Raw genomic sequence first — 57671 nt, forward strand, 5'->3', positions numbered from 1 at the left:
GGTAGCGATTGGCTGTACCGGCGGTAAACATCGTTCGGTTTATATCGCCGAACAGCTGGCCGACTATTTCCGCTCGCGCGGGAAGAACGTTCAGTCCCGTCATCGCACGCTGGAAAAACGTAAAACATGACCGTAAAACAGACCGTTGAGATCACCAATAAGCTGGGCATGCATGCGCGCCCGGCGATGAAGCTGTTTGAGCTGATGCAGGGTTTCGATGCAGAAGTTCTGCTGCGGAATGACGAAGGTACCGAAGCGGAAGCGAACAGCGTGATCGCGCTGCTGATGCTGGATTCCGCCAAAGGGCGTCAGATTGAAGTCGAAGCCACCGGCCCTCAGGAAGAGGAAGCGCTGGCGGCGGTGATTGCGCTGTTTAACGCCGGGTTTGACGAAGATTAAGGTCTTTGCCCTTCAGGCGGGTGGCGCTGCGCTTACCCGCCCTACATAAGTTTGTTGCTCTCCATAAACCCTTCTCCTCCCAACTGACGCATCTGGCGCATGATCCACGCCTGACGGCTACGCACGTAGCCTGATGGGGCACTGGCTTTAAAACGGATGGGATTAGGCAGAACAGCCGCGAGCAGCGCCGCCTCCGACATGCTCAGCTTGCTGGCGGGTTTATTAAAATAGCGTTGTGATGCAGCTTCGACACCAAATACCCCGTCGCCAAACTCGGCAACGTTGAGATACACGGTCAGAATGCGCTTTTTGCTCCAGACCGTTTCCATGCCCAGGGTTAATCCTGCTTCCAGCCCCTTTCGCACCCAGCTGCGGCCGTCCCACAGAAACAGATTTTTGGCCGTCTGCTGCGACAACGTTGACGCGCCACGCACGCGGTTTTCATGACGTTCGTTATGCGCCAGTGCCTTCTCAATCGCGGCCACATCGAATCCCCAGTGCTCCGGGAATTTCTGGTCCTCCGCTGCGATGACCGCCAGCCCCATGAACGGCGAGATCTCGTCCATGCTTACCCAGTCAGAATGGGCAACATAGCCGAAATCACCGCTGAGCCACGCACCGAGTTGACGCTCAACCATCACGGCGGAGAACGGGACCGGCATAATGCTGAACAGGGCGAGTCCACCGCCCCAAAACACCGCCAGCACCAGAACGATGCGCAATAAAGTACGTTTTACCCACGCACCTGCGCCGGATTGACGACTCATTCAGCCAGCACCAGCACGCGGGCGACCAGCTTTTCGATTCCCGTGGCCGCTTCTGCAATATTCTGCGCCAGCATATAGGCCGGCGTGGTGACAATTTTATTATCTTCATCAACCACAATGTCATCCACCGGGCACGGAACGTGTTCGCCACCCATTTCCTCGACGATCTCCGCAGTATCAATATCCGTCCCGATGGTCAGGCGCAGCGGGAAATCAAAAATCTTAGGCAACATCGCCGGTGCGATACAGATAAAGCCCAGCGGTTTCCCTGCCGCATGCATAGCCTGCGACAGCGCTTTGAGATGAGGATCGATCTGACACTCCGCGCCCTGCGCAGCAAAGGTACTGAGATTTTTGGCCGCGCCAAATCCACCCGGGACAATGAGCGCATCAAGCTCTGCGGCGTCTGCCTGAATAAGAGGATGGATGTCACCTCGCGCAATACGTGCGGCTTCAATCAGCACGTTACGGGTTTCCGCCATTGGTTCACCGGTCAGATGGTTAATCACATCCGCCTGATTTTTGTCTGGCGCAAAACAAATCACCTCTGCTCCCTGCTTAGCCAGGGCCAGCAGCGTAATGACGGCTTCGTGTATCTCAGAACCATCGTAAACACCACATCCGCTGAGCACGACACCAATCTTTTTCATCATGACAATCCTTTTCTGCAACTTGCTGAAGCACATTAATAATTTTGATTAAAACGCTATGCTTCACACATTTCACTGATTCATGTAACAAACCATTTAAGATTTGCTATCTTATCTGCGTGCGGCCTAAATTTTTCAGGCAGCGCCCTTTCGAAAATAATGTTTAAAAACAGGCGCAGCCACGATTTCCCTGGTGTTGGCGCAGTATTCGCGCACCCCGGTTAATCCGGGGTCATTTTTTTCTGGCGTCAACCCAGGCTTTAAGCACCGCAACATCGTTTTGCCACTCTTGCTTCATCTCTTCAACCCAATCACCCACGTTATCTTCCCATGCAGGTAAATCAGGCGACTGAATCTGTTGTCCCAGCTGCTGCAGGTGGCGTAAACCAACCGAGCCGGCTGCGCCTTTGATTTTATGTCCTTCTTCCACGATACCCTTCTGGTCACGAGCCGTCAGGTTGGATTCCAGCACGCTCAGATAGCCCGGCATCATTTTTTCGAACACGGCCAGACCGTCGGTAATCAGTTTCGGCCCCACCAGATCGATATACTGCTCCAGCATCGCGGTATCGAGTATCGTTTGGGCTTTTGCGCTATCAACAGACGTCATAGTGCTCTCCTCTTCATCATGGGTATCCCAGAACTTTTTGATCATAGCGGTCAGAGCAGGCACCGCCAGCGGCTTGCTGAGTACATCGTCCATACCGGCATCGAGATACTCTTTTTTATCTTTCAGCACGTTCGCCGTCAGGGCAACCAGCGGCGGCAGTTCGTCGGCCGCGTACTGACGCGTCAGCTCGCGCGAGATATCCAGCCCGGTCATATCCGGTAATTGAATATCCAGCAGAACAAGATCGTATTCGCCGGGTTTAAACATCTCCAGCGCGGCTTTGCCGGTCATCGCGACATCCACGCTGTTGCCCAGTTTTTCCAGCACCGAGCGCGCCACGATCACGTTCAGCTCAATATCTTCCACCAGCAGGACGTGCAGGGCTGGCAGCGGCATATCGTCATTTTCAAAGGTATCTTCTACCTCTTCCGCCACCGCTGGCGCATGGACCGTCAGCGTGAAGGTTGACCCTTTGCCCGGCTGGCTGGCTACGGTGATATCACCGCCCATGCTCTTCGCCAGACGTTTAGAGACCGCCAGGCCAATGCCTGTTCCGGTCGCCGGTTTCCCGCCGTTGCTGTCTTTCACCTGGTAGTACATGGCAAAGATCTTGTCCTGCTCCTCCTGCGGAATACCAATTCCGGAGTCCTCTACCTCGAAGTGCAGCATGTCGCCTTCGTCATAGCGGATACGCACCGCCACCTGCCCCTTCTGGGTGAATTTCACCGCGTTGCTGATCAGGTTCCACAGGATCTGGCGCAATCGCGTGCCGTCAGTCACCACTTTATGCGGCAGCGGCAAGGTGGGCTCCATAACAAAGCTCAGGCCCTTCTGCTGCGCCTGCAGGCCGGACAGGTTTTCCAGATCGGCAAGGAAGCTGGTGAAATCAACCGGCTGGTTATCAAGCTGAACTTTACGGCGCTCCATCTTATCCATATCAATAATATCATTGAAGATATTACCCAGCGTGACCGCTGAGACATGGATAGTCTTGAGGTATTTTTCCTGCTCTGCGGTCAGGTCGGTATCCAGCAGAATACGACTCAGCCCGACAATGCCGTTGAGCGGCGTACGCAGCTCGTGGCTGATGGTGGAGATAAAGGTGGTCTTGTCGCGGCTGGCACGCTCCAGGGCATCCTGGTAGCGCTTACGCTCGGTAATGTCGCGGCCAAAGCCCATCAGACCGTGGCGTTTGCCCACGCGGTCATAGTAGGGCACCTTACGGATCTCAAAGCAGGCTTTGCGTCCGTCCGGGTAATCCAGCCACTGTTCATAGGTCAGCGAGACGTTATGACGGAAGACTTTTTCGTCGGTCTCCATGACCTTGGCCGCCGCCTCTTCAGAGTAAACGTCCTGCGGCTTCAGGTGAATCAGCTGCTTCTCGCTTTTCCCGGTAAGCAACTCCATCGCCCGGTTACAGCCGGAAAATTCTTTATCTTCATTACGGTAGAACACCAGATCCGGCGACGCATCCAGGAACGACCGCAGGAAAGAGGATTGCTGCTCAAGCTGGATCTGCGTGACCTCGCGCTCTTTCATTTCAATTTTCAGCTGCTCCAGGGTGGCCTGACGCTCGGCCTCCGCCTTCTCACGATCTGAAATCTCCTGATTCAGCTGCGCAATGTTGTCTTTGAGCTGGACGTTGAGCTTCAGGTCGCGCTCGCGCATCTCTTCCAGTTTATCCACCAGCTTAGATAAACGCTGACGGGACTCTTCCAGCTGTTCAACCACTACGGAAAGGAAATAGACCGCCCAGGGAGTAATAAGCAAGCCAAAGAAGATGGAGCGGATGACGTCGATACTCTCGACCTGACCATGCAGAACCATGGTAACCGCCATTTGCACGACAATGGCCAGAACGACCAGCGCCAGCGCAAGCAGCATGGAAAAACGCACCAGCCCAAGCTTCATCATCAGGTCGACGTAATACTGGGCAAGCATTCGAATTTGCTTCATAGAGGATCCCTTCACGACGTTATCGCTCAATAATACTCAAATTCGCGGCAGGACGTTGAAGGTTGTGAGAAAAAGTGCGGGGTGAAACAGGAGATTAGCCTCGCTCCCGGGCAACCGGAAGCGAGGAGAGGTCAATCAGGAGCGTTTCAACAGCAGCCAGAGACTGATCAGGAGGAAGCTGGCGCTTGGCAGCAGTGCACCGATAATCGGCGGAATGCCATAAACCAGCGTCAGCGGACCGAAGATCTGATCGAGCACGTAGAACACAAAGCCGAAGCTGATGCCGGTCACGACGCGAACCCCCATCGGCACGCTGCGCAACGGGCCGAAGATAAACGACAGCGCCATCAGCATCATTACCGCCACGGACATCGGCTGGAAGATTTTGCTCCACATGTTGAGCTGATAGCGTCCCGCATCCTGTCCGCTCGACTTCAGGTATTTCACATAGTTGTGCAAACCGCTGATGGAGAGCGCGTCAGGATCCAGCGCCACGACGCCGAGCTTATCGGGCGTCAGGTTGGTTTTCCACGTACCGGTTACCGTCTGAGAACCCGTAATCTGTTTCGGATCGGTCAGGTTAGATTCATCAACCTGGGACAACCGCCACTGCTTATGTTCGGCGTCAAACTTCGCCGAAGAGGCATGGCGAACGGACTGCAGACGGCGCTGGTCATCGAAAGCGTAGATGCTCACTCCGCCCAGTTCATCATTCCCCTTCACCCGTTCGATGTAGACGAAGTTTTTACCGTCTTTCGCCCATAAACCTTGCTGAGTCGAGAGCAGTGAGCCGCCGTACATCGCCTGAGCACGATAGTTACGCGCCATCTGTTCGCCCTGCGGCGCGACCCACTCGCCAATCGCCATGGTCAACAGCACCAGTGGGATGGCGGTTTTCATCACCGACAGCGCGACCTGCATGCGGGTAAAACCCGAGGCCTGCATAACGACCAGCTCGCTGCGCTGCGCCAGCATACCCAGCCCCAGCAGCGCCCCCAGCAGGGCCGCCATCGGGAAGAAGATCTGCACATCTTTCGGCACGCTGAGCAGGGTATACATCCCCGCGCCCAGCGCATCATAGCTCCCCTGCCCGGCTTTTTTCAGCTGATCGACAAATTTGATAATGCCGGAGAGCGACACCAGCATGAACAACGTCATCATGATGGTGGTAAAAATGGTTTTACCGATATAGCGATCAAGAACGCCAAACGCCTGCATTAGATGGCTCCTTTACGCGAGAATCGGGCACGTATGCGGCGCACAGGCACCGTATCCCACAGGTTTAACCCCAGCGCCAGTAAGATGTACAGGCTGTTGACGAACCACGTCCAGACCATGGGATCCAGCTTGCCCTTCGCGCCGTTGGAACGAATCGAGGTTTGCAGCAGGAAATAGATCAGGTAAAGCAGCATCGCTGGCAGCATAGAGAGCACGCGTCCCTGACGCGGGTTCACCACGCTCAGCGGAACGACAATCAGCGCCATCATAAACACGGTGAAGACGAGCGTAATACGCCAGTGGAACTCTGCACGCGCTCGGTTGGTATCGGTATTCCAGAGGGTACGCATGTCCATTTGCTCGGTATCCGTTGGATCGAGCGACACCGTCTGATGGCCGATAATGGCCTGATAGTTCTGGAAATCCGTAATGCGGAAGTCACGCAACATCGCGGTGCCTTCGAAACGGGTGCCTTTGTTCAGCGTCACGACCTGAGAGCCATCTTTGCGCTGAGCCAGCTGACCGGAATCTGCCACCACCACGGAAGGACGTGCGTTACCTTTAGGACGCAGCTGCGCCAGGAAGACATCGTTGAATTTACTGCCGTCAACGCTCTCAATAAACAGCACGGAGTTTCCGTCGGTTGCCTGCTGGAACTGCCCCTGGGCTAACGCCGCCATGCCGGGGTTGGCTTTCGCTTCGGCCAGCACTTCATCCTGATGGCGGGAAGACATGGGCCCCGCCCACATCACATTCACCGCCGCAACGATACCCGTGAACAGCGCCAGTATCATGGCGGCTTTCACCAGGACCGCTTTGCTCAGGCCACAGGCATGCATCACCGTGATTTCACTCTCGGTATAGAGTTTCCCAAGCGTCATGAGCAGGCCAAGGAAAAGACTTAGCGGCAGGATAAGCTGCGCCATTTCCGGGATCCCTAAACCAAGCAGGGAAAGCACCAGATTTGTTGGAATTTCGCCGTCAACGGCCGCACCGAGGATCTTAACCAGCTTCTGACAGAAAAAAATCAGCAGCAGGATGAAGAGGATCGCCAGTTGGCTTTTGAGCGTCTCCCGCACCAGATATCTTATGATTATCACTTTAAATACGCCCGTAAAAACCCGTCTCTTTGCTGGAAAATCGCTTGTTTCATGGCTTAAACGTCATTTATTCTCTTGAGTCGTCGAAATCATCGCTAAGATTAAAACATCCGGCGGATTCACGCTTCAGGACTTTTTCTGACGTGTCGAAACCGTAGTAACGTAAGATTAACACGAAGTCACCACAACAGCGGACATGAGTTACGAAAGGTTTCAATTCTATCCGTAGCAGCCGCCGTTGTCTTTAAGATTCAGGAGCGTAGTGCATGGAGTTCAGTGTAAAAAGCGGTAGCCCGGAGAAACAGCGGAGTGCCTGCATCGTTGTGGGCGTCTTTGAACCACGCCGACTCTCCCCGATCGCCGAGCAACTCGATAAAATCAGTGACGGCTATATTAGCGCCCTGCTGCGCCGTGGCGAACTGGAAGGCAAACCTGGGCAGACGCTGTTACTGCACCATGTTCCGAACGTACTCTCAGAGCGCATTCTGCTGATTGGCTGCGGCAAAGAACGCGAGCTGGATGAACGTCAGTATAAGCAGGTGATTCAGAAAACAATCAATACGCTGAATGATACCGGTTCAATGGAAGCCGTCTGCTTCCTGACCGAGCTGCACGTTAAAGGGCGTAATACCTACTGGAAAGTGCGTCAGGCAGTCGAAACGGCAAAAGAGAGCCTGTACAGCTTCGATCAGCTGAAGACCAATAAAAGCGAGCCGCGTCGTCCGCTGCGTAAAATGGTCTTCAACGTGCCAACCCGCCGCGAACTGACCAGCGGCGAACGCGCGATCCAGCACGGTCTGGCGATTGCTGCCGGCATTAAAGCGGCTAAAGATCTTGGCAACATGCCACCCAACATCTGTAACGCGGCATACCTGGCCTCTCAGGCACGTCAGTTGGCCGACGCCTACAGCAAAAACGTCATTACCCGCGTCATCGGCGAACAGCAGATGAAAGAGCTGGGAATGCACTCTTACCTGGCAGTCGGTAACGGTTCGCAGAACGAATCCCTGATGTCCGTCATCGAGTACAAGGGCAACCCGGCCGAAGACGCGCGCCCTGTCGTGCTGGTCGGTAAAGGCCTGACCTTCGATTCCGGCGGTATCTCCATCAAGCCTGCCGAAGGCATGGACGAGATGAAGTATGACATGTGCGGCGCGGCGGCGGTGTACGGCGTCATGCGCATGGTCGCGGAACTTCAGTTGCCCATCAACGTGATCGGCGTTCTGGCGGGCTGCGAAAACATGCCTGGCGGTCGCGCTTATCGTCCGGGTGACGTCCTGACCACCATGTCCGGCCAGACCGTTGAAGTGCTGAACACCGACGCCGAAGGCCGTCTGGTACTCTGTGACGTGCTGACCTACGTTGAGCGCTTCGAACCTGAAGCGGTCATTGACGTCGCCACGCTCACCGGCGCCTGTGTGATTGCGCTGGGCCACCACATCACCGGCCTGATGTCGAACCACAATCCACTGGCGCACGAGCTGATTGGTGCCTCGGAGCAGGCCGGTGACCGCGCATGGCGTCTGCCGCTGGGCGACGAATATCAGGAGCAACTGGAGTCTAACTTCGCGGATATGGCGAACATCGGCGGACGTCCTGGCGGGGCGATCACCGCGGGCTGCTTCCTGGCGCGCTTCACCCGTAAGTACAACTGGGCGCACCTGGATATCGCGGGTACCGCATGGCGCTCTGGCAAGGCCAAAGGCGCAACCGGTCGTCCGGTAGCGCTGCTGTCGCAGTTCCTGCTCAATCGTGCGGGTTTTAACGGCGACGAATGATATAAAATGCCGGGTGGCGGCTTCGCCTTACCCGGCCTACAACGTCATTCAACCGTAGGCCGGGTAAGCGTAGCGCCACCCGGCTTTGCATTTGAATCCAAAACTAAGAAGCCCCATATATGAAGAATGCAACGTTCTACCTTCTGGACAACGACACCCATCAGGATGGCCTCAGCGCCGTCGAACAGCTGGTGTGTGAAATTGCCGCAGAACGTTGGCGCGCAGGCAAACGCGTGTTGATCGCCTGTGAAGATGAGCAGCAGGCCATTCGTCTCGATGAAGCGCTGTGGGCTCGCCCGCCGGAGAGTTTTGTTCCGCATAACCTGTCAGGCGAAGGACCACGCGGCGGAGCACCGGTTGAAATTGCCTGGCCGCAAAAGCGCAACAGCAGCGCGCGCGACATTCTGATTAGCCTGCGGATAGATTTTGCAGATTTTGCCACCGCTTTCACAGAAGTGGTAGACTTTGTCCCTTACGAAGAATCTTTGAAACAACTGGCGCGCGAACGCTATAAAGCGTACCGCCTGGCTGGTTTTAACCTGAATACGGCAACCTGGAAATAATGGAAAAGACATATAACCCACGCGATATCGAACAGCCGCTTTACGAGCACTGGGAACAGCAGGGCTATTTCAAGCCTAACGGCGACGAAAGCAAAGAGTCCTTCTGCATCATGATCCCGCCGCCGAACGTCACCGGCAGTTTGCATATGGGTCATGCTTTCCAGCAGACCATCATGGACACCATGATCCGCTACCAGCGCATGCAGGGTAAAAACACCCTGTGGCAGGCGGGGACTGACCACGCGGGTATCGCGACCCAGATGGTGGTTGAGCGTAAAATTGCCGCTGAAGAAGGGAAAACCCGCCACGACTACGGTCGCGACGCGTTCATCGACAAAATCTGGCAGTGGAAGGCAGAATCCGGCGGCACCATTACCCGTCAGATGCGCCGTCTCGGCAACTCCGTAGACTGGGAGCGCGAGCGCTTCACCATGGATGAAGGCCTGTCCAACGCCGTGAAAGAAGTCTTTGTGCGCCTGTACAAAGAAGACCTGATTTATCGTGGCAAGCGCCTGGTCAACTGGGATCCGAAACTGCGTACCGCAATTTCTGACCTGGAAGTGGAAAACCGCGAGTCCAAGGGCTCCATGTGGCATATCCGCTATCCGCTGGCCGACGGCGCAAAAACCGCCGACGGTAAAGATTACCTGGTGGTCGCGACCACCCGTCCGGAAACCCTGCTGGGCGATACCGGCGTGGCCGTTAACCCGGAAGATCCGCGTTATAAAGATCTGATTGGCAAATTCGTGGTGCTGCCGCTGGTAAACCGCCGTATTCCGATTGTGGGCGACGAACACGCCGACATGGAAAAAGGCACCGGCTGCGTGAAAATCACCCCGGCGCACGACTTCAACGACTATGAAGTGGGTCGTCGTCACGCCCTGCCGATGATCAACATTCTGACCTTCGACGGCGATATCCGCGAAAGCGCAGAAGTGTACGACACCAAAGGCAACGAATCCGACGTTTATTCCAGCGACATCCCGGCCGAGTTCCAGAAGCTGGAACGCTTTGCCGCGCGTAAAGCGATTGTGGCTGCCGTTGACGCACTGGGCCTGCTGGAAGAGATCAAGCCTCACGACCTGACCGTGCCGTACGGCGATCGTGGTGGCGTGGTTATCGAGCCAATGCTGACCGACCAGTGGTACGTACGTGCCGACGTGCTGGCGAAACCGGCTGTGGAAGCGGTTGAAAACGGCAGCATTCAGTTCGTACCGAAGCAGTACGAAAACATGTACTTCTCCTGGATGCGCGATATTCAGGACTGGTGTATCTCCCGTCAGCTGTGGTGGGGTCACCGTATCCCGGCATGGTACGACAACGACGGCAACGTTTACGTTGGCCGCAGCGAAGATGAAGTGCGTCAGGAAAACAACCTGAGCGCAGACGTAGCCCTGCGTCAGGACGAAGACGTGCTGGATACCTGGTTCTCCTCCGCGCTGTGGACCTTCTCCACCCTCGGCTGGCCAGAAAACACCGACGCGCTGCGTCAGTTCCACCCGACCAGCGTGATGGTGTCCGGCTTCGACATTATCTTCTTCTGGATTGCCCGCATGATCATGATGACCATGCACTTCATCAAAGACGAAGACGGCAAGCCGCAGGTTCCGTTCCATACCGTCTACATGACCGGTCTGATCCGCGACGACGAAGGCCAGAAGATGTCCAAATCCAAGGGTAACGTCATCGACCCGCTGGATATGGTTGATGGTATCTCTCTGGAAGAGCTGCTGGAAAAACGCACCGGCAACATGATGCAGCCGCAGCTGGCGGAGAAAATCCGCAAGCGCACCGAGAAGCAGTTCCCGAACGGGATTGAGGCTCACGGTACCGACGCCCTGCGCTTCACCCTGGCGGCGCTGGCCTCGACCGGCCGTGACATCAACTGGGACATGAAGCGTCTGGAAGGTTACCGTAACTTCTGTAACAAGCTGTGGAACGCCAGCCGCTTCGTGCTGATGAACACCGAAGATCAGGATTGCGGCTTCAACGGCGGCGAGATGACTCTCTCCCTGGCTGACCGCTGGATCCTGGCGGAATTCAACCAGACGGTGAAAGCGTTCCGCGAGGCGCTGGACAGCTACCGCTTCGACATCGCGGCGGGCATTCTGTATGAATTCACCTGGAACCAGTTCTGTGACTGGTATCTGGAGCTGGCGAAGCCGGTCATGAACGGCGGCACTGAGGCAGAGCTGCGTGGTACGCGCAACACGCTGATTACCGTTCTGGAAGGCCTGCTGCGCCTGGCGCACCCGGTTATTCCATTCATCACCGAGACCATCTGGCAACGCGTGAAGGTGATTGCAGGCATCAACGCAGACACCATCATGCTGCAGCCGTTCCCGGCATTCGATGCGGCGAAAGTCGATGAAGCGGCGTCTGCGGATACCGAGTGGCTGAAGCAGGCGATCGTGGCGGTACGTAACATTCGTGCTGAAATGAACATCGCCCCGGGCAAACCGCTGGAGCTGCTGCTGCGCGGCTGCAGCGAAGCGGCCGTTCGTCGCGTCACCGAGAACAACACCTTCCTGAAAACCATGGCGCGTCTGGAAAGCATCACCGTGCTGCCTGCGGATGATAAAGGTCCGGTTTCCGTGACCAAAATCATCGACGGTGCCGAGCTGCTGATCCCGATGGCAGGTCTGATCGACAAAGACGCCGAGCTGGCTCGTCTGGCGAAAGAAGTGGCGAAAGTCGACGTGGAAATTGGCAAAATCGAAAGCAAACTGGCGAACGAAGGCTTTGTTGCCCGCGCGCCGGAAGCGGTCATCGCGAAAGAGCGTGAGCGTCTGGTTGCCTTCGCCGATGCGAAGACCAAGCTGATTGAGCAGCAGGCGGTTATCGCTGCCCTGTAATGCTTTTACCCCTTACGCTTCAGGGCGTAAGGGGTAACCTTCCTGAAAACTCCTCGCTTGCACTCCCCTTTCTGCGGTGCTATTAACAGCAGTTATGTGTCAATTTTTGTAATGAGTAATGCTATGAGCGTGATTACCCCCGTCGCGACGACGATGCGTCGGATCACTGAGCAGGATAATGCGGCTATCGCCGCCGTTATTCGCACCGTTTCTGCCGAATATGGCCTGACGGCTGACAAAGGCTACACGGTTGCCGACCCGAATCTGGACGCGCTTTTTCAGCTTTACAGCCAGCCGGGGCATGCCTACTGGGTAATCGAGCAGAACGGCCAGGTAGTCGGCGGCGGCGGCGTGGCGCCCCTCAGTTGCAGCGAGCCGGATATCTGCGAACTGCAAAAAATGTATTTCCTGCCAACGGCACGCGGACAAGGACTGGCCAAAAAGCTGGCGCTGATGGCGCTGGACCACGCGCGCAAGCAGGGCTTTACCCGCTGCTACCTGGAAACGACCGCCTTCCTCAAAGAGGCCATCGGCCTGTATGAACATCTGGGCTTTGAGCATATCGATGCGCCGCTGGGCTGTACCGGCCACGTTGATTGCGAAGTCAGGATGCTGAAAAGTCTGTAACTTTCGTTCCTGCCCTCTTCTGTTAAGCGGCTGTAAACTGAATGCTCTACACTCTCAGTTCACACCACAACGGGGGAAACACGATGTCGAAGATAAAAAGCTACGCCGCACCGCAGGCGGGTGCAGAACTTGAGCTGTACGAGTACGATGCGGGCGAACTAAAAGCAGAAGACGTCGAAGTACAGGTTGATTACTGCGGGATCTGCCACTCGGATCTCTCGATGATCGATAACGAATGGGGCTTCTCCAGCTATCCGCTGGTTGCCGGACACGAAGTCATTGGCCGCGTCGTGGCGCTCGGTAGCGCCGCGCAGGACAAAGGGCTGAAAGTGGGCCAGCGCGTAGGCATTGGCTGGACAGCACGCAGCTGTGGTCACTGCGATGCCTGTATCAGCGGCAATCAGATCAACTGCCTCGAAGGCGCCGTTCCCACCATTCTGAACAAAGGCGGTTTTGCCGATAAACTGCGCGCCGACTGGCAATGGGTTATCCCGCTGCCGGAAAGCATTGATATCGAATCCGCCGGCCCGCTGCTGTGTGGTGGTATCACCGTCTTCAAACCGCTGCTGATGCACCATATCACCGCCACCAGCCGCGTCGGCGTCATCGGTATCGGCGGGCTGGGGCATATTGCCATTAAGCTGTTGCACGCGATGGGCTGTGAAGTCACGGCGTTCAGCTCGAACCCGGCGAAAGAGAAAGAAGTGCTGGCGATGGGGGCGGATAAAGTGGTGAACAGCCGCGATCCGCAAGCGCTGAACGCGCTGGCGGGCCAGTTTGACCTGATCATCAACACCGTTAACGTCGATCTCGACTGGCAGCCGTACTTTGAAGCGTTAGCCTACGGCGGTAACTTCCACACCGTGGGTGCGGTGATGAAGCCGCTGCCGGTTCCGGCGTTTACCCTGATCGGCGGGGATCGCAGCATCTCCGGTTCTGCAACCGGTACGCCGTACGAGTTGCGCAAACTGATGAAATTCGCCGGACGCACCAAAGTGGCGCCGACCACCGAACTGTATCCGATGTCGAAAATCAACGAAGCGATCCAGCACGTGCGCGACGGCAAAGCCCGTTACCGCGTGGTGTTGAAAGCAGATTTCTGATGTGACAGTGCCGGGTAATGGCTTCACCTTACCCGGCCTACTTTCACGGCTGCGCCAATACGTTAAATACTTCCGCTACCGCGACCGCTCCCGGATCCATCACCCCATCCAGGTTCTCTTTATTGACATACGACGAGCGTCCCGCGCCGGCTTTCGCCATTTTTGCCGTTGCTTCTGCGCCCTGCTGCGCGGCCTGCGCTGCCGCCTGAATATTGCCTTTCTGTAACGCCTCCAGCGCCGGTTGCAGCGCATCGATCAGCGTGCGATCGCCAAGATCCGCTCCGCCGTACTGCTTCATCTGCGCAAGTCCGCTGAGCAAGGCCTCCGGGAGCGTCTGACCATCGTGAAGCTTTTGCCCGGCCGCGGTGAAGAAGATCGACATCAGCACCCCGCTCGACCCGCCCATCACCGTAGCCAGCCGCTCTCCAACCAGCAGCAGCAGCTTAGACACGTCATTAAGCGGGAGCGCGTTCTCCTCCAGGCGCTGCGCAATATCCCGCGCGCCTTGCGCAAAGGTAGAGCCGGTATCGCCATCCCCCACCCTGGCATCCAGCGCGTTCAGGCGGTTTTCCAGCTGGATCAGCGTTGTCGACACGGAGGAGACAAACGCACGCACCTGGGGATTGTCAGAGGGGGTATACTCCACACGGTCATGAATGGCGCTATGCGCCACGGTGCGCAGTGGCGCAAACGCGACGGGCTTCTGCCAGCCGAGCGTCTCGACGTCGGCGTGAATCGCCTTTTCGAAGAAATCGTTGAGCTTCAGCAGCGTCAGAGAAAAGCCTTTCATATCCAGCGCGCTGACCAGCGGCGCAGGGCCAATCAGGTACGCAATACTCTCTTTCAGCGCCGAATGCGCCAGCTCTTTGGTCAGCAGCGCCATCTCCAGCGCCGATACGCCGCCAAGATTGTTAATCAGCACCGCAAAACGCCCCTCACCCGCCTGCGCGCTTAACGGCGTCACCAGGGTGTCGATAATGGCTTTGCTGTTTTGCGTATCCACCACGGAAGCCCCGGGCTCGCCGTGAATGCCCAGGCCCAGCTCGACATGGCCTTGCTTAATCCGCCCCTCTTCATCGTCGCTGCCCGGCAGGTTGCAGGTTTGCATCGCCACGCCCAGGCTCCAGAGGTTATCGCAGGCCTGTTGCGCAATATCCCGCACCTCGCTCAGCGATTTCCCCTGCTCCGCCGCATAGCCCGCAATCTTGTGCACCAGTGCCGTACCGGCAATACCGCGCGGCTGCTTGTTATCCGGCAGCGCGATATCGTCTGCCACAATCACCATCTCCACCTTCAGGCCGTAGCGCTTGGCCTTTTCGGCCGCCAGGCCAAAGTTCAGGCGGTCACCGGTGTAGTTTTTGACGATCAGCAGACAGCCGCGATCGCCCGTGACCGCGACAATGGCATTCAGCACCGCATCCACGCTCGGCGAGGCAAACAGATCGCCGCACACTGCCGCCGTCAGCATCCCTTTGCCGACAAACCCGGCGTGTGCGGGTTCGTGGCCTGAGCCGCCGCCGGAGATCACCGCCACGCGGCTTTTGTCCCAGTCGCCGCGTGCGACGATCCTGATGGCCGGATCGATATCAAGCTTGACGAGATTGGCATGTGGTGCAGAAAGCAGTATGCCTTCAATGGCATCATTGACCAGCTGTTTGCGATCGTTAAAGAAGAATCTGGACATAGTTTCCCACTATTTTGTGAACCGTATGCAAAAGCATAGTCCGCGCTGGATAATGCGCCGCAAAGTCAGGAATTTACTCAACCAAATTGCTATCAGGTTGCCTATACTCCACCCAGGACTAAGAGAGGAAGCGCATCATGAGTACACCATTGTTAATTGCCCGGACGCTGGAAAAAGAGCTCTATTTACTGCCCGCGATGGCGAACCGCCACGGTCTGATCACCGGCGCGACCGGGACGGGGAAAACCGTCACCCTGCAAAAGCTGGCGGAGTCGCTTTCGGAGATTGGCGTACCGGTCTTTATGGCTGACGTAAAAGGCGATTTAACCGGTGTGGCTCAGGAAGGGACGGCCTCTGAAAAACTGCTCGAACGGCTGAAGAATATTGGCATCACGGACTGGACGCCCCACGGTAACCCGGTGGTGGTGTGGGACATCTTCGGTGAAAAAGGCCACCCGGTACGCGCCACGGTATCCGATCTCGGCCCGCTGCTGCTGGCCCGTCTGCTTAACCTCAACGACGTGCAGTCCGGCGTGCTGAATATTATCTTCCGCATTGCCGATGACCAGGGGCTACTGCTGCTTGATTTCAAAGATCTGCGCGCCATTACGCAGTACATCGGCGATAACGCCAAATCCTTCCAGAACCAGTACGGCAACATCAGCAGCGCCTCGGTGGGCGCTATTCAGCGTGGGCTACTGACGCTTGAGCAACAGGGCGCTGAGCATTTCTTTGGTGAACCCATGCTGGATATCAAAGACTGGATGCGCACCGACAGCAGTGGCAAAGGCATTATTAACATCCTGAGCTCAGAGAAGCTCTACCAGATGCCGAAACTCTACGCCGCCAGCCTGCTGTGGATGCTCTCCGAACTCTATGAACAATTACCCGAAGCAGGCGATCTGGAAAAACCGAAGCTGGTGTTCTTCTTTGACGAAGCGCATCTGCTGTTTAACGATGCACCTCAGGTATTGCTGAATAAGATCGAACAGGTTATCCGCCTGATCCGCTCCAAAGGCGTCGGCGTCTGGTTTGTCTCGCAAAACCCGTCGGATATCCCCGACAACGTGCTCGGGCAGCTCGGCAACCGCGTGCAGCATGCCCTGCGCGCCTTTACGCCGAAAGATCAGAAAGCGGTGAAAGCCGCCGCGCAAACCATGCGCGCCAATCCTGCCTTTGATACCGAAGCGGCGATTCAGGCGTTAGGCACCGGTGAAGCGCTGATCTCGTTCCTCGATCCGAAGGGCAGCCCGTCCGTGGTGGAACGTGCCATGGTCATTGCGCCTTGCTCGCGCATGGGGCCGGTGACCGACGATGAGCGCAACGGCCTGATTAACCACTCTCCGGTTTACGGGAAATACGAAGACGAGGTGGATCGCGAGTCCGCGTTCGAGATGCTGCAAAAAGGGGTCCAGGCGACAACGGAATCGCAGGATGCACCTGCCGCTAAAGGGCAATCAGTCGCCGTGGATGACGGCATTCTCGGTGGACTCAAAGATATTCTGTTCGGCAGCACCGGGCCGCGCGGCGGCAAGCGCGATGGCGTAGTGCAGACCATGGCGAAAAGCGCAGCCCGACAGGTCACCAATCAGATCGTGCGCGGCATGCTGGGGAGTTTGTTAGGCGGCCGTCGCAGGTAAACGGGGAACCCACGGGCGGCCCAGCGCCGAACCCTGAACGCCGTTCTCCTGCAGGTAGCGGTCTATTTCCACCATCCCCGTCCAGCGGTTCTCACACCACAGCGGTGCCAGAAGCGTTGGGCGGCGGGCGCTGGCCGAGATGCGGTGGTAGACAATCTCCGGTGGCGTGTGGCGAATCATCTCCCCCGCCGTAACCGTATAGTCCTCAAGCTCGATACCGCTTAACCGCCCGGCCTCCCAGGCTTTCGCCATAATGCTGCCTTTCACGATATGCAGAGGATGCAGCTTGATGCCGTCCACCCCGGTTTCAACGACCCTTTCCAGCGTTTCAAGGCCATGCTGTTGACCTTCGCCGGGTAACCCAACAATCAGGTGCGAACAGACCTTCAGCCCGCGCTCGCGGGCCAGGCGCGTGGTGCGCTGGTAGCAGGCAAAATCATGCCCACGGTTAATGCGGTGCAGCGTTTTGTCATGTGCCGTTTGCAAGCCAAGCTCCAGCCAGATCTCGTAGCCTTGTTCTTTGTACTCGCTGAGCAGGTCCAGCACCGCGTCCGGTACGCAGTCCGGGCGCGTTCCCACGCACAGCCCAACGATACTGGCCTGGCTGACGGCCTGCTGATACATCGAACGCAGTACCTGCACCTCCGCCCACGTGCTGGTATAAGCCTGAAAATAGGCCAGATACTGCTTCGCGCGGTTCACCAGGCTGGCCTGGTGGGCAAGCTGCTCAGCGATAGAATGGTGCTGCTGCGCTTCATCGGCAAACGACGCGACGTTACAGAAGGTGCAGCCGCCGCGCCCGATGGTGCCGTCGCGATTCGGGCAGCTAAACCCGCCGTGCAGCGTCAGCTTATGAACCTTTTGCCCGTACCGCTGCAAAAGATCCCCACCAAACATATTGACTAATTTCTGTAACTGCATAATCTGATAGACCGTCCCGGAGAAAGGGGACAAGCCTGCCATTTTTAGCCTCTGTCGGCGATGACCTGGATCAATCGCCCTGGACGGCCTTTATCTATATGAATAAATACTCAGGATTACTGCAATTTCATTCACGCCGTACGTGATTACTTTTCCTTATGTTCTGATTGTTTTTTTCATTTATAGCGCCAGCACTGAAAAACAGTGTGTTTATGCGGGTTTGCAGACAATGCCAGATTATTATTCTGCTATAAAACCGCTATTCAGCACGCTACATTGATAATACCGCTTTCATATAGTGAGTCAGATCACACTCCGCTGCGCTCTTTCAGGGCATTCAATCAATGTAAAACTAGTTAAATAACCTTTAGAAACAATCAGATAATCACTCTTTAGCACATTTTTGTATAAATAAGATTGCCATTTGACCTGTGTACCAATTCCCGATAAGTTGGAAATCCGCTGGAAGCTTTCTGGATGAGCGGCCTGCTCATCATATTTATGCAGTAATTGAGATTCCCTCTGAAGCAAGTCCTCAAACTTGTTTACCTGCGCGAAAGGATGAAAAAGAGGGCGAATGCGAGGTCCGCGTATGAAACGCAAACCCCGTCGCCATGCTCTTTCTGTGCCTGTGCGCCACGGTAAAGTTCAGTGGGAAGCCCGACGAGCCTGGGGAGGTTCACTGATATGTTGTACGATAAATCCCTTGAGAAGGATAACTGTGGTTTCGGCCTGATCGCCCACATAGAAGGCGAACCTAGCCACAAGGTAGTGCGTACTGCTATTCACGCACTGGCCCGTATGCAGCACCGTGGCGCCATCCTTGCCGATGGTAAAACCGGCGACGGTTGCGGCCTGCTGCTGCAAAAACCGGATCGTTTCTTCCGTATCGTGGCGGAAGAGCGCGGCTGGCGTTTAGCCAAAAACTACGCTGTCGGCATGCTGTTCCTGAATCAGGATCCTGAAAAGGCTGCCGCCTCACGCCGCATCGTCGAAGAAGAACTTCAGCGTGAAACCCTGTCGATTGTCGGCTGGCGCGATGTGCCAACCAACGAAGGGGTGCTCGGTGAAATCGCCCTCTCCTCGCTGCCTCGTATTGAACAGATTTTCGTCAACGCGCCTGCGGGCTGGCGTCCGCGTGATATGGAACGCCGTCTGTTTATTGCCCGCCGCCGCATTGAAAAACGTCTCCAGGACGATAAAGAGTTCTACGTCTGTAGCCTCTCTAACCTGGTGAACATCTATAAAGGTCTGTGTATGCCGGCTGACCTGCCGCGCTTCTACCTGGACCTGGCGGACCTGCGTCTGGAATCGGCCATTTGCCTGTTCCACCAGCGCTTCTCCACCAACACCGTACCACGCTGGCCGCTGGCTCAGCCGTTCCGCTACCTGGCGCACAACGGCGAGATCAACACCATCACCGGTAACCGCCAGTGGGCCCGCGCCCGTACCTATAAATTCCAGACGCCATTGATCCCTGACCTGCATGATGCCGCGCCGTTCGTGAACGAAACCGGCTCGGACTCCAGCTCGATGGATAACATGCTGGAACTGCTGCTGGCGGGCGGGATGGATATCGTGCGCGCCATGCGTCTGCTCGTGCCGCCGGCCTGGCAGAACAACCCGGATATGGATCCTGAGCTGCGCGCGTTCTTCGACTTTAACTCCATGCACATGGAGCCGTGGGACGGTCCGGCGGGCATCGTCATGTCCGACGGTCGTTTTGCCGCCTGTAACCTTGACCGTAACGGCCTGCGTCCGGCGCGCTACGTCATCACCAAAGACAAGCTCATCACCTGTGCCTCTGAAGTCGGCATCTGGGATTACCAGCCAGACGAAGTGGTCGAGAAAGGCCGCGTTGGTCCGGGCGAGCTGATGGTGATCGACACCCGCGGTGGGCGCATCCTGCACTCTGCCGAAACCGACAACGATCTGAAGAGCCGCCACCCGTACAAAGAGTGGATGGAGAAAAACGTGCGTCGTCTGGTGCCGTTTGAAGATCTGTCGGACGAAGAAGTGGGCAGCCGGGAGCTGGACGATGACACCCTCGCCAGCTACCAGAAGCAATTTAACTACAGCGCGGAAGAGCTGGACTCCGTCATCCGCGTGCTCGGTGAGAACGGCCAGGAAGCGGTCGGCTCGATGGGTGACGATACCCCGTTTGCCGTCCTCTCCAGCCAGCCGCGCATCATCTATGACTACTTCCGTCAGCAGTTCGCGCAGGTGACTAACCCGCCAATCGATCCGCTGCGTGAAGCACACGTGATGTCGCTGGCCACCAGCATCGGTCGCGAGATGAACGTCTTCTGCGAGGCCGAAGGCCAGGCGCACCGTCTGACCTTTAAATCGCCGATCCTGCTGTACTCCGATTTCAAACAGCTCACCACCATGAAAGAGGAGCACTACCGCGCCGACACGCTCGACATTACCTTCGACGTGAACGAGGCGAGCCTCGAAGAGACGGTGAATGCGCTGTGTGACAAAGCCGAACAGATGGTGCGTAACGGTACCGTGCTGCTGGTATTGTCCGACCGCAACATCGCGAAAAACCGTCTGCCGGTACCTGCCCCGATGGCGGTGGGCGCTATCCAGACGCGTCTGGTCGATAAGAGCCTGCGCTGCGACGCCAACATCATTGTTGAAACCGCCAGCGCGCGCGACCCGCACCACTTTGCCGTGCTGTTAGGCTTTGGCGCGACGGCGATCTATCCGTACCTGGCCTACGAAACGCTGGCCCGTCTGGTGGATACCCGCGCGATCGACAAAGATTACCGCGCGGTGATGCTGAACTACCGTAACGGCATCAACAAAGGTCTGTACAAGATCATGTCCAAAATGGGCATCTCGACCATTGCCTCCTACCGCTGCTCGAAGCTGTTTGAAGCGGTCGGCCTGCATGACGAGGTCGCCAACCTCTGCTTCCAGGGCGTGGTCAGCCGCATCGGCGGCGCCGGTTTTGCTGACTTCCAGCAGGATCTGGTGAACCTGTCCAAACGCGCCTGGCTGGCACGTAAGCCGCTGGATCAGGGCGGTCTGCTGAAATACGTTCACGGCGGCGAATACCACGCCTACAACCCGGACGTGGTGCGCACGCTGCAGCAGGCGGTTCAGAGCGGCGAATACCGTGATTATCAGCAGTACGCTGAGCTGGTGAACAACCGTCCGGCGGCAACGCTGCGCGACCTCATTGCCCTGAATCCGGGTGATGAAGCGGTCAGCATTGACGACGTTGAGCCGGCATCCGAACTGTTCAAACGCTTCGATACCGCGGCGATGTCCATCGGCGCCCTGAGCCCGGAAGCCCACGAAGCGCTGGCGGAAGCCATGAACAGCATCGGCGGCAACTCTAACTCCGGCGAAGGCGGTGAAGATCCGGCCCGTTACGGCACCAACAAGGTGTCCCGTATCAAGCAGGTGGCATCCGGCCGCTTTGGCGTGACGCCAGCGTACCTGGTCAACGCCGACGTGATTCAGATTAAGGTCGCGCAGGGTGCAAAACCGGGCGAAGGCGGTCAGTTACCGGGTGATAAAGTCACGCCGTACATCGCCAAACTGCGCTACTCGGTACCGGGCGTGACGCTGATCTCCCCGCCGCCGCACCACGATATCTACTCTATCGAGGACCTGGCGCAGCTGATTTTCGACCTGAAGCAGGTCAACCCGAAGGCGATGATCTCCGTGAAGCTGGTTTCCGAACCGGGCGTCGGCACCATCGCGACCGGCGTGGCGAAGGCCTATGCGGACCTTATCACCATCGCGGGTTATGACGGCGGTACCGGTGCAAGCCCGCTCTCCTCCGTGAAATATGCAGGCTGTCCGTGGGAGCTTGGCCTGGTGGAAACCCAGCAGGCGCTGGTGGCTAACGGTCTGCGTCATAAGATCCGCCTGCAGGTGGATGGCGGTCTGAAAACCGGCCTCGACATCATCAAGGCGGCGATCCTCGGTGCGGAAAGCTTCGGTTTCGGTACCGGTCCAATGGTCGCGCTGGGCTGTAAATACCTGCGTATTTGCCACCTGAACAACTGCGCAACCGGCGTTGCAACCCAGGACGAGAAGCTGCGTAAGAACCACTATCACGGCCTGCCGTTCAAAGTGACCAACTACTTTGAGTTCATCGCCCGCGAAACCCGCGAGCTGATGGCGCAGCTGGGCGTGAAGCGTCTGGTAGACCTGATTGGCCGAACCGACCTGCTGAAAGAGCTGGAAGGCTTCACCGCCAAGCAGCAGAAGCTGGAGTTGAGCAAGTTGCTGGAAACCGCGCAGCCGCACCCTGGCAAAGCGGTCTACTGCACCGAGAACAACCCGCCGTTCGATAACGGCGTGCTGAACGCGCAGCTGTTGCAGCAGGCGAAGCCGTATGTGGACGACAAGCAGAGCAAAACGTTCTGGTTTGATATCCGCAACACCGACCGTTCCGTGGGTGCCTCCCTCTCCGGTTACATCGCGCAAACACACGGTGACCAGGGGCTGGCGGCCGATCCGATTACCGCGCACTTCAGCGGTACCGCGGGCCAGAGCTTCGGCGTGTGGAACGCAGGCGGCGTTGAGCTGTATCTGACCGGCGATGCCAACGACTACGTCGGCAAAGGCATGGCGGGTGGTCTGCTGGCGGTGCGTCCTCCGGTCGGCTCAGCCTTCCGCAGCCATGAAGCCAGCATTATCGGTAACACCTGCCTGTACGGCGCGACCGGCGGTCGTCTGTTCGCAGCAGGTCGTGCGGGCGAGCGTTTTGCGGTGCGTAACTCCGGTGCCATCACCGTGGTGGAAGGCATTGGCGATAACGGTTGTGAGTACATGACGGGCGGGATTGTTTGCGTTCTGGGTAAAACCGGCGTGAACTTCGGCGCAGGCATGACGGGTGGTTTTGCCTACGTCCTGGATGAAGACGGTGAGTTCCGCAAACGCGTGAACCCGGAGCTGGTGGAAGTGCTGGACGTTGACACGCTGGCTATCCACGAAGAACACCTGCGCGGTTTGATTACCGAACACGTGCAGCATACCGGTTCTTCGCGCGGCGAAGAGATCCTGGCGAACTGGCCGGCGTTCTCTGCGAAATTCGCGCTGGTTAAGCCGAAGTCCAGCGATGTTAAAGCCCTGTTGGGTCACCGTAGTCGTAGCGCAGCAGAGCTGCGCGTGCAGGCGCAGTAAGGAATTCAGATGAGCCAGAACGTATACCAGTTTATCGACCTGCAGCGTGTTGATCCGCCAAAGAAACCGCTGAAGATCCGTAAAATTGAATTTGTTGAAATCTACGAGCCGTTTTCAGAAGGCCAGGCCAAAGCACAGGCAGATCGCTGCCTGTCCTGCGGTAACCCTTACTGCGAATGGAAATGTCCGGTACACAACTACATCCCGAACTGGCTGAAGCTGGCCAACGAAGGACGTATTTTCGAAGCCGCCGAGCTCTCTCACCAGACCAACACCCTGCCGGAAGTGTGCGGCCGCGTGTGTCCTCAGGACCGTCTGTGCGAAGGTTCCTGTACGCTGAATGACGAGTTCGGCGCGGTGACCATCGGCAACATCGAGCGCTATATCAACGATAAAGCGTTTGAGATGGGCTGGCGTCCGGACATGACCGGCGTGAAGCAAACCGACAAGCGCGTGGCGATCATCGGCGCGGGCCCGGCGGGCCTGGCCTGTGCGGACGTGCTGACCCGCAACGGCGTGAAGGCGGTGGTCTTTGACCGTCATCCGGAGATCGGCGGCCTGCTGACCTTCGGTATCCCGGCCTTCAAGCTGGAAAAAGAGGTCATGACCCGTCGCCGCGAAATCTTCACCGGCATGGGCATTGAGTTCAAACTGAACGTGGAAGTGGGCCGCGACGTGCAGCTCGACGACCTGCTGAAGGATTACGACGCCGTGTTCCTGGGTGTGGGCACCTATCAGTCCATGCGCGGCGGTCTGGAGAACGAAGACGCGCCGGGCGTGTACGACGCGCTGCCGTTCCTGATTGCCAACACCAAGCAGATCATGGGCTACGGCGAAACCGCCGATGAGCCTTTCGTCAGCATGGAAGGCAAACGCGTAGTGGTACTGGGCGGCGGTGATACCGCGATGGACTGCGTGCGTACCTCCATTCGTCAGAATGCGGCACACGTGATCTGCGCCTACCGTCGTGACGAAGAGAACATGCCGGGCTCTAAGCGCGAAGTGAAAAACGCGCGTGAAGAGGGCGTGGAGTTCCAGTTCAACATCCAGCCTCTGGGTATTGAAGTGAATGCCAACGGTAAAGTGAGCGGCGTGAAGATGGCGCGTACCGAGATGGGCGCACCGGATGCGAAAGGCCGTCGTCGCGCCGAGATCGTGGCCGGTTCTGAACACGTGATCCCGGCCGACGCCGTGGTGATGGCGTTCGGTTTCCGTCCTCACAGCATGGAATGGCTGGCGAAGCATAGCGTTGAGCTGGATTCACAGGGCCGTATTATTGCGCCAGAAGGTAGCGATAACGCGTTCCAGACCAGCAACCCGAAAATCTTCGCCGGTGGCGATATCGTTCGCGGTTCCGACCTGGTGGTGACGGCGATTGCCGAAGGCCGCAAGGCGGCTGACGGTATACTGAATTACCTGGAAGTGTAAAAAAACAGGCCCGATTGGGCCTGTTTTTTTTATTTCACAACGCGTAGCGCCGGGCGACCACCGCGCGGAGGCGGATCGTCATCAGGGTCATTGTCGTCGTGATGATCGGGTTTGTCGCCATCGATAAGTGACATCACCGTGTCGCTTTCGCGCTCATCAGATGCATTGTCATCATTCAGGCTGGCAACCTCTTCATCATACGCCGCTTCCGGCTCAAACATGGTACCCGCCCCGTTTTCACGGGCGTAGATAGCCAGCACAGCGGCCAGCGGCACGGAAACCTGACGCGGTACGCCGCCGAAACGCGCGTTGAAGCGCACTTCATCGTTCGCCAGTTCCAGGTTACCCACCGCGCGCGGGGCGATGTTCAGTACGATCTGTCCGTCACGTGCGTATTCCATTGGAACCAACACGCCCGGCAACGTCACATCCACAACCAGGTGCGGCGTGAGCTGGTTATCCAGCAGCCATTCATAGAAGGCGCGCAGCAGATACGGACGGCGTGGGGTAAGTTGTGACATTTCCACAGTCATTAGCCTCGGCCGAGACGCATTTCACGTTCCGGTTCAGTTAAAGATGCCAGGAAAGAGTCGCGTTCGAATACGCGAGTCATGTAGCCTTTCAGCTCTTTCGCGCCAGGACCGCTGAATTCTACGCCCAGGGTTGGCAGACGCCACAGCAGCGGTGCCAGGTAGCAGTCTACCAGGCTGAACTCATCGCTCAGGAAGAACGGCTTCTGACCAAACACCGGGGCGATTGCCAGCAGCTCTTCACGCAGTTGCTTACGCGCAGCGTCGGCTTCGGCAGCGGATCCGCTGGTAATCACGTTCATCAGCGAATACCAGTCTTTCTCGATACGCTGCATGTACAGGCGGCTTTCACCACGCGCAACAGGGTAAACAGGCATCAGCGGCGGATGTGGGAAACGCTCATCCAGATATTCCATAATGATACGGGATTCCCACAGGGTCAGCTCGCGATCCACCAGCGTCGGTACGCTTTGGCTCGGGTTGAGATCGATCAGATCCTGAGGCGGGTTATCCTTTTCCACATGCTCGATCTCAAAACTGACACCCTTCTCGGCCAGCACGATACGAACCTGATGGCTATAAATGTCAGTAGGACCAGAAAACAGCGTCATTACCGAACGTTTGTTGGCAGCGACAGCCATGAAAACCTCCAGGTATATTCAGAATTTTTACTGCTACCAGCCCAACAGGGGCCAGCCAGATGTTGTATCGCCCATCCCAGAGAAGACACATTGTTCAAGAATCGAACAAAAATCGAGTATTCACCGATATTTGGGCAGAAAATTGGATGATAGTTTACCAGATTTTGATGGCTTTGTGGTGAGGGGATTCTGGAAATGTGGAAAAAGAGAAGATATATGCATGGATATTGTGGATAACCTGCGCATTATCCATAAAAAAACCCGCCGAAGCGGGTTTTTCGCCAATCGTTCTGCGTAAGCAGAATGGATTAACGTTTGGAGAACTGTGGACGACGACGTGCTTTACGCAGACCCACTTTCTTACGTTCAACCTGACGCGCGTCACGAGTAACGAAGCCAGCTTTACGCAGTTCAGAACGCAGGGATTCGTCGTACTCCATCAGAGCGCGGGTGATACCGTGACGGATCGCACCTGCCTGACCGGAGATACCACCACCTTTAACGGTGATGTACAGATCCAGTTTTTCTACCATATCAACCAGTTCCAGCGGCTGGCGAACTACCATGCGGGCAGTTTCGCGACCGAAGTACTGTTCCAGAGAACGCTGGTTGATTACGATTTTACCACTGCCCGGTTTGATGAAAACGCGAGCTGCGGAACTTTTGCGGCGACCAGTGCCGTAGTATTGATTTTCAGCCATTGCCTATAATCCCGATTAGATGTCAAGAACTTGCGGTTGCTGTGCCGCGTGGTTGTGCTCGTTGCCTGCGTAAACTTTCAGTTTACGGAACATAGCACGACCCAGCGGGCCTTTTGGCAGCATGCCTTTAACCGCGATTTCAATCACACGCTCAGGACGGCGAGCAATCATCTCTTCAAAGGTCGCTTCTTTGATACCACCGATGTGGCCGGTGTGGTGGTAGTACATTTTGTCAGTACGCTTGTTGCCGGTTACAGCAACTTTATCAGCGTTCAGAACGATGATGTAATCACCGGTATCAACGTGCGGAGTGTATTCCGCTTTGTGCTTACCGCGCAGGCGACGAGCCAGTTCAGTAGCCAGACGGCCCAGAGTTTTACCGGTCGCGTCAACAACATACCAGTCGCGCTGTACGGTTTCTGGTTTAGCTGTAAAAGTTTTCATTAAAAGCTTACCCAAATAATAAGTTACACGTTGGTGAACACCCAAACGTTTAGTCAGTTGAGGTTCACACGACAAAGTCCGGCAAACCTACCCCTTCGAATAGCTCATGCCGACACATAGAAAGTTTCGGGAAAAAAACCTTCTCGTAACGTGGGGTCGCAAGATTATAGAGAAGTTGAGGTCAAAGATCGACCCTTAAATGTGATTTGGAATGGGTTTTTCGAGGGGGCTGAAAATGCCGGGTGGCGGCTGCGCCTTACCCGGCCTACAAGGCTCCCTTCTCAGGGAGAGGGTGGCATTTATTATGGCATATGCTCCAGCTTCAGGTATTCCTCGCTCTGCATCTCCTGCAGACGAGACAGGCAGCGCTGGAACTCAAACTTTAGCCGCTCGCCCTGGTAGATCTCATATAAAGGTACCTCGGCGCTGACCACCAGCTTGACGTGGCGCTCATAAAACTCGTCCACCAGCGCAATGAAGCGTCGCGCCTCGCTCTCCATCAGCCGCGTCATCACCGGTACATCCAGCACCATCACGGTGTGGAACAGACGCGAAAGCGCAATGTAGTCGTGCTGGCTACGAGCATCAACACAGAGCGTCGTAAAGGAGACCGCCAGCGTTTGGTTTTCAACGCCGAGCGTAGGCAACGGACGATGGTTAATCTCAAGTTCCGGGGCGTGCTCGCGTTTTGCTCCCGCCAGCGCCAGCCAGAGTGTATCCATCTCGCGGGTGGTCTCTGCATTTAACGGCGAGAGCCACAGGTGCGCCTGGGTTAACGTGCGCAGACGATAATCGACACCGGCATCAACATTCATAATGTCGCAGTGCTGCTTAATGGCGTCGATGGCGGGCAGGAAGCGTGCCCGCTGCAGGCCGTTGCGGTACAGCTCGTCCGGCGGGATATTCGACGTGGCCACCAGCGTAATCCCGCGGGCAAATAACGCCTTCATCAGGCCGCCTAACAGCATGGCATCGGTGATGTCAGACACAAAAAATTCATCGAAGCAGAGCACGTCCGTTTCCGCCTTGAACCGGTCGGCCACAATCTCCAGCGGATCGCTTTTACCCTGCAGCGCAGTCAACTCTTCATGCACCCGCAGCATAAAGCGGTGGAAGTGCAGACGCTGTTTACGCTCCCCCGGCAGGCTCTGGTAGAACATGTCCATCAGCCAGGTTTTTCCGCGACCGACCCCGCCCCACATATATAAACCGCGCACCGGCGCGTGAGCCTGTGGCGCTTTTTTTCCGAGCAACCGCCCAAATGCCGCCTTTAGCCCGCCATTCTGTTCGGTTTCAGCGGGTTTGGCCGTGAGCTCCTGATAAATCATCTCCAGACGGCTTACCGCCTCACGTTGAACGTCATCCGGCTGATGGGTACCCTCGTTAAGGGCCAGTTGATATCGCGATGCAGGGGACAGGTTTTGCATAATCTTATTGTTATTCCTTCAATTAACGCTCACCAGCAGACGTGACTGATGAAAAAAAGGCCGTTCTACACTACGCGATGATACGTCAGGATTCCACTTCTACGGAAATAGCGGTTATAGTGGCATTATCAGGCACAGGCAGGAGCCGAGCCAACACCCTACGGAACAACAAGACAACGGGAGAAGTTCATGACCTGGGAATATGCGCTAATCGGTTTAGTCGTCGGCATCGTCATTGGTGCTGTGGCCATGCGTTTCGGTAATCGCAAATTGCGTCAGCAGCAGTCACTGCAGTACGAACTGGAAAAGAACAAAGCCGAGCTGGAAGAGTATCGTGAAGAGCTGGTCAGCCATTTTGCCCGTAGCGCCGAGCTGCTGGACAACATGGCGACCGATTATCGTCAGCTGTATCAGCATATGGCAAAAAGCTCCAGCAGCCTGCTGCCGGAAATGACGGCGGAAACCAACCCGTTCCGCAACCGTCTGGCAGACTCTGAGGCCGGTAACGATCAGGCGCCCGTTCAGATGCCTCGCGACTATTCAGACGGCGCGTCCGGCCTGCTGCGCGGCGGTGTAAAACGCGATTAATCGCACAACCTGAATTTATTTTACGGGCGCAGCGATTGCGCCCGTCCTTTCTTCATGACCCCAGCTATCATTTAGTTAAACACCTCATTGTTCAGCGGTTTAAAATTCAATAACATCAACGTGTTTTTGGGGCCGTTTTTCCTTTATTCCAGGTTACGAGAGTCAACATCGATGAAGAAAAAAAACCAGCTGTTGAGCGCTATCGCGTTAAGTGTCGGGTTATCTCTCTCGGCGTCCGTTCCTGTATTTGCCGCCATTCCCTCCCAGGTGCCTGGCCAGGCGGCCATTCCGAGCCTTGCACCCATGCTGGAAAAAGTGTTGCCTGCGGTCGTCAGCGTTCAGGTTGAAGGCACGGCGGTACAAAGCCAACGCGTCCCTGAAGAACTGAAGAAGTATTTTGGCGATGAGTCTCCCGACCAGCAGGCCCAGCCTTTTGAAGGCCTGGGGTCTGGCGTCATTATCGATGCGGCAAAAGGCTATATTCTGACTAACAATCATGTCATCAGCCAGGCCGATAAAATCAGCGTCCAGCTAAACGATGGCCGCGAATTTGATGCCAAACTGATTGGCGGCGATGACCAGAGCGACATCGCGCTGCTGCAGGTGCAAAACCCGAGCAACCTGACCCAGATTGCCATCGCGGATTCCGACAAACTGCGCGTCGGCGACTTTGCCGTCGCCGTAGGCAACCCCTTTGGCTTAGGGCAAACCGCCACCTCCGGGATCGTCTCCGCGCTGGGACGTAGCGGCCTCAATCTGGAAGGGCTGGAAAACTTTATCCAGACCGATGCCTCAATCAACCGCGGGAACTCCGGCGGGGCATTGCTCAACCTTAACGGTGAGCTGATTGGGATCAACACGGCGATTCTGGCCCCGGGCGGCGGCAGCATTGGGATCGGTTTTGCGATTCCCAGCAATATGGCCAAAACGCTGGCACAGCAGCTCATCCAGTTTGGTGAAATCAAACGCGGGCTGCTGGGTATTAAAGGTATGGAGATGAGCGCGGATATCGCAAAAGCGTTCAACATCAACGTACAGCGCGGGGCGTTTGTCAGTGAAGTGCTGCCTAACTCCGGCTCGGCAAAAGCAGGTATCAAATCGGGCGATGTGATCGTCAGCCTCAACGACAAGCCGTTGAGCAGCTTTGCCGAGCTGCGCTCGCGAATAGCCACCACCGAACCCGGCGCCAAAGTGAAGCTGGGTCTGATCCGTGACGGTAAACCGCTGAACGTTGAAGTGACGCTGGATAAGAGCACCTCCTCCTCTGCCAGTGCGGAGCTGATCGCCCCGGCGCTGCAGGGTGCGACGCTGAGCGATGGACAGTTGAAAGACGGTACGAAAGGCATTCGCATCGACACCGTTGAAAAGAGCAGCCCTGCCGCTCAGGCCGGATTGCATCAGGAAGATGTGATCATTGGCGTAAACCGCAATCGCGTGCAGTCCATTGCCGAACTGCGCAAGGTGCTGGAGAGTAAACCGGCGGTTATTGCCCTGCAGGTCATGCGCGGCAATGAGTCTATCTATATTCTGTTGCGCTAAGCATTTGCGACCCGGACATCACCGCTGCGTGTGATGTCCGGATAACTCATGTTATGCTGCAAATCGTTCCTTTTTTAACGACACGCGCATCATGCTTTTAAAGCTCTTACGTTCTATTGTCATCGGTTTGATTGTCGCTGGCCTGCTGCTGCTGGCGCTGCCGTCTTTACGTCAGTTCAATAAACTGTCGGCTCCCCAGTTCGATAGCACGGATGAAACACCGGCCACTTATAATCAGGCCGTCCGCCGAGCCGCACCTGCCGTGGTTAACGTCTATAACCGTGGCCTGAATACCTCAGCCCACAACCAACTGGAGATCCGCACCCTCGGCTCCGGCGTGATCATGGACGAGCGCGGCTACATTATTACCAACAAGCACGTGATAAACGATGCCGACCAGATCATCGTCGCCCTGCAGGATGGCCGCGTTTTTGAGGCATTACTCGTGGGATCTGACAGCCTGACCGACCTCGCCGTCCTGAAGATTAACGCCACAGGCGGTTTGCCGGTCATCCCGATCAACCGTAAACGTACCCCGCATATAGGCGACGTCGTCCTGGCGATTGGTAACCCTTACAACCTGGGCCAGACCATCACTCAGGGGATCATCAGCGCGACCGGCCGTATTGGTCTGAACCCCTCCGGGCGGCAGAACTTCCTGCAAACCGATGCCTCCATCAACCACGGTAACTCCGGCGGTGCGCTGGTCAACTCGCTGGGCGAACTGATGGGGATCAACACCCTGTCGTTCGATAAGAGTAACGACGGTGAGACGCCGGAAGGGATCGGCTTTGCCATTCCGTTCCAGCTGGCGACCAAAATTATGGATAAGCTGATCCGCGACGGACGCGTGATCCGCGGCTATATCGGTATCGGTGGCCGCGAAATTGCGCCGATGCATACCCAGGGTGGCGGTATCGATCAGATCCAGGGCATCGTGGTGAACGAGGTGGCGCCAGGGGGTCCGGCGGCCAACGCGGGGATTCAGGTCAATGACGTCATTGTGTCGGTCAACGGTACGCCAGCGGTTTCTGCGCTGGAGACGATGGACCAGGTGGCAGAAATTCGCCCGGGCTCTATTATCCCTGTTGAAGTCATGCGCAACGATAAGAAACTGACGCTGCAAGTCACCATTCAGGAATACCCGGCAACGAACTGACAGGCATAAAAAAACGGAGCGATAAGCTCCGTTTTTTTGCCAGGAGACGGTTCGTATTACTTGTTAACGAACTCTTCACCCAGGGTGATATCTTTCTTCAGCGTATCCAGCATGCCTTCCATCGCGTGTTGTTCAAACGCGCTCAGCTTGCCAATGGATTTACGCTCTTCGATACCATTTTTACCCAGCAGCAGCGGCTGAGAGAAGAAGCGAGCGTGTTCGCCATCGCCTTCAACATAAGCGCATTCAACAACGCCTTTCTCGCCCTGCAGCGCGCGAACCAGTGACAGACCGAAACGTGCAGCCGCCTGGCCCATAGACAGGGTTGCAGAACCGCCACCCGCCTTCGCTTCCACCACTTCGGTGCCCGCGTTCTGGATGCGTTTGGTCAGGTCAGCTACTTCCTGCTCGGTGAAGCTTACGCCTGGGATCTGCGACAGCAGAGGCAGGATGGTAACGCCAGAGTGACCGCCGATGACCGGCACTTCCACTTCTGTTGGCTGTTTGCCCTTCAGCTCAGCAACAAAGGTGTTGGAGCGGATGATATCCAGCGTGGTTACGCCGAACAGTTTGTTTTTGTCGTAAACGCCCGCTTTCTTCAACACTTCTGCCGCGATAGCAACGGTGGTGTTCACCGGGTTAGTGATGATACCGATGCATGCTTTCGGGCAGATTTCTGCAATCTGCTGCACCAGGTTTTTCACGATGCCCGCGTTGACGTTGAACAGGTCTGAACGATCCATGCCTGGCTTACGCGCCACGCCTGCAGAAATCAGCACCACGTCGGCACCCTGCAGTGCAGGACGCGCATCTTCACCGGAGAAGCCTTTGATTTTTACAGCAGTTGGGATGTGGCTCAGGTCAACCGCCACACCTGGGGTTACCGGAGCAATATCGTACAGGGAGAGTTCTGAGCCTGAAGGCAGTTGGGTTTTCAGTAGTAGGGCAAGCGCCTGGCCGATACCACCAGCAGCGCCGAGGACTGCGACTTTCATCCTAAACTCCTTATTATGGTTAACTTAAGTATCTGTAAATCCGTTGCGGCGACCATAATTCAGCAAGTAAATAATTACAATTTTCGTAGCTAAAGAATTTGAGGTCACGCGACTTTATCTCTCTTCAGAAGACGCTCTGACGACAGACGGCGACGAATTAAGAGGTGGTTACAATACACCCTGCCCCGCCACCAAAACAACATCATTTTGATAACATTTAATTTACTTTTAAGCTTATTTGCGCGGCGTGACCCAGGCATGTTTTCTGATAACGAAATCTGATAAAATCACTCCCTTTCATAACATTATTTCAGCCTGGCGCTGAGTAGATAATTTGCATAAAAATTCATCCACATGCATAATAATGTTGTTTCTATCGTCATATTCCGGGTGACTTATGCGAAGCTCGTCTAAGCAAGAAGAATTAGTCAAGGCGTTTAAAGCGCTACTTAAAGAAGAGAAATTCAGTTCTCAGGGAGAAATTGTTCAGGCGCTGCAGGAACAAGGCTTCGATAACATCAATCAGTCGAAAGTCTCCCGCATGTTAACGAAATTTGGCGCGGTGCGTACCCGTAACGCCAAGATGGAGATGGTCTATTGCCTGCCGGCGGAACTTGGCGTGCCGACCACCTCCAGCCCGCTGAAGAATCTGGTTCTGGATATCGACTACAACGACGCCGTTGTGGTGATCCACACAAGCCCTGGAGCCGCACAGCTGATTGCCCGCATGCTGGACTCGTTAGGTAAAACGGAAGGCATCCTCGGGACTATCGCCGGCGATGACACCATCTTTACCACGCCGGCTAGCGGTTTCTCCGTTAAAGATCTCCACGAAGCGATTCTGGTTCTGTTCGAACAGGAACTCTAATCCCCTTTCCCCGTAGCGCCGCTGCGGGGATCGTTCTGCCCCCACGCCGTTTCCCCCTCTTTTCCACTGCCCCTTACTTTAACAAATAGTGCTTTTTACCGCCCATTAACATTCATCTGGTGAATGCTAAATCAAAAAATCGCACAAAAAATCAAAAGCTGATATCCATATGATTTTCTTAGATATAGCCAACACAAATGCGCAAAAAACACCCAATATTATGCAAATTGGTTATAAAAAAAGAATGGTTAACACGTAATAACAACAGAAACCATTAGGCTGGTATTAATTTTTACCGTTATTAGTGTATACTTGATTTTGTGATGAGGGTCACGAAACAAGACCCCACTAAAAAATTCGACGAGGTAAAAATCATGAAAATCAAATCAACTGTAGCGGCGCTGAGCGTCCTGTCTGTCCTGTCATTCGGTGCTTTCGCGGCTGACGCTATCAATGCTGATCAGGCGCAATCACGCGAGACCATCGGTACGGTTTCTGTCGGCGCGGTCGGCACATCGCCAATGGACATGCGTGAGATGCTGAACAAAAAAGCGGAAGAAAAGGGTGCGTCATCCTACCGCATCATCGAAGCGCGTTCTGGTGCCCACTGGCACGCCACCGCTGAGCTGTACAAATAAGTTTGAGCAATAACTGAAAACGTAAATCTCCACTCAACGGCACCAGGCATAAAAATAGCGGTTCAACCCTTCTCGCCGTTGAGCAAAAACCCTATTCAGGAGTAAAGACTATGAAAACCAAATTGATCATCGCAACCCTCGGTCTGGCATCTGTTCTCTCTTTCGGCGCAAGCGCAGCCGTACAGCAGGTGAATGCCGACCAGGCACAAAATCTGCAGCCTATGGGCAGCATCTCCGTGACGTCTGTTACCGGCTCTCCGATGGATATCCGTCACGAATTGGCTGCCAAAGCTGAAAAAGCAGGTGCCAGCAGCTATCGCGTCACCGAACTGAATCAGGGTGACCACTGGCATGCAACTGCAGAACTGTATAAATAAACCCTCGTCGTATCTCATCATACGACTTGCCCCTGGCCTCATGGTCAGGGGCTTTTTTCATTCAGTGCCGCGCGTTAAAACGCAGCTGCCCTTCCAGCTCTTCTTCCGCTTCATCGAACAGTAATATCAGTGCGCCAAAGCGTCTGCGCAGCTTATCGGGCAAATGGATGAACTCAATTTCCAGCGGTAGCGGCAGCAGACTCCCGGTCACCACGTCCCACAGCGTATCCAGATTCGTCACGCTTTCCCGTTCAAGATCAAACACCCGGATAAATTCGCGGTAGAAGTCTTCCTGACTGTCGATCTCGTCAAAATCAAAAGTATAGGTTTTCATTGCCAGCCACCCAGTCCAGGCGAGCGGCAGATGCCGCCCTGTCTATTATAATCCCCCGATGTGAAGGGTTTTCACTTCCAGGTACTCTTCCAGGCCCAGCACGGAGCCCTCACGACCCAGGCCTGACTCTTTTACGCCGCCAAAGGGCCCCAGCTCCGTGGAGACGGCACACTCGTTAATGCCGATCATCCCACTCTCGATGGCCTGCGAAACGCGGAAAACACGTGAGAGATTCTGGGTATAGAAGTAAGCGGCCAGCCCATAGGGCGTGTTGTTGGCGCGCTGGATAACTTCATCTTCCGAGGTGAAACGGAAACATGCCGCAACCGGGCCAAACGTCTCTTCTTCTGCCAGCTTCATGCCTTCATGGCAGTCGCCCAGCACGGTTGGCATCCAGAAATTCCCGCCAAGCGGATGGGGCTTACCCCCTGCCAGTACGGTTGCCCCCCGAGAGACGGCATCGTCGACATGCTCACGCACCTTGTCGACCGCAGCAGATTCAATCAGCGGCCCGACAACAACGCCCTCGTCAAGGCCATTCCCCACCTTGAGCGCCTTCACGGCATCGGCCAGTTTATTCACAAACTTGTCGTAGACGGTTTCCTGAATATAAAAACGGTTCACGCTGACGCAGACCTGCCCGGCATTGCGGAACTTGTTGGCAATCGCCCCCTTCACCGCCGCGTCGATGTCTGCATCCTCAAAAACGATATACGGGGCATTTCCCCCCAGCTCCATCGAGACTTTCTTCATGGTTTCGGCAGCATTACGCACCAGCGTTTTGCCGACGGAGGTCGAGCCGGTAAAGGAGATTTTACGCACGTCTCGGCTTGCCATGATCGCATCGCTGATTTCATGCGTATTCCCGGCCACAGCGTTGAGCACGCCGTCGGGCACGCCAGCCTGTTTTGCCAGGGTAAGCAGCGCAAAGGCACTGAGCGGCGTATTATTGGCCGGTTTGATCACACCGGTACACCCTGCAGCCAGCGCCGGGCCTAACTTGCGGGTGAGCATGGCCATCGGGAAGTTCCACGGCGTTATCGCCGCGACCACGCCAATGGGTTCACGGGTCGCCAGAATGCGCGAGCCGGGTTTGATCGGCGGAATAATTTCACCGTTCGCGCGCTTGGCCTCTTCGGCAAACCACTGGATAAAGCTGGCAGCGTACTCCACCTCGCCTTCGGCCTCTTTCAGCGGCTTACCCTGCTCGGTGGTCATTAACTGCCCGAGCCAGCTTTTATTCTCAATGATCAGTTCGTACCAGCGATAAAGAATCGCCGAGCGTTCTTTCGCGGTTTTGGCACGCCAGGCCGGGAAGGCTTTGGTGGCCGCTGCTATAGCGTCTTCGGTTTGTGCTTTACCCGCTTTGGCGACTTTCGCGATGACTTCCCCGGTTGCGGGGTTAAGCACATCGAAGGTCGTGTCCAGCGTTTTCCAGATTCCGTTGACCAGATAACCGGTCTGAAAAAGGATGTGATCCTGAAGCGCCTGGGTCGTCATGTGTCCTCCCTTCCTGAAATGTAAGAACGTGCTGGAATAAGTATAGCCACAAAAAAACCGACGCTTTTGGCGTCGTTTTTTTTACTTCGGTCAGCTATCCGTGAGGGCATTCTGGTAGCGATGCAGCATAAACACCAGCCGTCCTACCGGCTCGGTCACCTGAGGCGGCGCGTCCCAGGTTTTAAGCTTCTCCTGGTAGATATCCAGCTCTTCAAGCAGTTGCGTAAAGTAGCGACGTCGTTTGTCATCACTGCTGGCGGAAAGCACGTGGTCAGCGGTACGACGCAACTGGCGGTGCCAGGCCGACAGATCGTCGTTGATCGGCACCGGTGCGTTACGCAGTCGCTGGTGTGCAATGATCATGGTCAGCGCCAGCCGGAACTTGCCGATATCGCCCGGGAACTTGTTCAGCAGTAAAAACAGCTGCTGGTAGAGCGCGGGCAGATGGTTCTCTTTACGGCGCGCGGTGTTGGTTGTCATCGACGACACGGCGGCCGACACAAACTGGTTCAACAGCACGCGGCCCGTTCTTGCCTGCGAATTATCGCGGACCAGCAGAATCACCATCATTGCCAGGAAACAGCCCACCAGCTGACCTAACGCACTGTCGAGGAACTGGCTGAAATGGAAGGTCATCGGGTTATCGAGCACGATGATGTTAATCGTACTCGCCAGCGCCCCCAGCGATCCCAGACGTCGCTTTTGCACTTCAATGCCGATAAAGAACGCCATTACCGCCAGACTAATACAGAGCAGCAGCATGCTCTGCTGCGTCGACGGGATGATGACCAGAAAGTAGAGCGCGCCTATCGGCAGGGCGGCAATGGTGCCGTACAGGAAATCGATGGCGACCATACGCGGATTAGGCAGACGCATCGCCAGTGCGGTCACGACGGCAATCATCACCATCGCGCCGCTGCCGGACGTCCAGCCCGTCCACAGCCAGAACAGCGTGCCGAGCATACAGGCGAGCGTCGTACGCCAGAAGTTCACCATCGCATGATGGCGCTCGGCGGATTCCGCCTTGATCACCACTTCGCCCTGCAGCACCTCTTCTTCCGCCGCGCTGATTTTGGTATTCCCGATCACGCCGCGTTTCAGCAGCAGGTAGCGCGTCGCGGCGCCGACCCAGGTGTAGATGGTTACCGGCGTGTCGCGCTCCCCTGTCCAGGCGATCACCCTGCGCATACGCTTCAGCTGCTTGTGCACGTCCTGCACCGTTTCCACCGGCTCGGCGAACAGTTCGCGGAAGGTATCGGTGACCGCTTCCGGCCGGGTGTTTTGAATCAGATAGGTTTCACATGCCTGGGTAATCAGCGTTAACGAGACCGTATTAAGGGCTTTCAGACGACGGTTAGCGCGGGCCCAGCGTGACGACTCCATATTGAGATTGCTGCGCATCCCCTCCAGCGCCTGCGTGCGGCGAACCAGCCCGCTCCAGGCTTTATCCACCTCTTCGCTGTCGCCGTGCTTGATGCAGAGCTGCATCAGCTGGTACTGAGCGACAATCAGCGCGTCAAGCTCACGGTCGACTTCCTGCTTGATGGAGCGCGGGGAGAACAGCAGGTCCGCGACAATCGCACTCACGATACCAATGACAATTTCGCTGCATCGCTCCACCGCAAACTGCGGAGCCAGCAGCGGCTCGGACTGGATGGTGATGATAATAATCAGCGCGGTATAGCCCGCCAGCCCCCAGGCGTAGGAGTTCTCCACTTTCACCAGAGACGAGATCCAGGTGCAAAAGCCCGCCCAGATACAGCACACCATCAGCATCAGCAGCGGCGTGCGGATCATCAGAATAATAATGGTGAGCGCCGCGAAACAGCCGATAAACGTCCCGATGATACGCAACATCCCGCGATAGCGGATCGCGCCTGAATAGGGTTCCCCACCCGCAGCAAAGGCCGGGCCCGCCGCGACAATCGCGGCCGTCAGCACTGCCCAGCGAGGGGTTTCAAGCTGGAAGTGAAAGCCAACAAACAGCGCCAGCACAATGGCACACGCCAGCTTCACGGCGAAGCGAATGTGCTGGCTGGCGATGGAAAAGATGCCCATAGCGATTAACCAAACTCGCGCAGACGGTGGGCGATTTTACGGAAGAACGAGTCCTGGCTGGCATCCCGATCTTTTTCACCGGTAATCACCACCGTCGCCGTGGTACCCGCAGGCCACAGGTTGCCCTGCTGTTCGTCCAGATGGATACGGACCGGCACGCGCTGGGCCAGACGCACCCACTCGAGATTGGAATCCACCGTTGCCATCCCTTTTGCATCGTTCGAACTGCTGGAGTTGGTCACCCCTGCGGCGACGCTGTCGACGGTACCTTTAAACACGCGGTTGCTGCCCAGCGGCGTGATTTCTGCCCGGTAGCCCGGACGTACGCCTTCCAGCTTGGTCTCTTCCATATAGGCGAGTACGTAGAAGGAGTTCTGTTTCACCAGCGCCACGGCGGTTGAGCCACGGGTAATAAACTCCCCGGCATAGACGTTAAGGTTGGTCACCCAGCCATCAGACGGTGCGCGGATCACGGTACGCTCCAGATCGAGCTTCGCCAGATCGCGCGTTGCTTGTGCTTTCGCCAGCTGGTGCAGCACGGTTTGCAGCACGTTGTTGGACTGATCAATCTCTTCACGGGACATTGCCTGAACACCAAGCTGGTTACGGCGGCCAGCTTCGCGGCGTTTCTCCGCAGCCAGCGCCTGGTAATAGGCCACGTCCGCTTCCGCCTCTTCCAGTGCTTTCTGGTAACGAGGCTGGTCGATGGTGAACAGAACCTGATCTTTTTTCACCAGTTGGTTATCGTGTACGTTGACCGCCGTGATTAGACCGGCCACGTCAGGGGCGATCGCCACCACATCGGCGCTGAAGCGTGCATCACGCGTCCACGGTGATTCGGTGTAATAGACCCAGGCGCGGAAAATAGCGATGAAGGCGAGGATAACCAGCGCCATGGTGATGGCAGTGCGGGAGATTTTTCTTGTTAGCGTTTTCACATCAACCTCAGACAAACATGCGCGATATCAGGTAGAACAGGCAGCAATACAGCGCGGTATTGAACAATGCAGGGTGCCAGACGAAATCGTAGATCCCGGTAGGGACCAGCACCTTGCGCACCAGCCAGAAGATCGCCAGTGATAAAAGAAGCTCGAAAAATATCGGTGGGAAGGACAAACCGAACACCACGATAACGGGAAACAGACTCATGTTGACCTTGATTAGAGAGAGTGCAGGCTTCAGAATTTTTTAGCGCACGCCATCGCAGGAGAGCAAGAAACGCCGGGCGAGAATGGCGCAGCCGTTATGTAATAAATAATATATTAACGTAACTGTTATGCTGTTATCTATAATATGTGATCTAAATCACTTTTAAGCCAGAGTGAACAATGGAACGTTTAAAACGCATGTCAGTCTTCGCCAAAGTGGTTGAACTGGGCTCTTTTACCGCCGCTGCACGCCAGCTTCAGATGAGCGTCTCATCCATCAGCCAGACGGTGTCTAAACTGGAAGATGAGCTTCAGGTCAAGCTGCTCAACCGCAGTACCCGCAGCATTGGGCTGACGGAAGCGGGCAAAATTTACTATCAGGGCTGTCGCCGTATGCTGCTGGAAGTGCAGGATGTTCACGAACAGCTCTACGCCTTCAACAACACCCCCATCGGCACGCTGCGTATCGGGTGTTCTTCAACTATGGCACAAAATGTTCTCGCTGCCATGACGGCGGATATGCTGAAAGAGTATCCCGGGCTTACCGTTAATCTGGTGACGGGCATCCCGGCGCCGGATCTGATAGCCGACGGTCTGGACGTGGTGATCCGCGTCGGCGCGCTGCAGGATTCCAGCCTGTTCTCGCGTCGGCTGGGCAGCATGCCGATGGTCGTCTGCGCTTCGAAGAGCTATCTGGCCCAGTACGGTGTGCCGGAGAAACCCGCCGACCTCACCAACCACTCGTGGCTGGAGTACAGCGTGCGGCCCGACAATGAATTTGAGCTGATTGCCCCGGAGGGGATCTCCACCCGATTGCTGCCGGAGGGACGGTTTGTCACTAACGATCCGATGACCATTTCGCGCTGGCTGGTGGCCGGCGCCGGGATTGCCTACGTGCCGCTGATGTGGGTGATCAACGAGATCAACAGCGGCGTGCTGGAGATCCTCTTCCCGCGCTACCAGTCCGATCCGCGTCCGGTGTACGCCCTGTATACCGAAAAAGACAAGCTTCCGCTGAAAGTCCAGGTGTGTATTAACTATCTGACCGAGTATTTTGTGGACGTGGCGGAGCTGTTTCAGGGGATGCGAGGAAGAAGAAAGGAATAATCAATTTATTTCTGAACACATAGGAGCAATGAATATTCCCAGGATGAATCCCTTGTTGATTCAGGAATATTCCTTCGCCACTATCAGGAATAGAGAATTGACACTGCCGCTACCAGCCCATTACTTTATATGCAGTCTGCTCGTCAGACTGTTATTAATTTGTTGCTGATATGAATAATAAAATGTATTCCGCAGGATGACGTTAAACAAGGAAAAGAAATGAATCTATTTGAACAAACACCGTCTTCACGCAGGCGCTATGGACTCGCCGCGTTCATCGGTTTAATTGCAGGGATTGTCTCCGCGTTTGTCAAATGGGGAGCCGAAGTACCGCTTCCGCCACGCAGCCCCTCCGACTTATTCACCGGCGCATGTGGACCCGAGCAATTAATAAGAGCCGTAAGCCAGATTGACTGTTCCCGCAATTTTTTAAACCCTCCCTATGTATTTTTACGCGACTGGCTGGGCGTTGTTGATCCTAACGCGGCAGTTTATACATTTGCCGGACATATATTTAACTGGGTCGGCGTGACGCATATTATTTTCTCAATCGTCTTCGCTGTTGGCTATTGTGTCGTGGCTGAAGTCTTCCCGAAAATTAAACTCTGGCAGGGTTTGCTGGCGGGTGCGTTAGCTCAGCTCTTTGTGCATATGATCTCCTTCCCGCTGATGGGGCTGACGCCGCCGCTGTTTGAGCTGCCGTGGTATGAACACGTTTCAGAGATCGTAGGCCATCTGGTCTGGTTCTGGTCGATCGAAATTATTCGTCGTGATTTGCGTAACCGCATCACACACGAGCCGGATCCGGAGATCCCGCTGGGTAACTTACGTTAAAAAAAAGGCGCTACATCAGTAGCGCCATTTTTTTATGCCGATTCAGGTCAGGCTGTGCCGCCTACCGTCAGGTTGTCCACTTTCAGCGTTGGCTGGCCCACGCCCACCGGCAGGCTCTGGCCCTCTTTACCGCAGACGCCCACGCCGTTATCCAGCTTCAGATCGTTACCGACCATCGAGATCTGCTGCATGGCTTCAATACCGGAGCCAATCAGCGTCGCACCTTTCACCGCTTTGGTCACTTTGCCCTTCTCAATCAGGTACGCTTCTGAGGTAGAGAAGACAAACTTACCGGAGGTGATATCCACCTGGCCGCCGCCAAAGTTAGGCGCAAAGATACCGTAATCAACGGACTCGATAATCTCCTGCGGCGTGGATTTGCCCGGCAGCATATACGTGTTGGTCATGCGCGGCATCGGCAGGTGCGCGTAAGATTCGCGACGTCCGTTGCCCGTCGGCGCAACGCCCATCAGGCGCGCGTTTAGTTTGTCCTGCATGTAGCCTTTCAGCACGCCGTTTTCAATCAGCACATTGTACTGACCTGGCGTACCTTCATCATCGATAGCCACCGAGCCACGACGGTCAAGCATGGTGCCGTCATCCACCACGGTGCACAGCTCAGAGGAGACAAGTTGCCCGATCTGACCGCTGAACACGGACGTCCCGCGACGGTTAAAATCGCCTTCCAGACCGTGGCCCACCGCCTCGTGTAATAGCACGCCCGGCCAGCCGGCACCCAGCACAACCGGGAATGACCCCGCCGGTGCCGCGACGGCATTCAGATTCACCAGCGCCATACGCACGGCTTCTTTTGCCCACGCGTCAGCGCGCGCTTCACCGTCAACGTCGCCCAGGAACCAGTCATAGCCAAAACGACCGCCGCCGCCGCTTGAGCCGCGCTCGCGTTTGCCGTCCTCATCGACCTGAACGCTGATGGAGAGGCGCACCAGCGGACGGACATCAGCCGCCAGGGTGCCGTCGGTTGCCGCCACCAGAATCAGTTCATACACACCGCTCAGGCTGGCAGAAACTTCCTGCACGCGTTTATCCGCCGCGCGGGCGACTTTGTCCACGCGACGCAGGATATCCAGCTTCTCTTCACGACTCATGCTCTGCAGCGGATCGATGCTGGTATAGAGCGCAGAGTGCTGCACTTCTCCCAGCGTTTTCACACGTCCATCACCGGTATCACGCACAATGGTGCGCGCCGCCTGCGCGCTCTGCTCAAGTGCGGCGAGGCTAATCTGATCCGCATAGGCAAAACCGGTTTTCTCGCCGCTGACGGCGCGGACGCCGACGCCCTGGTCAATGTTGTAAGAGCCATCTTTGATGATGCTGTCTTCTAAAACCCAGGATTCGTGATAGCTCGACTGGAAATAAAGATCGCCGTAGTCGAGACGGCGTTCGGTCAGTTGACCAAGAATGGAGAACAGGTCCTGATGGCTCAGGCCGTTCGCTGCGAGCAAATGTTCACTTACCAGGTTCAGACTCATCGTATTGCTACTCGTTCGTTGCCGCCCGTGGCGGTATAAAGATCGTATTTATTGAGAGTGAGGCAATTACCTGCCCACGTCAAATCATTGCTGTGCATCTTTGCGCGGCTGGCGCAGCACCTCGTTAATCTGCGGTTTATCGATCGGACCGGTAATGCGGTAGCGCAGAATGGAGACCTTGCTCCACAGCGGCCCCAGCACTTTGCTGGCGGCAAACACCGCCGCACCGACAATCGGGTTCACTACAAAGGCCGCCGCAACGCCCACGCTCGCGGAAATTTCCGGTGCCACCACGGCTTCCATATCCAGCTCGCGGCGCACGAGGTTGACGGAGCCTTTCATGGCAATGTCCGCTTCCAGGCCATCCACCAGCGTATCGTCCGTATGCAGAACGCCGTCCTTGATCCACGCCGTACTGCGGATGGAATCGTAGTAGAACCCTTCGCTGAAGGTATCGCTGAAATCGAAGCGCAGCTTGCGCAGCAGCGCATCAAAGCTGAGGAGGCGCAGGATCTGCCCGGCGCGCCCCGTGCTCACGTCGGCGATCTCACCTTTGCCGAAGTGGGTTTTCAGAATGCCGTTCAGCGAGGCCTCATCCGGCTTCCACGGTGCGTCGCGCCAGTGAAGATCGTAATTAACGTCAAATGATGAACCGCGCAGCGGCGTGCTGATGCCAAAGAAATTGGCTGCTGCATCCAGTTTGTTGCCTTTAATGTCGCCCTTGAGGGACGTCCGCTGCTCGCCCGGATTATTCACCCATTCCCCGCCCGCCGTCATGCGGCCGAAGCCGGTATCAACCAGGCCGCCCGAGAGCGTAAGCGTGTTTCCCTGGATGGCAAAATCACCGTCGATGCGGCCATATTTTTGCCCCCACAGCCAACACTCTGCACAGCGCAGTTGGAGATCGGGCCAGCCGCTAAAATCGACGCGGGAGATTTGACTCAGCGGCGACGTCGCAGCCGGTTTGTCTTTCCCGCTCGCGGCGCTTGCCGGGTTGTAGTAGAGGTAGCGGATCGCCGCCTGCCACGGCGCGTGATTGCGCATGGTCAGCGTACCGTTGATCTCTCTGCCCTGGGCTTCCACCTTCGTACCGTTAGCGCCAGGCTGTGAAACAATGCTCAGGTTGTTCCACTGCTGCCCGCCGAGCATTAGCGACGGCGTGCGTACGGTAATGGTTTGCGGGAACTGGGCGGTTTCATCGACGTTTTGCCCAACGCCTTTCTGGAACAGCGCCAGCCACTCTGCACCGTCCATCGGCGGAAGATTCAGCTCAATGCCCGCCTGCTCCGGCAGCGGTGGCGTGGAGCGGCTATCCGTCGTCCAGATGGCTTTGTCGAGGGTGAGCTTGCGGTTAAGCAACCAGCGGCTGTTGAAGTGGTTCGTCCCGCCCGCGCTGCCGGTCAGCGCGAAGCTGTTCAGGTTGCCATCCACGTTCAGCTTCACCGGCAGCGGCTGTCCGGCCTGTTTATCCAGCGGCGCAGGCAGCTGGCTGTGAAGGTTTTTCAGATCGCCCGTGATGTCGACCTTGTACTGGGCACCCGCGTGATAAGGCAGGTCTATTGCCACTTTACCTTTCCAGGCGACCGCGCCCTCCACGGACGCCTCAATCGGTTTCGGCAGGACGTCCATTCGCGCTGGCTGCCAGTTGCCGTCCAGATTGACGGCCACCTGATACGCCTTTTCACCCTCTGTGGTCGTGAAGTCGATATTCACGGGCTGATTAAACCAACTGGCGGTAAGCGGCTCGCTCTTCAGGTTACCGTTCTCAAAGCTGAATTGCCCGCTGAGATTTTTCAGGGTGCTCTCAAGGGGTTTGATGTACAGACTGTTATTCTTCAGACGGACGTCGCCTTTCGCGGTGGTCATCTCACCGTCCAGCGGGATATCAAGATGTAAGCGAGCATTCACATCGCCATCAAGCTGGAGCTGCTGAAGCGTCGCGGCCAGCGACTCTTTCAGAGGGGTCTCCTCAAAGTACGGTCCCACCGCCTTGCCGGGACCGTTGATGTCGGCATCAATCAGCAGCTTCTCTTTTGAGTAGTCCGGAATGTTGGCCGTCAGGTTGCTGGCCGTCACGCCGCCCAGCGCCACGCTGTCGGACTTCATCCACAGGCCGTCATTAAGGAAGTTAAGTTCGATATCCAGGTTTTTCAGCGCGGGCCAGCCCGGCTGGAACGCGAAAGTGGCGTCATGCAGCGGCACCAGAACCTGGAACTGACCTTCATTATGTTTGTACGGGAACAGATGGGGATTACCGCCGTAAACCAGCGTGGCATTATCCGCCTGACCGCCCTGAATCGCACCACTCAGATAGTCTACCAGCGCTTTCCCCATCAGGTTTTCCGGGAAATAGCGCCAGGCCTGGGAGCCATCATCGGTACTGATCCCGGCCAGAATCCCCAGCCACGGCTCATCCCCTTCAGGCTGCAAATAGCGGAAATCGCCGCGCGCATGCACCGCTTTCGCTTTGACGTCGATATGCCGGCCATCGAGCTGGAAACCCTTGTCGTTACGGAGCCAGTTAAGCACTGCGTTGCCCTGTTCGATTTCCAGCGGCGCGCGGAAGACCGTCTCGTAAGGCATTTTGGCGTCGTGCATATCAACCGTCAGCCTGCCGTTCTCCACGCTGCCTTCCAGCTTGCCGCTAAAGTGCTCCGCACCCGGCAGCAGCTTCCACTGCTTCCAGGCAAGATCTTTCCATGTCGCCTGGAAACGGGTTTTTTCCGTCGCCTGAAGCGGAATATCCAGCGCCAGAGAATCAATCTTTCCGCTCGGCTGCGTAGCCAGCCAGATCTCGCCCAGGTCAGGAGAGAGCTTTGCCGCCATCGAGCGCAGCCCTTCAATAGCGGCCAAATCCAGGTTACTGGCACGGATACGCAGCTCGTCGCTGCGTTTACTGGCCGTGCCGCCAACGTCCTGCTCCGGCATCCAGGCCAGCGTCAGCGCACCGCGCGGCCACGGCTTGCCGTCCATCGTGATGCGCGTATCGGGAATGGCAAACTGCCAGCCCTCTTTCTCCTGCGTCACGTGCGCGGTGAGGTTATCGACGGAAAGCTGATGCTGCTGGTTTTCACCTTTCCAGCTCGCGCCTCCCTGCTTGAGCCAGATATCGCCGCTGGCAAATTCGCCTTTCGTCAGGGTCAACCAGCCTTCAAGACTGAAGCGGGCCGTTTCCAGCTGCATATTTTGCTGGAGCCAGTCGCCCAGCCACGGCTTGACGTCCACATCGTCGGCCTGCAGCCAGACTTTGCCGTTATTTAACAGGCCGTCATCGTCGCGCAGATCCATGCGCACCTGCATCACGCCGTGCTGGCCGTTCAGGCTTGAGAGATTGACCTGCCCCTCGGCGCGGTGCCGATCCTTACCGTTGAGCCAGGTCAGCTGCGGGATCGCCAGCTCGGCGCGCTGGCCGGAAAGGGTAATAAAGCTCACTTCGCTGTCGCGCAGATCGAAATGATCGAACTGGCGGAGGAAAAGATCGCTGAAGCGGTTGGCTTCAAGACCCTGACCGCTATCGCCGCCAGACAGCGGCGTATTGGTCAGGAACTGGAGCTGATAAAAGGTGAGATCGCGAAACTGCCAGCGCAGATGCAGCAGGCTTTGCCAGACGTCCAGCGCCAGGGTCACGCGTTTGATTTTCAGGTAGCCGCCATCTTTCAGGCTGGCGTTGATATCCCGGACATCGAGCGTCGGGCCAAAATTCTGCCAGTTAGCGCTGACCTGGCTGACGTTCACCGGCACGCCGGTAGTGGATTCGATTTTCGCCAGCAGCTGCGGACGCCAGCTGTCCAGATGCGGTAAAACGAGGCGTAGCCCGCTCACGAGCAACGCGACAATCACGACCAGCGTTGCCCCTGTAAGCAATAAAATCCCCGGCAATCGCCTCACGCATCTCTCCTTGTCAGCATTCGTCACGCAGCGTACTGCGCTTACATCATCACGACGTCAAACTGCTCCTGGTTATAGAGCGGTTCAATTTGTACTTTTACCTGTTTGCCGACAAAGATTTCCACTTCCGCCAGCGCGTGTGACTCTTCGCCTTTCAGCGCTTCAGCCACCGCAGGGGAAGCATAGACCAGAAAACGGTCGGAGTCGTAGGCATGATGCACACGCACAATTTCACGCATGATCTCGTAGCAGACGGTCTCAACCGTCTTTACCGTTCCGCGTCCATGGCAGGTTGGGCATTCATTACACAGCACATGCTCCACGCTCTCGCGGGTACGCTTACGCGTCATTTCCACCAGCCCCAGCTGTGAGAAGCCGTTGATGCTGGTTTTCACACGATCTTTACTCAGGGCCTGCTCAAGCGAGTGCAGCACGCGGCGACGATGGTCTTCATTACTCATATCGATGAAGTCGATGATGATAATGCCGCCCAGATTGCGCAGACGAAGCTGGCGCGCAATCGCCTGCGTGGCTTCGATGTTGGTGTTGAAAATGGTGTCATCGAGATTGCGATGGCCGACGAACGCACCGGTGTTGATATCGACGGTGGTCATCGCTTCGGTCTGATCGATGATCAGATAGCCACCGGACTTCAGTTCAACCTTACGCTCCAGGGCACGCTGGATCTCGTTTTCGACATCATAGAGATCGAAGATCGGCTGACGCCCGGTGTAGTGCTCCAGCAGGCCTGGCATCTCCGGGATATATTCGGCGGTAAACTCCAGCAGCGCTTCATACGTCAGGCGAGAATCCACGCGGATGCGGTCGAGCTGTGCGTCGGCAAAGTCACGCAAAACGCGCTGCGCCAGCGCCAGCTCACCATAGAGCTGATAGCGGGTCTGGTTGCGTTTTTTACGCTCCATCACTTTTGTCCAGACGCGCTTCAGATAAGCCGCATCCGACGCCAGGTCCTCCTCGCTGATCCCCTCTGCGGCGGTACGGATGATAAATCCGCCCTGTTCATCGCAGTAGGCGCTGACCACTTTTTTCAGACGCTCGCGCTCGCTTTCGCTCTCAATACGCTGTGAGACGCCCACGTGCGACGCGCCGGGCATAAAGACCAGATAGCGGGAAGGTAGGGTGATATCGGTGGTCAGACGGGCGCCTTTGGTGCCGAGGGGATCTTTCACCACCTGCACCATCAGATCCTGTCCCTGACGCACCAGTTCAGAAATATCGCGCACGGCAAACTGCTTTTGCTCTTCGCCCGCGACGCACTCGGTGTGCGGCATGATATCGGAGGCATGTAAAAATGCCGCCTTATCGAGTCCAATATCTACAAAAGCCGCCTGCATACCCGGTAGTACACGACTGACACGACCTTTGTAGATATTGCCTACTATTCCGCGCCGCGCTTCACGCTCAATATGAATTTCCTGAAGAATGCCACCATCAATATAGGCCACACGGGTTTCCGATGGCGTTACGTTTACCAACAATTCAGCCGTCATAATTATCCCTTCCCTCACGCAGTGAGTTAAAATTGCTCAGCAACTCATACGTTTCCACCAGCGGTAAGCCGACTACGGCGTGATAGCTGCCATGAATCTTCCTGACAAAACAGCCACCCAGCCCCTGAATACCGTATGCACCTGCTTTATCCATCGGTTCACCGCTGGCAATATAAGCGGCGATGTCGTCGTCGGTAAGTACTCTGAAGGTCACTTCCGTCACCACCAGGCAGTCCAGCACGTGCTGGCGATCGGCCAGCGCGACGGCCGTCATCACCTGATGCGTTTGTCCGGACAGCTTGCGCAGCATGCGCGCTGCATGATCGGCGTCGTGCGGTTTCTCCAGCACTTCACCGTTCAGGATAACGATGGTATCTGCCCCCAGCACAGGGAGATCGCGTGACACACTGGCCACGCCCGCCTGCGCTTTCTCCCGCGCCAGACGTGACACGTACTGTTGAGCACTTTCACCCTCAGCACGTTTTTCTTCAATGCCGGTCACGATGCGTTCAAAAGAGACCCCTAGCTGCGTCAGGAGTTCCTGACGGCGCGGGGAGCCGGAAGCGAGATACAAAGACGTCATAGAAACCTTTTATTGCACAGCAAACTGCTGGCGAACCTTACGCATCAGCAGGAACAGCCATGGCCAGAGCACACCGTTTACTACACTACTCCAGAACACTTCCGGTCGGAAAGAGACGTTGATCACTAAAAACTCTGCCCAGAAAACAACGATATCCGCAGCGAGCGACAACAACATCACAACCAGGGCCTGTTGCCAGAGCGCAAGGTTACGGAAGAGCTGGAATTTGAGTGCGACGAGGTACGCAATAATGCTCATGGACAAGGCGCGTACGCCAAGCGTTGAGCCGCTAATGAGATCCAGTATGGCACCCATCACAAAACCTGTGCCGACATTTACGCGATGCGGCAGGGCAAGGATCCAGTAGAGCAAAATGAGCAATACCCAGTTTGGCCGGAAAACGAGAATGTCATCCGGCCATGGCATCACTTGCAGCAACAGTGCAATAAGAAACGAGAGCCAGATGACCCAGCGTCCCTGGCTACGATAGCTTGCCACTACTGCCCTCCCGAAGAGAGTTTAGGCGGTGGCGGCGCATCCGGCAGCGGCTGCGTTAACCCGGTTGCCGGCGCCGGGACTGGCGCAGGCGGCCCCATGGAATCCGCAGGCGGGAGAACCTGCGGCATCATCTGCATCAGACGTTCATTTGCCACACGATGCACCTCTTCAGGCGTCATCGGGTTAGCCCCGTTACGATCGGCGCCCCACAGTAGCAGCAGATAGCGCAGACGCTGCAAACCGGCGGTTGGACGCGCCTGAATCACGGTATAGGCACGCTGCGTATCCAGCTTCACCGAAGAGACCACCGCAACCGGATAGCCTTCAGGGAAGCGGCCACCCAGACCGGAGGTCACCAGCACGTCGCCCACGCGGATATCCGTGTTGGCTGGCAGGTGTTCCAGCTGCAGGTCATCCGTACAGCCGTTCCCGGCCGCAATCACGCGGATGTCGTTGCGCAGCACCTGGATCGGCAGCGCATGCGTGGCATCACAAATCAGCAGCACGCGGCTGGTCAGTTTGGCCACGGCAACCACCTGGCCCACGACGCCTTTATCACTGATAACAGGCTGACCTTCATACACCCCGTTCACGCTCCCTTTGTCGATCACAACCTGATCGCTGTAAGGGTCGTTCACGGTGGAGATCACCTGAGTGACCATTTTCTGCTCATCCTGACGCAGCGGCGAGCCGAGCAGTTCACGCAGACGCGCATTTTCCTGCTTGTATTGCCCCAGCATCAGCAGTTCGCTGTTTTTCAGCAACAGTTCCTGACGTAATGCCCGGTTTTCGAGTTCGAGTTGGTCACGTGAAGACAGCGTTTGAGAAACGGAGTCGAGCAGTTCACGGGGACCATTGGATATAAAGTAGAAAGGACTGACGGCGGTATCCATGTACGTTCGGATCTGGCTGAACGTACCGAGGCGGCTATCGGCAATAATGACCCCAAGCGCAACCAGAACCGCCAGAATGAGGCGAAACTGTAGCGATGGGCCACGGCTAAAAATTGGCTTCATAGGCTATGCGTATTCTCGCGTCAGAGAGAAAGGGTAGCAAATTGCTACCCTCTCAAACTCGACTACTCTTCGCTGAACAAATCGCCGCCGTGCATGTCGATCATTTCCAGCGCCTTGCCACCACCACGGGCGACGCAAGTCAGTGGATCTTCTGCAACTACGACAGGAATACCTGTCTCTTCCATTAACAGGCGGTCGAGGTTACGCAGCAGCGCACCACCACCGGTCAGAACCATACCGCGCTCGGAGATATCGGATGCCAGCTCTGGTGGGCACTGTTCCAGCGCGACCATTACCGCGCTCACGATACCCGTCAGTGGTTCCTGCAGTGCTTCCAGAATTTCGTTGGAGTTCAGGGTGAAACCGCGTGGCACACCTTCAGCCAGGTTACGGCCACGCACTTCGATCTCACGCACTTCATCGCCCGGATACGCAGAGCCGATTTCGTGTTTGATACGCTCTGCGGTGGCTTCACCGATCAGAGAGCCGTAGTTACGGCGTACATAATTAATGATGGCTTCGTCGAAGCGGTCACCACCGATACGTACGGAAGAGGAGTACACCACGCCGTTCAGAGAGATAACGGCCACTTCAGTGGTACCACCACCGATATCCACCACCATGGAACCGGTCGCTTCAGACACAGGCAGACCTGCACCGATTGCCGCCGCCATTGGCTCTTCAATCAGGAACACTTCACGCGCACCAGCACCCTGGGCAGATTCACGAATTGCGCGACGCTCGACCTGGGTTGCGCCAACCGGCACACACACCAGAACACGCGGGCTTGGACGCATGAAGCTGTTGCTGTGAACCTGCTTGATGAAGTGCTGAAGCATTTTTTCAGTCACGAAGAAGTCGGCGATAACGCCGTCTTTCATTGGGCGAATAGCGGCGATGTTGCCAGGGGTACGACCCAGCATCTGCTTCGCGTCATGACCCACAGCGGCCACGCTTTTCGGCGAGCCTGCACGATCCTGACGAATGGCCACAACGGAAGGCTCATTCAATACGATGCCTTGTCCTTTTACATAAATAAGGGTATTCGCAGTACCCAGGTCAATGGACAGGTCATTGGAAAACATGCCACGAAATTTTTTCAACATACTAAGGGATAATCCTGAAAGCTGGGGCGGAAAACAAAATCCGCTTACTTTACCAACCACACGCAGCAGCGACAAGGCGCAAAAATCATCTGCAACGGTGAAAATTTGTGCAGTACGTTTCCTGATGTTACAAAATCATCCCCTGACTCCCTCAGGGCTGAGTAAACAGTAGCGTTCCCCACTGACGTTTGTAACCCGTTAAGGTCGTTCACTGGCTTTTTGCTCGACATACTCAAAGCTACAGGCGCGATATTCTACGTGAAAACAGCGTAAACGGCAGGTCAAACAGAGTATCTTTGCAAATATTTTTTCACGTTGGTGTCAAGCGGTTGAGAGGCAGCAAAAAAATCCCCCTGACCACCCATGACACCGCGCTCTGTTAACATCTGCCATTCCCCTCTGGAGCGCACGCCCGTAGCAAATACTTGTGTTCGCGTTCCCTTGCATGCTTCTACCAGACTCTGTACCAGCAGCTGGTTTTCCGTACGCTTCTCAATATTCCTTACCAGCCCTGGATGTAGCTTTAATAACTCCACATCCAGCGCCTTAATCCAGTCGGTACTAACCAGCGTTAAACCTGCCTGCGTCACCGCGACACGCGCACCGAGCGCATTGATCAAACGTACCACCGGACGTAACCGGCTGATGTGTTGACCTACATCGGCCTCAGCAAGTTCAAAAATAATGTGTTTGCGTTGCGATTTTTCGCATTGCATTAATGTATCACGAAGCCAGCGCTGAAAACGTGGGCGTATTAATGACTCAACGGTAACCTGTAATGCCAGGCTTTCTTCCGGCCAGAAAGATAAAAACGGAATTAACCGGGTAATTTGCTGGCGGTCATACTCTTCGGACAGACCAAATTGCAGGACCATCGGCAGATATTCCGCCGAGATAACCTCTTCCGTACCGTCAAAAATACGACACATCAGTTCACGGTGGTGAACGTTGCCGTTTTTCATGACCGCGGGTTTTTGATAAATCCGCGGTCCGCCGCGGCTAAGCATTTGCTCAATCAAAGTTCGCCAGCGCACGTTACCGCGCCCTTTTTCCGGCAGGGAGTCATCATAAACCGCCCATCCGTTCGCGCCCTGCAACACGGCGTTGCGGGTGGCCGCTTCCGCATGTTCCATCACCTGTTCTGTCGATTGCCCCCCACGCCAGGCGCAGATCCCCATGTGGACCATATCGTCCCTGTCGAGCATTTTGCTCTGCGGCAGCGCATCCACCGCCTTCAGCAGCTGGCTGGCGATGCTTTCCGACTCTTTCAGCGTTCGGTGCGGCAGCAACACGGCAAAGTCGCTGCGGTGATAGCGGGCCAGCAGCGCACCCGGGTAGCGCATAATAAAGGTGGAGAGCAGGTTGATCAGCGTAAAGAGATTTTCTTCCGCGGCCCGCTGTCCCCAGGTATCGCGCAGGAGATCAAAGTCAGGCAGGCGAATCATCATCACCACCCCGTGCGTCCCCACTTTTTCCGAATCGTCGAGCAGCGTGGCGAGCTGATTATCAAAGAAGAGGCGGTTGTTCAGGCCAGTTTTATTATCCTGGGCGGCGTAGGAGCGGATCAGCGAATCCATACGGCTGCGCTGGTCGCTGGCAAACTGGATTTCCGAGAGCAGCGTATCCAGCGCGCTGCTGGCGCGTGACGGCCATTCGTGGACGGAACCACGCACCTGTGGGCCGCGCTCACCGTTAAGGATCCGCACGGAGCGCATCTCCAGCAGCTCCTGTCCGGAGAGCTGGCGGCGCAGCCAGCGGACCGCGAGAAAGATCAGCAGGACGATAAACGCCACCGCCACGGTGAGCGGCGCGGTGGTCATCATGGAACGGAAATAGCTGGCCATCGGATCGAGGTAGACCATGTGGATGGTCATCCCCGGATTTTTCAGGGAATGCACCGTCACTTCCCGGTACTGGCTCACCACGCCCGCAGGCCGATAACCTCCCGGCCGTTCATGGCTTAACACACGATGCTTTCCCTGCTGAATGTCGATTTGAACAATATCAACAGGTACCATCAACTCATCGAGCTCACGGGTGAGCGCCGGTAGCGGCGTCGTCAGCAGACGCGTATCAATCACCGACGCGACGGACTGCACCCGGTTGACCAGTTTGTCCTGAATGGCGTTGTAAAAGCTCAGAGAGCAGCCCAGAAGGGTGACAAAAATGGTAAGCCCCGTCAGCAAAGTGATAAAAGCTGAGAACTTCGTCGTTAATCGCATCCTTGAGATTACTCCGTGGGTTGATGGGGTAGCGAGTAAGCGCTAACTTGCATTTCGAATGCGGCATACTACCAAATCGGGTGTATCTGGCAATTTATTGCGTTAAATCGGCACTGCGTTTCCCTGAGCGAGTATAGTCTTCAGAAATTATTTTCCAATCATATGAGTCGAGAGGACCCCGTATGCAGGCTTTGATCTTAGAACAGCAGGACGGCAAAACGCTTGCCTCAGTGCAGGCGGTAGAAGAGAGTCGCCTGCCGGAAGGCGAAGTAACCGTCGACATCGACTGGTCCAGTTTAAATTATAAAGATGCGCTGGCGATTACCGGTAAGGGTAAAATCATCCGAAATTTCCCTATGGTGCCAGGTATTGATTTTGCGGGCCGGGTTCATACCAGCGAGGATCCGCGCTTCCACCCGGGCCAGCAGGTGCTGCTCACCGGCTGGGGCGTAGGTGAAAATCACTGGGGCGGGCTGGCCACGCAGGCGCGCGTGAAGGGCGACTGGCTGGTACCGATGCCGAAAGGCATGGATGGCCGCAAAGCGATGATCGTCGGCACGGCAGGCTTTACCGCGATGCTGTGCGTGATGGCGCTGGAAGAGGCGGGTATCCGCCCTGAATCGGGCGAAATTGTCGTCACCGGTGCCAGCGGGGGCGTGGGGAGCACGGCAGTGACGCTACTGCACAAACTGGGCTATCAGGTCGCGGCGGTTTCCGGTCGTGAAAGCACCCACGATTACCTGCGCCAGCTCGGTGCAAACCGCATTCTCAGCCGTGACGAATTCGCTGAAACCCGTCCGCTGGAAAAACAGGTCTGGGCAGGCGCGGTAGATACCGTCGGTGATAAGGTGCTGGCAAAAGTCCTGGCGCAGATGAACTACGGCGGCTGCGTGGCTGCCTGCGGACTGGCGGGCGGATTTGCCCTGCCCACCACCGTGATGCCATTTATTTTGCGTAACGTCCGCCTGCAGGGTGTGGATTCCGTGATGACCCCAGCGGCTCGCCGTGCGCAGGCATGGGAACGTCTGGTACGCGATCTGCCGGAATCCTTCTACACCCGGAGCGCCACGGAGATTACGCTCAGCCAGGCACCGGACTATGCCAGCAAGATCATGGATAACCAGTTCCACGGTCGCGCGCTGGTGAAAATCGCCTAATCTTCAAATTTTCGTGACATATTCGCGCGAATCCCTCTCCTCCGTCATGCTTAGGAAAACGCATGACGGAGGATGCCATGAAAAACCGAAAACTGACGGAAGCCGACGTAACGTCTGAGTCTGTCTTTATGTTACAGCGCCGCCAGATCCTGAAAATGCTTGGCATCAGCGCCACCGCGCTCTCGCTCTCGCCGGCAGCACACGCCGACCTGCTCGACTGGTTTAAAGGCAACGATCGGCCGAAGGCCCCTTCCGGCGCCCCGCTCACCTTTACGAAACCCGCCCAATGGCAGAACAAACTCGCGCTTACGCCAGAAGATAAAGTCACCGGCTACAACAACTTCTACGAATTTGGTCTCGACAAGGCCGATCCTGCCGCCAACGCCGGTAGCCTCAAAACCGATCCGTGGACGCTGAAGATTGAGGGCGAAGTGGCGAAACCTCTGACGCTGGATCATCACGATCTGACCACCCGTTTCCCGCTCGAAGAGCGTATCTACCGTATGCGCTGTGTGGAGGCCTGGTCGATGGTGGTGCCCTGGATTGGCTTCCCGCTGCATAAATTACTGGCGATGGTTGAGCCCACCAGCAACGCAAAATATGTCGCCTTCCAGACGCGCTATGCGCCGGACGAGATGCCTGGACAAAAAGACCGGTTTATTGGCGGCGGGCTTGAGTATCCGTATGTGGAAGGGTTACGCCTCGATGAGGCGATGCACCCGCTTACCCTGCTGACTGTCGGCGTGTACGGCAAGGCGCTTCCGCCGCAGAACGGTGCCCCCATTCGTTTAACCGTACCGTGGAAATACGGTTTCAAAGGAATTAAGTCCATCGTCAGCATTAAGCTCACCCGCGAGCGCCCGCCAACCACCTGGAATCTGGCGGCCCCGGACGAATACGGGTTCTTCGCCAACGTGAACCCGCATGTGGATCACCCGCGCTGGTCGCAGGCGACCGAGCGGTTTATCGGTTCCGGCGGTGCGCTGGACGTGAAGCGTCAGCCCACGCTGCTGTTTAACGGTTATGCGGATGAAGTGGCCTCGCTGTACCGTGGCCTCAATTTACGGGAGAACTTCTGAGTGCGTTTAACGGCAAAACAGATTACCTGGCTGAAAGTGCTCCTGCATCTGGCCGGGCTGCTTCCTTTTATATGGCTGTTCTGGGCCGCCAGCCAGGGGCTCTTTAGCGCCGATCCGGCCAAGGATATCCAGCATTTTACCGGTCGGATGGCTCTGAAATTTTTGCTGGCCACCTTGCTCGTCTCGCCGCTGGCGCGCTACGCTAAACAGCCACTATTGATACGCACCCGTCGGTTGTTAGGGCTATGGTGTTTTACCTGGGCGACGCTGCATCTCACCAGCTATGCCCTGCTGGAGTTGGGAATTAACAATCTGGCACTGCTTGGCCGCGAACTGGTGACACGCCCTTATCTGACGCTGGGTATTGTGAGCTGGGTGATTTTACTGGCGTTAGCGCTGACCTCCACACAATATGCACAGCGAAAACTGGGCAGGCGCTGGCAGCTGCTGCACAACGTCGTCTATCTTGTCGCGATCCTCGCCCCTATTCATTACCTGTGGTCGGTGAAGATCCTCTCCCCGCAGCCGGTCCTGTACGCACTGGCCTCCGTGGCGCTTTTAGCATGGCGTTACAAGAAGTTCCGCCAGTGGTTGCGATAGTGCGCGAAACTGTGCGTTTTCCCGCATATTCCCCGTCAACCGCAAATCTTTTTCGGATAGCGGTTGATAATCTTCCCTGATAAGACCAGTATTTAGCTGCTAAATGCTACGAAATCGTTATAATGTGCGACCTTGGTTCGCCTGACAGCGGTTTTAAGCCTCTGAAAAGGTGACATTTGCGTTTCGAAGGTATATTTTGTTTTTTACCCGAAAATCGCAGGAGATAGCGGCATAATGACTGATAAGTTCCATATCTTAGTTTTGAACGGACCGAACCTGAACATGCTCGGAACCCGTGAGCCAGAGAAGTACGGCACGCTGACATTGAGTGAAATTGTTAACCGTCTGGGAACGGAAGCAGCGTCACTGAATGTGGATTTGGATCATTTTCAGTCGAATGCGGAGTACGCAATCATCGACCGTATTCATCAGGCTAAAGACAATGTGGACTATATCCTGATCAATCCGGCCGCGTTTACGCACACCAGTGTTGCTATCCGCGACGCACTGCTCGCGGTGAGTATCCCGTTTATCGAGATCCACCTGAGTAACGTGCACGCCCGAGAGCCGTTCCGCCACCATTCGTATCTGTCAGATATCGCTGCTGGCGTTATCTGTGGACTGGGCGCAGACGGCTATTCATACGCTTTACAGACAGCGGTAAAACGCTTGTCACAATCACACTAAACAAGAGTACGGAACCCACTCATGGATATTCGTAAGATTAAAAAACTGATCGAGCTGGTTGAAGAATCAGGCATCTCCGAACTGGAAATTTCTGAAGGCGAAGAGTCTGTACGCATCAGCCGTGCAGCCCCAGCCGCTAGCTTCCCGGTAATGCAGCAGGCTTATGCTGCGCCAGTGCAGCAGCCTGCGCTCTCCGCAGCCGTTGCGCCAGCAGCAACTGAAGCCGCACCTGCCGCTGCAGCAGAAATCAGTGGTCACATCGTACGTTCCCCAATGGTTGGTACTTTCTACCGCACCCCGAGCCCGGACGCGAAGGCGTTCATCGAAGTGGGTCAGAAAGTCAACGTAGGCGATACCCTGTGCATCGTTGAAGCGATGAAAATGATGAACCAGATCGAAGCAGACAAATCAGGTACTGTGAAAGCGATTCTGGTCGAAAGTGGTCAGCCGGTTGAATTTGACGAGCCGCTGGTCGTCATCGAGTAACGAGGCGAAC

The 57671-nt window shown here is 56.2% G+C and carries 49 protein-coding genes (1 of these 49 running past the window's edge); 23 read left to right on the plus strand and 26 right to left on the minus strand.

The window, feature by feature from the left end:
* A protein-coding gene (gene rapZ / locus ABFV38_RS19660) for an RNase adapter RapZ (protein WP_045910110.1) crosses the window boundary here: on the plus strand, positions 1 to 130 show its end. 725 nt of this gene lie to the left of the window's left edge; the window shows 130 of its 855 coding nt (coding positions 726-855); its start codon lies beyond the left edge, outside the window; it ends in the stop codon at positions 128 to 130.
* Entirely contained in the window at positions 127 to 399 is a 273-nt protein-coding gene (gene npr / locus ABFV38_RS19665) for a PTS phosphocarrier protein NPr (RefSeq protein WP_003861872.1), read from the plus strand. The genes rapZ and npr overlap by 4 nt, the downstream gene beginning before the upstream one ends.
* 41 nt (positions 400 to 440) lie before the next feature.
* On the opposite strand, the gene mtgA is transcribed toward npr, so the two are convergent.
* The 5 genes from mtgA to lptF form a co-directional block, all read right to left on the minus strand.
* Positions 441 to 1166, minus strand: a complete 726-nt coding sequence (gene mtgA / locus ABFV38_RS19670) for a monofunctional biosynthetic peptidoglycan transglycosylase (RefSeq protein ID WP_063622540.1) — start codon at positions 1164 to 1166, stop codon at positions 441 to 443.
* A complete protein-coding gene (gene elbB / locus ABFV38_RS19675) occupies positions 1163 to 1816 on the minus strand; it encodes an isoprenoid biosynthesis glyoxalase ElbB (RefSeq protein ID WP_048029292.1) in 654 nt (217 codons plus the stop codon). The genes mtgA and elbB overlap by 4 nt, the downstream gene beginning before the upstream one ends.
* Before the next feature lie 232 nt (positions 1817 to 2048).
* Positions 2049 to 4382, minus strand: a complete 2334-nt coding sequence (gene arcB / locus ABFV38_RS19680) for an aerobic respiration two-component sensor histidine kinase ArcB (RefSeq protein ID WP_048225127.1) — start codon at positions 4380 to 4382, stop codon at positions 2049 to 2051.
* A gap of 135 nt (positions 4383 to 4517) precedes the next feature.
* The gene (gene lptG / locus ABFV38_RS19685; protein ID WP_045910114.1) at positions 4518 to 5600 is read right to left on the minus strand and encodes an LPS export ABC transporter permease LptG; all 1083 of its coding nucleotides are present in this window, start codon (positions 5598 to 5600) and stop codon (positions 4518 to 4520) included.
* Positions 5600 to 6700 carry an LPS export ABC transporter permease LptF gene (gene lptF, locus ABFV38_RS19690; RefSeq protein WP_045910115.1) on the minus strand — a complete coding sequence of 367 codons (1101 nt, stop codon included), beginning with the start codon at positions 6698 to 6700 and terminating at the stop codon, positions 5600 to 5602. The genes lptG and lptF overlap by 1 nt, the downstream gene beginning before the upstream one ends.
* A gap of 266 nt (positions 6701 to 6966) precedes the next feature.
* On the opposite strand from lptF, the gene pepA reads away from it, so the two are divergent.
* From pepA to ABFV38_RS19715, 5 genes are all read left to right on the plus strand, one after another.
* Positions 6967 to 8478 carry a leucyl aminopeptidase gene (pepA, locus tag ABFV38_RS19695; protein WP_024906344.1) on the plus strand — a complete coding sequence of 504 codons (1512 nt, stop codon included), beginning with the start codon at positions 6967 to 6969 and terminating at the stop codon, positions 8476 to 8478.
* A 119-nt stretch (positions 8479 to 8597) separates the two neighbouring features.
* Positions 8598 to 9041, plus strand: a complete 444-nt coding sequence (gene holC / locus ABFV38_RS19700) for a DNA polymerase III subunit chi (protein WP_008502815.1) — start codon at positions 8598 to 8600, stop codon at positions 9039 to 9041.
* Positions 9041 to 11896 (plus strand): valine--tRNA ligase, encoded by a 2856-nt coding sequence (locus ABFV38_RS19705; RefSeq protein ID WP_045910116.1) that lies wholly within the window; start codon positions 9041 to 9043, stop codon positions 11894 to 11896. The genes holC and ABFV38_RS19705 overlap by 1 nt, the downstream gene beginning before the upstream one ends.
* Before the next feature lie 123 nt (positions 11897 to 12019).
* Complete coding sequence (locus tag ABFV38_RS19710; protein WP_348957876.1) at positions 12020 to 12523, plus strand: GNAT family N-acetyltransferase; 504 nt, start codon at positions 12020 to 12022, stop codon at positions 12521 to 12523.
* Positions 12524 to 12606: 83 nt separating this feature from the next.
* A complete protein-coding gene (locus ABFV38_RS19715) occupies positions 12607 to 13626 on the plus strand; it encodes an NAD(P)-dependent alcohol dehydrogenase (RefSeq protein WP_045403564.1) in 1020 nt (339 codons plus the stop codon).
* A gap of 43 nt (positions 13627 to 13669) precedes the next feature.
* On the opposite strand, the gene ABFV38_RS19720 is transcribed toward ABFV38_RS19715, so the two are convergent.
* Positions 13670 to 15310, minus strand: coding sequence for a dihydroxyacetone kinase subunit DhaK (locus ABFV38_RS19720; protein ID WP_348957878.1), 1641 nt, complete (start codon positions 15308 to 15310; stop codon positions 13670 to 13672).
* Between the two features lie 137 nt (positions 15311 to 15447).
* On the opposite strand from ABFV38_RS19720, the gene ABFV38_RS19725 reads away from it, so the two are divergent.
* On the plus strand, positions 15448 to 16950 hold the full coding sequence (locus ABFV38_RS19725) for a helicase HerA-like C-terminal domain-containing protein (RefSeq protein ID WP_348957880.1): 1503 nt from the start codon (positions 15448 to 15450) through the stop codon (positions 16948 to 16950).
* Here ABFV38_RS19725 and ABFV38_RS19730 read toward each other — a convergent pair.
* On the minus strand, positions 16930 to 17871 hold the full coding sequence (locus ABFV38_RS19730; protein WP_139125313.1) for a TIGR01212 family radical SAM protein: 942 nt from the start codon (positions 17869 to 17871) through the stop codon (positions 16930 to 16932). The genes ABFV38_RS19725 and ABFV38_RS19730 overlap by 21 nt on opposite strands.
* A gap of 687 nt (positions 17872 to 18558) precedes the next feature.
* Between ABFV38_RS19730 and gltB the strand changes: the two genes are divergently transcribed.
* Together gltB and gltD are read left to right on the plus strand one after the other, a co-directional pair.
* Positions 18559 to 23019 (plus strand): glutamate synthase large subunit, encoded by a 4461-nt coding sequence (gltB, locus tag ABFV38_RS19735; RefSeq protein ID WP_048225139.1) that lies wholly within the window; start codon positions 18559 to 18561, stop codon positions 23017 to 23019.
* 9 nt (positions 23020 to 23028) lie between these two features.
* Entirely contained in the window at positions 23029 to 24447 is a 1419-nt protein-coding gene (gene gltD, locus ABFV38_RS19740) for a glutamate synthase subunit GltD (protein ID WP_014833470.1), read from the plus strand.
* 29 nt (positions 24448 to 24476) lie between these two features.
* On the opposite strand, the gene sspB is transcribed toward gltD, so the two are convergent.
* The 5 genes from sspB to zapE form a co-directional block, all read right to left on the minus strand.
* Entirely contained in the window at positions 24477 to 24974 is a 498-nt protein-coding gene (gene sspB, locus ABFV38_RS19745) for a ClpXP protease specificity-enhancing factor (RefSeq protein WP_045355426.1), read from the minus strand.
* 5 nt (positions 24975 to 24979) lie between these two features.
* On the minus strand, positions 24980 to 25618 hold the full coding sequence (gene sspA / locus ABFV38_RS19750; RefSeq protein ID WP_025756674.1) for a stringent starvation protein SspA: 639 nt from the start codon (positions 25616 to 25618) through the stop codon (positions 24980 to 24982).
* A 308-nt stretch (positions 25619 to 25926) separates the two neighbouring features.
* Positions 25927 to 26319, minus strand: a complete 393-nt coding sequence (rpsI, locus tag ABFV38_RS19755; RefSeq protein WP_003860436.1) for a 30S ribosomal protein S9 — start codon at positions 26317 to 26319, stop codon at positions 25927 to 25929.
* A gap of 15 nt (positions 26320 to 26334) precedes the next feature.
* Positions 26335 to 26763: a 50S ribosomal protein L13 gene (rplM, locus tag ABFV38_RS19760; protein WP_003860434.1), complete on the minus strand. Its 429-nt coding sequence runs from the start codon at positions 26761 to 26763 to the stop codon at positions 26335 to 26337.
* A gap of 302 nt (positions 26764 to 27065) precedes the next feature.
* Complete coding sequence (gene zapE / locus ABFV38_RS19765) at positions 27066 to 28190, minus strand: cell division protein ZapE (RefSeq protein WP_045910127.1); 1125 nt, start codon at positions 28188 to 28190, stop codon at positions 27066 to 27068.
* Between the two features lie 189 nt (positions 28191 to 28379).
* Here zapE and zapG point away from each other — a divergent pair, with 189 nt between their 5' ends.
* From zapG to degS, 3 genes are all read left to right on the plus strand, one after another.
* The gene (zapG, locus tag ABFV38_RS19770) at positions 28380 to 28778 is read left to right on the plus strand and encodes a Z-ring associated protein ZapG (protein WP_008502832.1); all 399 of its coding nucleotides are present in this window, start codon (positions 28380 to 28382) and stop codon (positions 28776 to 28778) included.
* Positions 28779 to 28949: 171 nt separating this feature from the next.
* The gene (gene degQ / locus ABFV38_RS19775; RefSeq protein WP_045910128.1) at positions 28950 to 30317 is read left to right on the plus strand and encodes a serine endoprotease DegQ; all 1368 of its coding nucleotides are present in this window, start codon (positions 28950 to 28952) and stop codon (positions 30315 to 30317) included.
* A gap of 91 nt (positions 30318 to 30408) precedes the next feature.
* A complete protein-coding gene (degS, locus tag ABFV38_RS19780) occupies positions 30409 to 31476 on the plus strand; it encodes an outer membrane-stress sensor serine endopeptidase DegS (protein ID WP_008502834.1) in 1068 nt (355 codons plus the stop codon).
* Between the two features lie 56 nt (positions 31477 to 31532).
* Here the strand turns inward: degS and mdh are convergent, their stop codons facing one another.
* The gene (gene mdh / locus ABFV38_RS19785) at positions 31533 to 32471 is read right to left on the minus strand and encodes a malate dehydrogenase (RefSeq protein ID WP_045910129.1); all 939 of its coding nucleotides are present in this window, start codon (positions 32469 to 32471) and stop codon (positions 31533 to 31535) included.
* A gap of 397 nt (positions 32472 to 32868) precedes the next feature.
* Here mdh and argR point away from each other — a divergent pair, with 397 nt between their 5' ends.
* The 3 genes from argR to yhcN (ABFV38_RS19800) all read left to right on the plus strand — a co-directional run bounded on the left by argR (position 32869) and on the right by yhcN (ABFV38_RS19800) (position 34354).
* Positions 32869 to 33339: a transcriptional regulator ArgR gene (gene argR / locus ABFV38_RS19790; protein WP_008502836.1), complete on the plus strand. Its 471-nt coding sequence runs from the start codon at positions 32869 to 32871 to the stop codon at positions 33337 to 33339.
* A 374-nt stretch (positions 33340 to 33713) separates the two neighbouring features.
* Positions 33714 to 33977 (plus strand): peroxide/acid stress response protein YhcN, encoded by a 264-nt coding sequence (gene yhcN / locus ABFV38_RS19795; RefSeq protein WP_045910130.1) that lies wholly within the window; start codon positions 33714 to 33716, stop codon positions 33975 to 33977.
* 110 nt (positions 33978 to 34087) lie between these two features.
* Positions 34088 to 34354, plus strand: coding sequence for a peroxide/acid stress response protein YhcN (gene yhcN / locus ABFV38_RS19800; RefSeq protein WP_008502838.1), 267 nt, complete (start codon positions 34088 to 34090; stop codon positions 34352 to 34354).
* 61 nt (positions 34355 to 34415) lie between these two features.
* On the opposite strand, the gene ABFV38_RS19805 is transcribed toward yhcN (ABFV38_RS19800), so the two are convergent.
* The 5 genes from ABFV38_RS19805 to aaeX all read right to left on the minus strand — a co-directional run bounded on the left by ABFV38_RS19805 (position 34416) and on the right by aaeX (position 39395).
* Positions 34416 to 34688: a barstar family protein gene (locus ABFV38_RS19805; RefSeq protein ID WP_008502839.1), complete on the minus strand. Its 273-nt coding sequence runs from the start codon at positions 34686 to 34688 to the stop codon at positions 34416 to 34418.
* A gap of 45 nt (positions 34689 to 34733) precedes the next feature.
* The gene (locus ABFV38_RS19810; protein ID WP_032664520.1) at positions 34734 to 36188 is read right to left on the minus strand and encodes an NAD-dependent succinate-semialdehyde dehydrogenase; all 1455 of its coding nucleotides are present in this window, start codon (positions 36186 to 36188) and stop codon (positions 34734 to 34736) included.
* 90 nt (positions 36189 to 36278) lie between these two features.
* Positions 36279 to 38246 (minus strand): p-hydroxybenzoic acid efflux pump subunit AaeB, encoded by a 1968-nt coding sequence (gene aaeB, locus ABFV38_RS19815; RefSeq protein WP_048225154.1) that lies wholly within the window; start codon positions 38244 to 38246, stop codon positions 36279 to 36281.
* A gap of 5 nt (positions 38247 to 38251) precedes the next feature.
* Positions 38252 to 39184, minus strand: coding sequence for a p-hydroxybenzoic acid efflux pump subunit AaeA (gene aaeA / locus ABFV38_RS19820; RefSeq protein WP_023309394.1), 933 nt, complete (start codon positions 39182 to 39184; stop codon positions 38252 to 38254).
* A 7-nt stretch (positions 39185 to 39191) separates the two neighbouring features.
* Positions 39192 to 39395, minus strand: coding sequence for a p-hydroxybenzoic acid efflux pump operon protein AaeX (gene aaeX, locus ABFV38_RS19825; protein WP_003860416.1), 204 nt, complete (start codon positions 39393 to 39395; stop codon positions 39192 to 39194).
* A 179-nt stretch (positions 39396 to 39574) separates the two neighbouring features.
* Between aaeX and aaeR the strand changes: the two genes are divergently transcribed.
* Together aaeR and ABFV38_RS19835 are read left to right on the plus strand one after the other, a co-directional pair.
* The gene (gene aaeR / locus ABFV38_RS19830) at positions 39575 to 40501 is read left to right on the plus strand and encodes an HTH-type transcriptional activator AaeR (RefSeq protein ID WP_023309395.1); all 927 of its coding nucleotides are present in this window, start codon (positions 39575 to 39577) and stop codon (positions 40499 to 40501) included.
* A 219-nt stretch (positions 40502 to 40720) separates the two neighbouring features.
* Positions 40721 to 41335, plus strand: coding sequence for a YagU family protein (locus tag ABFV38_RS19835; RefSeq protein WP_348957884.1), 615 nt, complete (start codon positions 40721 to 40723; stop codon positions 41333 to 41335).
* 47 nt (positions 41336 to 41382) lie between these two features.
* Here the strand turns inward: ABFV38_RS19835 and tldD are convergent, their stop codons facing one another.
* From tldD to csrD, 8 genes are all read right to left on the minus strand, one after another.
* On the minus strand, positions 41383 to 42828 hold the full coding sequence (tldD, locus tag ABFV38_RS19840) for a metalloprotease TldD (RefSeq protein ID WP_045910133.1): 1446 nt from the start codon (positions 42826 to 42828) through the stop codon (positions 41383 to 41385).
* A gap of 84 nt (positions 42829 to 42912) precedes the next feature.
* Entirely contained in the window at positions 42913 to 46716 is a 3804-nt protein-coding gene (yhdP, locus tag ABFV38_RS19845; RefSeq protein ID WP_235403196.1) for an AsmA2 domain-containing protein YhdP, read from the minus strand.
* 41 nt (positions 46717 to 46757) lie between these two features.
* On the minus strand, positions 46758 to 48227 hold the full coding sequence (gene rng, locus ABFV38_RS19850) for a ribonuclease G (protein WP_008502847.1): 1470 nt from the start codon (positions 48225 to 48227) through the stop codon (positions 46758 to 46760).
* A complete protein-coding gene (locus tag ABFV38_RS19855) occupies positions 48217 to 48810 on the minus strand; it encodes a nucleoside triphosphate pyrophosphatase (RefSeq protein ID WP_348957886.1) in 594 nt (197 codons plus the stop codon). Before ABFV38_RS19855 ends, rng begins: the two co-directional genes overlap by 11 nt.
* A 9-nt stretch (positions 48811 to 48819) precedes the next feature.
* Positions 48820 to 49308 carry a rod shape-determining protein MreD gene (mreD, locus tag ABFV38_RS19860; RefSeq protein ID WP_023309399.1) on the minus strand — a complete coding sequence of 163 codons (489 nt, stop codon included), beginning with the start codon at positions 49306 to 49308 and terminating at the stop codon, positions 48820 to 48822.
* Positions 49308 to 50324 (minus strand): rod shape-determining protein MreC, encoded by a 1017-nt coding sequence (gene mreC, locus ABFV38_RS19865; protein ID WP_032650442.1) that lies wholly within the window; start codon positions 50322 to 50324, stop codon positions 49308 to 49310. Before mreC ends, mreD begins: the two co-directional genes overlap by 1 nt.
* Before the next feature lie 62 nt (positions 50325 to 50386).
* On the minus strand, positions 50387 to 51430 hold the full coding sequence (gene mreB / locus ABFV38_RS19870; protein WP_000913396.1) for a rod shape-determining protein MreB: 1044 nt from the start codon (positions 51428 to 51430) through the stop codon (positions 50387 to 50389).
* A 281-nt stretch (positions 51431 to 51711) separates the two neighbouring features.
* Positions 51712 to 53652 (minus strand): RNase E specificity factor CsrD, encoded by a 1941-nt coding sequence (csrD, locus tag ABFV38_RS19875; RefSeq protein ID WP_063622563.1) that lies wholly within the window; start codon positions 53650 to 53652, stop codon positions 51712 to 51714.
* Positions 53653 to 53834: 182 nt separating this feature from the next.
* On the opposite strand from csrD, the gene ABFV38_RS19880 reads away from it, so the two are divergent.
* The 5 genes from ABFV38_RS19880 (at position 53835) to accB (ending at position 57661) form a co-directional block, all read left to right on the plus strand.
* On the plus strand, positions 53835 to 54809 hold the full coding sequence (locus tag ABFV38_RS19880; RefSeq protein WP_047071260.1) for an MDR family oxidoreductase: 975 nt from the start codon (positions 53835 to 53837) through the stop codon (positions 54807 to 54809).
* Between the two features lie 77 nt (positions 54810 to 54886).
* Complete coding sequence (gene msrP, locus ABFV38_RS19885; protein ID WP_048028796.1) at positions 54887 to 55888, plus strand: protein-methionine-sulfoxide reductase catalytic subunit MsrP; 1002 nt, start codon at positions 54887 to 54889, stop codon at positions 55886 to 55888.
* Positions 55889 to 56488, plus strand: coding sequence for a protein-methionine-sulfoxide reductase heme-binding subunit MsrQ (gene msrQ / locus ABFV38_RS19890; RefSeq protein ID WP_348957890.1), 600 nt, complete (start codon positions 55889 to 55891; stop codon positions 56486 to 56488).
* A gap of 234 nt (positions 56489 to 56722) precedes the next feature.
* Positions 56723 to 57175, plus strand: a complete 453-nt coding sequence (aroQ, locus tag ABFV38_RS19895; RefSeq protein WP_024906320.1) for a type II 3-dehydroquinate dehydratase — start codon at positions 56723 to 56725, stop codon at positions 57173 to 57175.
* A gap of 21 nt (positions 57176 to 57196) precedes the next feature.
* Positions 57197 to 57661, plus strand: coding sequence for an acetyl-CoA carboxylase biotin carboxyl carrier protein (accB, locus tag ABFV38_RS19900; protein ID WP_013098992.1), 465 nt, complete (start codon positions 57197 to 57199; stop codon positions 57659 to 57661).
* Positions 57662 to 57671 lie beyond the last annotated feature (10 nt).

Origin of the sequence: Enterobacter cloacae complex sp. Mu1197, assembly GCF_040059225.1 — a bacterium.
Classification (GTDB): Bacteria; Pseudomonadota; Gammaproteobacteria; order Enterobacterales; family Enterobacteriaceae; genus Enterobacter; species Enterobacter quasiroggenkampii.

Bases quoted from the DNA above. Each gene is read 5' to 3' on its own strand.
- csrD (WP_063622563.1), bottom strand. From the start codon at position 53,652: ATGCGATTAACGACGAAGTTCTCAGCTTTTATCACTTTGCTGACGGGG.
- rplM (WP_003860434.1), bottom strand. From the start codon at position 26,763: ATGAAAACTTTTACAGCTAAACCAGAAACCGTACAGCGCGACTGGTAT.
- ABFV38_RS19715 (WP_045403564.1), top strand. From the start codon at position 12,607: ATGTCGAAGATAAAAAGCTACGCCGCACCGCAGGCGGGTGCAGAACTT.
- npr (WP_003861872.1), top strand. From the start codon at position 127: ATGACCGTAAAACAGACCGTTGAGATCACCAATAAGCTGGGCATGCAT.
- ABFV38_RS19710 (WP_348957876.1), top strand. From the start codon at position 12,020: ATGAGCGTGATTACCCCCGTCGCGACGACGATGCGTCGGATCACTGAG.
- ABFV38_RS19730 (WP_139125313.1), bottom strand. From the start codon at position 17,871: ATGCAGTTACAGAAATTAGTCAATATGTTTGGTGGGGATCTTTTGCAG.
- tldD (WP_045910133.1), bottom strand. From the start codon at position 42,828: ATGAGTCTGAACCTGGTAAGTGAACATTTGCTCGCAGCGAACGGCCTG.
- argR (WP_008502836.1), top strand. From the start codon at position 32,869: ATGCGAAGCTCGTCTAAGCAAGAAGAATTAGTCAAGGCGTTTAAAGCG.
- aaeR (WP_023309395.1), top strand. From the start codon at position 39,575: ATGGAACGTTTAAAACGCATGTCAGTCTTCGCCAAAGTGGTTGAACTG.
- ABFV38_RS19810 (WP_032664520.1), bottom strand. From the start codon at position 36,188: ATGACGACCCAGGCGCTTCAGGATCACATCCTTTTTCAGACCGGTTAT.
- lptG (WP_045910114.1), bottom strand. From the start codon at position 5,600: ATGCAGGCGTTTGGCGTTCTTGATCGCTATATCGGTAAAACCATTTTT.
- elbB (WP_048029292.1), bottom strand. From the start codon at position 1,816: ATGAAAAAGATTGGTGTCGTGCTCAGCGGATGTGGTGTTTACGATGGT.
- ABFV38_RS19855 (WP_348957886.1), bottom strand. From the start codon at position 48,810: ATGACGTCTTTGTATCTCGCTTCCGGCTCCCCGCGCCGTCAGGAACTC.
- mreB (WP_000913396.1), bottom strand. From the start codon at position 51,430: ATGTTGAAAAAATTTCGTGGCATGTTTTCCAATGACCTGTCCATTGAC.
- gltD (WP_014833470.1), top strand. From the start codon at position 23,029: ATGAGCCAGAACGTATACCAGTTTATCGACCTGCAGCGTGTTGATCCG.
- arcB (WP_048225127.1), bottom strand. From the start codon at position 4,382: ATGAAGCAAATTCGAATGCTTGCCCAGTATTACGTCGACCTGATGATG.
- pepA (WP_024906344.1), top strand. From the start codon at position 6,967: ATGGAGTTCAGTGTAAAAAGCGGTAGCCCGGAGAAACAGCGGAGTGCC.
- degS (WP_008502834.1), top strand. From the start codon at position 30,409: ATGCTTTTAAAGCTCTTACGTTCTATTGTCATCGGTTTGATTGTCGCT.
- msrP (WP_048028796.1), top strand. From the start codon at position 54,887: ATGAAAAACCGAAAACTGACGGAAGCCGACGTAACGTCTGAGTCTGTC.
- aroQ (WP_024906320.1), top strand. From the start codon at position 56,723: ATGACTGATAAGTTCCATATCTTAGTTTTGAACGGACCGAACCTGAAC.
- rpsI (WP_003860436.1), bottom strand. From the start codon at position 26,319: ATGGCTGAAAATCAATACTACGGCACTGGTCGCCGCAAAAGTTCCGCA.
- accB (WP_013098992.1), top strand. From the start codon at position 57,197: ATGGATATTCGTAAGATTAAAAAACTGATCGAGCTGGTTGAAGAATCA.
- mtgA (WP_063622540.1), bottom strand. From the start codon at position 1,166: ATGAGTCGTCAATCCGGCGCAGGTGCGTGGGTAAAACGTACTTTATTG.
- ABFV38_RS19725 (WP_348957880.1), top strand. From the start codon at position 15,448: ATGAGTACACCATTGTTAATTGCCCGGACGCTGGAAAAAGAGCTCTAT.
- gltB (WP_048225139.1), top strand. From the start codon at position 18,559: ATGTTGTACGATAAATCCCTTGAGAAGGATAACTGTGGTTTCGGCCTG.
- ABFV38_RS19835 (WP_348957884.1), top strand. From the start codon at position 40,721: ATGAATCTATTTGAACAAACACCGTCTTCACGCAGGCGCTATGGACTC.
- zapE (WP_045910127.1), bottom strand. From the start codon at position 28,190: ATGCAAAACCTGTCCCCTGCATCGCGATATCAACTGGCCCTTAACGAG.
- ABFV38_RS19720 (WP_348957878.1), bottom strand. From the start codon at position 15,310: ATGTCCAGATTCTTCTTTAACGATCGCAAACAGCTGGTCAATGATGCC.
- sspA (WP_025756674.1), bottom strand. From the start codon at position 25,618: ATGGCTGTCGCTGCCAACAAACGTTCGGTAATGACGCTGTTTTCTGGT.
- mreC (WP_032650442.1), bottom strand. From the start codon at position 50,324: ATGAAGCCAATTTTTAGCCGTGGCCCATCGCTACAGTTTCGCCTCATT.
- yhcN (WP_045910130.1), top strand. From the start codon at position 33,714: ATGAAAATCAAATCAACTGTAGCGGCGCTGAGCGTCCTGTCTGTCCTG.
- zapG (WP_008502832.1), top strand. From the start codon at position 28,380: ATGACCTGGGAATATGCGCTAATCGGTTTAGTCGTCGGCATCGTCATT.
- ABFV38_RS19805 (WP_008502839.1), bottom strand. From the start codon at position 34,688: ATGAAAACCTATACTTTTGATTTTGACGAGATCGACAGTCAGGAAGAC.
- aaeX (WP_003860416.1), bottom strand. From the start codon at position 39,395: ATGAGTCTGTTTCCCGTTATCGTGGTGTTCGGTTTGTCCTTCCCACCG.
- ABFV38_RS19880 (WP_047071260.1), top strand. From the start codon at position 53,835: ATGCAGGCTTTGATCTTAGAACAGCAGGACGGCAAAACGCTTGCCTCA.
- aaeB (WP_048225154.1), bottom strand. From the start codon at position 38,246: ATGGGCATCTTTTCCATCGCCAGCCAGCACATTCGCTTCGCCGTGAAG.
- degQ (WP_045910128.1), top strand. From the start codon at position 28,950: ATGAAGAAAAAAAACCAGCTGTTGAGCGCTATCGCGTTAAGTGTCGGG.
- holC (WP_008502815.1), top strand. From the start codon at position 8,598: ATGAAGAATGCAACGTTCTACCTTCTGGACAACGACACCCATCAGGAT.
- mdh (WP_045910129.1), bottom strand. From the start codon at position 32,471: ATGAAAGTCGCAGTCCTCGGCGCTGCTGGTGGTATCGGCCAGGCGCTT.
- ABFV38_RS19705 (WP_045910116.1), top strand. From the start codon at position 9,041: ATGGAAAAGACATATAACCCACGCGATATCGAACAGCCGCTTTACGAG.
- yhcN (WP_008502838.1), top strand. From the start codon at position 34,088: ATGAAAACCAAATTGATCATCGCAACCCTCGGTCTGGCATCTGTTCTC.
- rng (WP_008502847.1), bottom strand. From the start codon at position 48,227: ATGACGGCTGAATTGTTGGTAAACGTAACGCCATCGGAAACCCGTGTG.